Origin of the sequence: Variovorax boronicumulans (assembly GCF_019352895.1) — a bacterium.
GTDB lineage: Bacteria > Pseudomonadota > Gammaproteobacteria > Burkholderiales > Burkholderiaceae_C > Variovorax > Variovorax boronicumulans_A.
On the sequence record NZ_JAAAFX010000004.1, the window covers coordinates 2,067,244 to 2,124,551 of the forward strand.

At 68.8% G+C, this 57,308-nt stretch carries 50 protein-coding genes (2 of these 50 only partly in view); 33 read left to right on the forward strand and 17 right to left on the reverse strand.

Annotated features, from left to right (window positions below):
- Positions 1–454: the beginning of an ATP-binding response regulator gene (locus K0H49_RS11185; protein ID WP_257624662.1), read on the reverse strand. Its footprint begins 1,520 nt before the window's first position; the window shows 454 of its 1,974 coding nt (coding positions 1–454); its start codon is at positions 452–454; the stop codon falls past the left edge of the window.
- A gap of 179 nt (positions 455–633) precedes the next feature.
- On the opposite strand from K0H49_RS11185, the gene phnD reads away from it, so the two are divergent.
- The 6 genes from phnD (at position 634) to K0H49_RS11215 (ending at position 16,352) form a co-directional block, all read left to right on the forward strand.
- Positions 634–1,638 (forward strand): phosphate/phosphite/phosphonate ABC transporter substrate-binding protein, encoded by a 1,005-nt coding sequence (gene phnD / locus K0H49_RS11190; RefSeq protein ID WP_219212061.1) that lies wholly within the window; start codon positions 634–636, stop codon positions 1,636–1,638.
- A 241-nt stretch (positions 1,639–1,879) separates the two neighbouring features.
- A complete protein-coding gene (locus tag K0H49_RS11195; protein WP_219212063.1) occupies positions 1,880–3,655 on the forward strand; it encodes a ShlB/FhaC/HecB family hemolysin secretion/activation protein in 1,776 nt (591 codons plus the stop codon).
- 107 nt (positions 3,656–3,762) lie between these two features.
- Positions 3,763–4,593, forward strand: coding sequence for a hypothetical protein (locus K0H49_RS11200; protein WP_219212064.1), 831 nt, complete (start codon positions 3,763–3,765; stop codon positions 4,591–4,593).
- 82 nt (positions 4,594–4,675) lie between these two features.
- Positions 4,676–13,729 (forward strand): two-partner secretion domain-containing protein, encoded by a 9,054-nt coding sequence (locus K0H49_RS11205; RefSeq protein WP_219212065.1) that lies wholly within the window; start codon positions 4,676–4,678, stop codon positions 13,727–13,729.
- Positions 13,726–14,229 carry a hypothetical protein gene (locus K0H49_RS11210; RefSeq protein WP_219212066.1) on the forward strand — a complete coding sequence of 168 codons (504 nt, stop codon included), beginning with the start codon at positions 13,726–13,728 and terminating at the stop codon, positions 14,227–14,229. The genes K0H49_RS11205 and K0H49_RS11210 overlap by 4 nt, the downstream gene beginning before the upstream one ends.
- A gap of 14 nt (positions 14,230–14,243) precedes the next feature.
- Positions 14,244–16,352 carry a DUF637 domain-containing protein gene (locus K0H49_RS11215; RefSeq protein WP_219212067.1) on the forward strand — a complete coding sequence of 703 codons (2,109 nt, stop codon included), beginning with the start codon at positions 14,244–14,246 and terminating at the stop codon, positions 16,350–16,352.
- 38 nt (positions 16,353–16,390) lie between these two features.
- Here the strand turns inward: K0H49_RS11215 and K0H49_RS11220 are convergent, their stop codons facing one another.
- From K0H49_RS11220 to K0H49_RS11245, 6 genes are all read right to left on the reverse strand, one after another.
- Positions 16,391–17,341, reverse strand: coding sequence for an IS5 family transposase (locus K0H49_RS11220; RefSeq protein WP_219212068.1), 951 nt, complete (start codon positions 17,339–17,341; stop codon positions 16,391–16,393).
- The gene (locus tag K0H49_RS11225) at positions 17,338–17,736 is read right to left on the reverse strand and encodes a hypothetical protein (RefSeq protein WP_219212069.1); all 399 of its coding nucleotides are present in this window, start codon (positions 17,734–17,736) and stop codon (positions 17,338–17,340) included. The genes K0H49_RS11220 and K0H49_RS11225 overlap by 4 nt, the downstream gene beginning before the upstream one ends.
- Positions 17,737–17,755: 19 nt before the next feature.
- Positions 17,756–18,853, reverse strand: a complete 1,098-nt coding sequence (locus tag K0H49_RS11230) for a maleylacetate reductase (protein WP_219212070.1) — start codon at positions 18,851–18,853, stop codon at positions 17,756–17,758.
- A 78-nt stretch (positions 18,854–18,931) separates the two neighbouring features.
- On the reverse strand, positions 18,932–19,498 hold the full coding sequence (locus K0H49_RS11235; protein WP_219212071.1) for an NADPH-dependent FMN reductase: 567 nt from the start codon (positions 19,496–19,498) through the stop codon (positions 18,932–18,934).
- Positions 19,499–19,569: 71 nt separating this feature from the next.
- Complete coding sequence (locus K0H49_RS11240; RefSeq protein WP_219212072.1) at positions 19,570–19,875, reverse strand: Dabb family protein; 306 nt, start codon at positions 19,873–19,875, stop codon at positions 19,570–19,572.
- Positions 19,876–20,042: 167 nt separating this feature from the next.
- Positions 20,043–20,960, reverse strand: a complete 918-nt coding sequence (locus K0H49_RS11245; protein ID WP_219212073.1) for an intradiol ring-cleavage dioxygenase — start codon at positions 20,958–20,960, stop codon at positions 20,043–20,045.
- Positions 20,961–21,317: 357 nt separating this feature from the next.
- On the opposite strand from K0H49_RS11245, the gene K0H49_RS11250 reads away from it, so the two are divergent.
- Positions 21,318–22,274, forward strand: a complete 957-nt coding sequence (locus K0H49_RS11250) for a LysR family transcriptional regulator (protein ID WP_219212074.1) — start codon at positions 21,318–21,320, stop codon at positions 22,272–22,274.
- Between the two features lie 32 nt (positions 22,275–22,306).
- Here the strand turns inward: K0H49_RS11250 and K0H49_RS11255 are convergent, their stop codons facing one another.
- Positions 22,307–23,659, reverse strand: coding sequence for an amidohydrolase (locus K0H49_RS11255; RefSeq protein ID WP_219212075.1), 1,353 nt, complete (start codon positions 23,657–23,659; stop codon positions 22,307–22,309).
- Between the two features lie 109 nt (positions 23,660–23,768).
- Between K0H49_RS11255 and K0H49_RS11260 the strand changes: the two genes are divergently transcribed.
- On the forward strand, positions 23,769–24,713 hold the full coding sequence (locus K0H49_RS11260) for a LysR family transcriptional regulator (protein WP_219212076.1): 945 nt from the start codon (positions 23,769–23,771) through the stop codon (positions 24,711–24,713).
- 255 nt (positions 24,714–24,968) lie between these two features.
- On the forward strand, positions 24,969–25,613 hold the full coding sequence (locus K0H49_RS11265) for an MliC family protein (RefSeq protein WP_219212077.1): 645 nt from the start codon (positions 24,969–24,971) through the stop codon (positions 25,611–25,613).
- A gap of 102 nt (positions 25,614–25,715) precedes the next feature.
- Here the strand turns inward: K0H49_RS11265 and K0H49_RS11270 are convergent, their stop codons facing one another.
- Positions 25,716–26,441: a FadR/GntR family transcriptional regulator gene (locus K0H49_RS11270; protein ID WP_219212079.1), complete on the reverse strand. Its 726-nt coding sequence runs from the start codon at positions 26,439–26,441 to the stop codon at positions 25,716–25,718.
- 238 nt (positions 26,442–26,679) lie between these two features.
- Between K0H49_RS11270 and K0H49_RS11275 the strand changes: the two genes are divergently transcribed.
- Genes K0H49_RS11275 through K0H49_RS11305 form a run of 7 tightly spaced genes read left to right on the forward strand, consistent with a single transcriptional unit; the run spans position 26,680 to position 32,017 of the window.
- On the forward strand, positions 26,680–27,171 hold the full coding sequence (locus K0H49_RS11275; protein ID WP_219212081.1) for a RidA family protein: 492 nt from the start codon (positions 26,680–26,682) through the stop codon (positions 27,169–27,171).
- 3 nt (positions 27,172–27,174) lie between these two features.
- Entirely contained in the window at positions 27,175–27,840 is a 666-nt protein-coding gene (locus K0H49_RS11280; protein WP_219212083.1) for an amino acid ABC transporter permease, read from the forward strand.
- Position 27,841: 1 nt separating this feature from the next.
- Positions 27,842–28,498 carry an amino acid ABC transporter permease gene (locus K0H49_RS11285; protein WP_219212086.1) on the forward strand — a complete coding sequence of 219 codons (657 nt, stop codon included), beginning with the start codon at positions 27,842–27,844 and terminating at the stop codon, positions 28,496–28,498.
- On the forward strand, positions 28,479–29,207 hold the full coding sequence (locus tag K0H49_RS11290; protein ID WP_219212088.1) for an amino acid ABC transporter ATP-binding protein: 729 nt from the start codon (positions 28,479–28,481) through the stop codon (positions 29,205–29,207). Before K0H49_RS11285 ends, K0H49_RS11290 begins: the two co-directional genes overlap by 20 nt.
- A 44-nt stretch (positions 29,208–29,251) precedes the next feature.
- A complete protein-coding gene (locus tag K0H49_RS11295; protein WP_219212090.1) occupies positions 29,252–30,028 on the forward strand; it encodes a transporter substrate-binding domain-containing protein in 777 nt (258 codons plus the stop codon).
- A 10-nt stretch (positions 30,029–30,038) separates the two neighbouring features.
- Positions 30,039–31,061: a succinylglutamate desuccinylase/aspartoacylase family protein gene (locus K0H49_RS11300; RefSeq protein WP_219212092.1), complete on the forward strand. Its 1,023-nt coding sequence runs from the start codon at positions 30,039–30,041 to the stop codon at positions 31,059–31,061.
- Positions 31,058–32,017: a threonine ammonia-lyase gene (locus K0H49_RS11305; RefSeq protein WP_219212094.1), complete on the forward strand. Its 960-nt coding sequence runs from the start codon at positions 31,058–31,060 to the stop codon at positions 32,015–32,017. The genes K0H49_RS11300 and K0H49_RS11305 overlap by 4 nt, the downstream gene beginning before the upstream one ends.
- 203 nt (positions 32,018–32,220) lie before the next feature.
- Here the strand turns inward: K0H49_RS11305 and K0H49_RS30565 are convergent, their stop codons facing one another.
- The gene (locus K0H49_RS30565; RefSeq protein ID WP_257624664.1) at positions 32,221–32,352 is read right to left on the reverse strand and encodes a hypothetical protein; all 132 of its coding nucleotides are present in this window, start codon (positions 32,350–32,352) and stop codon (positions 32,221–32,223) included.
- On the opposite strand from K0H49_RS30565, the gene K0H49_RS11310 reads away from it, so the two are divergent.
- Complete coding sequence (locus K0H49_RS11310) at positions 32,351–33,103, forward strand: YdcF family protein (protein WP_257624665.1); 753 nt, start codon at positions 32,351–32,353, stop codon at positions 33,101–33,103. The two genes, K0H49_RS30565 and K0H49_RS11310, sit on opposite strands and share 2 nt — an antisense overlap.
- 141 nt (positions 33,104–33,244) lie before the next feature.
- Here the strand turns inward: K0H49_RS11310 and K0H49_RS11315 are convergent, their stop codons facing one another.
- Complete coding sequence (locus K0H49_RS11315; RefSeq protein WP_219212096.1) at positions 33,245–34,297, reverse strand: hypothetical protein; 1,053 nt, start codon at positions 34,295–34,297, stop codon at positions 33,245–33,247.
- 220 nt (positions 34,298–34,517) lie between these two features.
- On the opposite strand from K0H49_RS11315, the gene K0H49_RS11320 reads away from it, so the two are divergent.
- Positions 34,518–34,733, forward strand: a complete 216-nt coding sequence (locus K0H49_RS11320; protein ID WP_219212098.1) for a hypothetical protein — start codon at positions 34,518–34,520, stop codon at positions 34,731–34,733.
- A 168-nt stretch (positions 34,734–34,901) separates the two neighbouring features.
- Here the strand turns inward: K0H49_RS11320 and K0H49_RS11325 are convergent, their stop codons facing one another.
- Genes K0H49_RS11325 through aspT (K0H49_RS11335) form a run of 3 tightly spaced genes read right to left on the reverse strand, consistent with a single transcriptional unit; the run spans position 34,902 to position 40,013 of the window.
- Complete coding sequence (locus K0H49_RS11325) at positions 34,902–36,542, reverse strand: bifunctional aspartate transaminase/aspartate 4-decarboxylase (protein ID WP_219212100.1); 1,641 nt, start codon at positions 36,540–36,542, stop codon at positions 34,902–34,904.
- Between the two features lie 44 nt (positions 36,543–36,586).
- Positions 36,587–38,275 carry an aspartate-alanine antiporter gene (aspT, locus tag K0H49_RS11330; RefSeq protein ID WP_219212102.1) on the reverse strand — a complete coding sequence of 563 codons (1,689 nt, stop codon included), beginning with the start codon at positions 38,273–38,275 and terminating at the stop codon, positions 36,587–36,589.
- Between the two features lie 31 nt (positions 38,276–38,306).
- Positions 38,307–40,013 (reverse strand): aspartate-alanine antiporter, encoded by a 1,707-nt coding sequence (gene aspT, locus K0H49_RS11335; RefSeq protein ID WP_257624666.1) that lies wholly within the window; start codon positions 40,011–40,013, stop codon positions 38,307–38,309.
- A 320-nt stretch (positions 40,014–40,333) separates the two neighbouring features.
- Between aspT (K0H49_RS11335) and K0H49_RS11340 the strand changes: the two genes are divergently transcribed.
- The 6 genes from K0H49_RS11340 (at position 40,334) to K0H49_RS11365 (ending at position 46,750) form a co-directional block, all read left to right on the forward strand.
- On the forward strand, positions 40,334–40,858 hold the full coding sequence (locus K0H49_RS11340) for a sigma-70 family RNA polymerase sigma factor (RefSeq protein WP_219212103.1): 525 nt from the start codon (positions 40,334–40,336) through the stop codon (positions 40,856–40,858).
- Positions 40,859–40,945: 87 nt separating this feature from the next.
- On the forward strand, positions 40,946–42,058 hold the full coding sequence (locus K0H49_RS11345; protein WP_219212105.1) for a FecR domain-containing protein: 1,113 nt from the start codon (positions 40,946–40,948) through the stop codon (positions 42,056–42,058).
- A 131-nt stretch (positions 42,059–42,189) separates the two neighbouring features.
- Positions 42,190–44,589 carry a TonB-dependent siderophore receptor gene (locus K0H49_RS11350; protein WP_219212107.1) on the forward strand — a complete coding sequence of 800 codons (2,400 nt, stop codon included), beginning with the start codon at positions 42,190–42,192 and terminating at the stop codon, positions 44,587–44,589.
- A gap of 10 nt (positions 44,590–44,599) precedes the next feature.
- Entirely contained in the window at positions 44,600–44,881 is a 282-nt protein-coding gene (locus K0H49_RS11355; RefSeq protein ID WP_219212109.1) for a DUF3649 domain-containing protein, read from the forward strand.
- A 34-nt stretch (positions 44,882–44,915) separates the two neighbouring features.
- Positions 44,916–46,472, forward strand: coding sequence for a PepSY-associated TM helix domain-containing protein (locus K0H49_RS11360; RefSeq protein WP_219212111.1), 1,557 nt, complete (start codon positions 44,916–44,918; stop codon positions 46,470–46,472).
- Positions 46,472–46,750 carry a DUF3325 family protein gene (locus tag K0H49_RS11365; protein ID WP_219212113.1) on the forward strand — a complete coding sequence of 93 codons (279 nt, stop codon included), beginning with the start codon at positions 46,472–46,474 and terminating at the stop codon, positions 46,748–46,750. Before K0H49_RS11360 ends, K0H49_RS11365 begins: the two co-directional genes overlap by 1 nt.
- Positions 46,751–46,772: 22 nt before the next feature.
- Here K0H49_RS11365 and K0H49_RS11370 read toward each other — a convergent pair whose 3' ends face one another.
- Positions 46,773–47,834: an NAD(P)H-dependent flavin oxidoreductase gene (locus K0H49_RS11370; protein WP_219212114.1), complete on the reverse strand. Its 1,062-nt coding sequence runs from the start codon at positions 47,832–47,834 to the stop codon at positions 46,773–46,775.
- An 87-nt stretch (positions 47,835–47,921) separates the two neighbouring features.
- Between K0H49_RS11370 and K0H49_RS11375 the strand changes: the two genes are divergently transcribed.
- The 6 genes from K0H49_RS11375 (at position 47,922) to K0H49_RS11400 (ending at position 53,121) form a co-directional block, all read left to right on the forward strand.
- On the forward strand, positions 47,922–48,806 hold the full coding sequence (locus K0H49_RS11375) for a LysR family transcriptional regulator (RefSeq protein ID WP_219212116.1): 885 nt from the start codon (positions 47,922–47,924) through the stop codon (positions 48,804–48,806).
- Between the two features lie 10 nt (positions 48,807–48,816).
- On the forward strand, positions 48,817–49,983 hold the full coding sequence (locus K0H49_RS11380; RefSeq protein WP_374122336.1) for a YbfB/YjiJ family MFS transporter: 1,167 nt from the start codon (positions 48,817–48,819) through the stop codon (positions 49,981–49,983).
- 63 nt (positions 49,984–50,046) lie between these two features.
- Positions 50,047–51,060, forward strand: coding sequence for a D-cysteine desulfhydrase family protein (locus K0H49_RS11385; RefSeq protein ID WP_374122337.1), 1,014 nt, complete (start codon positions 50,047–50,049; stop codon positions 51,058–51,060).
- 18 nt (positions 51,061–51,078) lie between these two features.
- Complete coding sequence (locus K0H49_RS11390; RefSeq protein ID WP_219212120.1) at positions 51,079–52,014, forward strand: LysR family transcriptional regulator; 936 nt, start codon at positions 51,079–51,081, stop codon at positions 52,012–52,014.
- A 150-nt stretch (positions 52,015–52,164) separates the two neighbouring features.
- Positions 52,165–52,875: an SDR family NAD(P)-dependent oxidoreductase gene (locus K0H49_RS11395; protein ID WP_219212122.1), complete on the forward strand. Its 711-nt coding sequence runs from the start codon at positions 52,165–52,167 to the stop codon at positions 52,873–52,875.
- Positions 52,876–52,884: 9 nt separating this feature from the next.
- Positions 52,885–53,121, forward strand: a complete 237-nt coding sequence (locus K0H49_RS11400; RefSeq protein WP_219212124.1) for a tautomerase family protein — start codon at positions 52,885–52,887, stop codon at positions 53,119–53,121.
- Between the two features lie 3 nt (positions 53,122–53,124).
- Here K0H49_RS11400 and K0H49_RS11405 read toward each other — a convergent pair whose 3' ends face one another.
- Positions 53,125–54,021, reverse strand: coding sequence for a LysR family transcriptional regulator (locus tag K0H49_RS11405; protein ID WP_219212126.1), 897 nt, complete (start codon positions 54,019–54,021; stop codon positions 53,125–53,127).
- A gap of 192 nt (positions 54,022–54,213) precedes the next feature.
- Between K0H49_RS11405 and K0H49_RS11410 the strand changes: the two genes are divergently transcribed.
- On the forward strand, positions 54,214–55,245 hold the full coding sequence (locus K0H49_RS11410; protein WP_219213241.1) for a YeiH family protein: 1,032 nt from the start codon (positions 54,214–54,216) through the stop codon (positions 55,243–55,245).
- Between the two features lie 14 nt (positions 55,246–55,259).
- On the opposite strand, the gene K0H49_RS11415 is transcribed toward K0H49_RS11410, so the two are convergent.
- Positions 55,260–56,174: a LysR family transcriptional regulator gene (locus tag K0H49_RS11415; RefSeq protein ID WP_219212128.1), complete on the reverse strand. Its 915-nt coding sequence runs from the start codon at positions 56,172–56,174 to the stop codon at positions 55,260–55,262.
- Positions 56,175–56,418: 244 nt separating this feature from the next.
- On the opposite strand from K0H49_RS11415, the gene K0H49_RS11420 reads away from it, so the two are divergent.
- Positions 56,419–57,030: an FMN-dependent NADH-azoreductase gene (locus tag K0H49_RS11420; RefSeq protein WP_219212130.1), complete on the forward strand. Its 612-nt coding sequence runs from the start codon at positions 56,419–56,421 to the stop codon at positions 57,028–57,030.
- A gap of 33 nt (positions 57,031–57,063) precedes the next feature.
- Positions 57,064–57,308: the 5' portion of a DoxX family protein gene (locus tag K0H49_RS11425; RefSeq protein ID WP_219212132.1), read on the forward strand. 160 nt of this gene lie beyond the right edge of the window; 245 of the gene's 405 nt are visible here — the first part of the coding sequence; it begins with the start codon at positions 57,064–57,066; the stop codon falls past the right edge of the window.

The window sequence follows — 57,308 nt, forward strand, 5'->3', positions numbered from 1 at the left end:
CCATCACCTGGCCGGCGCGGCGACCGTCGTTGCCCATGATCGGTGTGACCACCTGCAGCCCCGGGGTGCGACGGCGGTCGGGGGGCTCGGCCCGGGCGCTGGCGAGGATCTCGCCGTCCTCCGACCAGATCTGCACCTGCTGCACGTGCGGCTGGTAGGTGCCCGACTGGGCCGTGCGGATCAGCCCGCGTCGGTCCATGTGCTGCAACTGCGCCTGCGCCACCGTGGCCACCTGCAGCGCGACCGTCTGCGCATTGGCGCGGATCATTTCGGTCACATTGTCCAGGTGCTGGCGTGTCAGCACCGTGATGGCGCCGAGCGTCGCCACGCTGGCCGGCAGCAGGGCCAGCAACACCAGTTGCTGGGCCAGGGACAGACGCGCCAGCCCGGCGGACACGCGGGCACGAAGCCCGCGGGCGGTCGAGTCAGGGCGCGAGACGTTCAGGGGCAGCAAGGCAGCCTAGAAATGTGAAATACGTCACCGACCACGAGTAGGTTGGTTTCTAATTGTGTGCTTGGCTGCCCCTGTTGACCAGCCTGTCCTTCGGTTGCGCTTGCCCATTGAGGTTTTCCATGCACTCGATGTCTGCCGCCAGTGTTCTGCTGCCGCCTGTGGCGGGCCTCGCCAGAGGCATGCGTCGCGTCCTGCACCTGCTGATCGGCCTGGGCGTGGCCGTGGGGCTGCACGGGGCCGCGGCGGCCCAGGCGGGGCTGGCGCCGCCGGTGCGCTTCGGCATCCTGCCGCTGGGCGGCGCCTTCGAGTCGCGCAACGACTGGGACCCGGTGCTGGCCGACCTGAGCCGTGCGCTGGGGCGGCCGGTGAGCGTGCTCTCGGTGACCTCGTACGAGGCGCTCGAACAGGCGATCCAGCGCAACGAGGTCGACATGGCCTTTCTCTCGGGCCGCATGGCGCTCGATGCCGTCACCCAGCGGCGCATGCGGGTGGTGGCGCAGGTCACGCGGCACGACGGCCTGCCGGGCTACCGGGCGCTGCTGCTGTCGCGCATCGCCGGCCCGTTCAATACGCTGGCCAGCCTGCTGGCCGCGCCCGAACGCTGGCGGCTGGCACGGGGAGAAAGCCGCTCGGTATCGGGCTTCATCGTGCCGCAGCTGGCGCTTTTCCTGCCCAACCAGATCGCGATGGAAACCCGCTTTCGCAGCGAACTCGTGGGCACGCATCAATTCACCGCGCTGGCCGTGGCCAACGGCGAGGCCGATGCCGCGACCAACAACACCGCCGACTTCGAGCGTTTCAAGCTGCAATTCCCGGTCGAGGCGGCACGCCTGCAGGTGATCTGGGCGTCGGACCTGATTCCCCATGCCCAGATCGTGGTGCGGCGCGACTACCCGGAGGCCTTTCAGCGCCAAGTGCAGGACTTCCTGGTCGGCTATGCCCGCGCCAAGGGGCCCCGCGGCGATGCCGAACGCAGCCATCTGCGCGCACTGCACGACCTGGCGGGCTTCCTCGCCGCCGACAACGACTCGCTGCTGCCCGCCGCCAAGCTGGCCTACCAGTTGGCGCGGCAGAACGCGATGGCGGCCCAGTGGGTCAATGACGCGGCCCGTCAGGCGAGGCTCCAGCGCATCGAGAGTGGCTACGCGGACCAGCTCGCCGTGCTGCGCGAATTGGGCCCCTGAAGCGAAGCCCTGCAGGCAGCCGGTGGTTGGGGTGGGCGCCCAGACGTCATCGGTGCGTTCAAATGAGTTGAAAAGAATTCAATGTATTGAATAAATCCAATTCATTAACAATTGATTCCAAATTTTCCCCAACGGCATGGGGAAAATTTGGGACATTTGATTATTGATTGACAATTGATTGGCGCAATAGAAAAGACAATTCGCCCGCCGCAGCCAATTGGCGCTGCGGTTCAGGGTGTCCATGTCGCGTTGTCATTTCCGTTGTTTCCGTCATTCCCGTCGCTTCATCGCCGTTTCGGGCCCGCTGAGCGCCTGCGCCTTGGCCGTCTCGGCATGGGTGGCCGCCGTCCCCGCGGCCGCGCAGACCCACCCCTCGGCGCCGCAGCCCTTCATCGAGGAACTGCGCCAGCAGGAGCGCGAGCGTGCGCTGCGGGCCCAACAGGAGCGCGCGGTCGATGCCCGCCTGCCCGTCGAGGCACCACCCGCACCCGGGCGGCTGCCCGAGGCCGAGACGCCATGCTTTCGCATCGACCGCGTGGTGCTGGGGGGCGAGCGGGCTGGCGAATTCCAGTGGCTGCTGCCCGCCGCCGCAGGCGCGCAGGGGGACGACGCGCCGATCGGCCGCTGCCTCGGCACCCAGGGGGTCGACACCGTGCTGGCGCGGCTGCAGCAGGCCCTGGTCGAACGCGGCTGGGTCACCACCCGCGTGCTGGCGCCGCCGCAGGACCTGGCGGGCGGCACACTGGCATTCACGCTCGTGCCGGGGCGCATCGCGGCCATCCGCTTCGCCGAGGGCACACGCGATCGCACCGCGCTGCGCAACGCCATCCCCGCGCAGCCGGGCGACCTGCTGAACCTGCGCGACATCGAGCAGGGCCTGGAGAACCTCAAGCGCCTGCCGACCGCCGACACCGACATCCAGATCGAGCCCTCGCGAGCCGCTGGCGCGCAGCCGGGCGACAGCGACCTGGTGGTGAAGTACGCGCGCAGCTTTCCCCTGCGCGGCACCTTGAGCCTCGACGACAGCGGCACCCGCGCCACGGGCCGCACGCAGGCCGGCGCGACCCTGGCCTGGGACGGCCCGCTGGGCCTCAACGACCTGGCCTATGTCAGCGTGAACCACGACCTGTTCAACCCGGGCGCGCGCGGCACCAGCGGCCAGACCCTGCACTACTCGATCCCGTACGGCGACTGGCTGCTGGGCGCCACGGCGAGCCGCAGCAGCTACCACCAGAGCGTGGCCGGCCTGAACCAGGACTATGTCTACGCCGGCGAGTCGCGCAATGCCGAAGTGCGCCTGTCGCGCCTGCTGTACCGCGACCAGCGCCGCAAGACCACGCTGGCGCTGCGCGCCTTCCGCCGGGCCTCGTTCAACTTCATCGACGACACCGAGATCGAGGTGCAGCGCCGCGTGGTCGGCGGCTGGGAGCTGGGGCTCAACCACCGCGAGTTCCTGGGCGCGGCCACGCTCGACGCCAACCTGCAGTACCGCCGCGGCACCGGCGCCTTCGGTGCCCGCCCCGCGCCTGAGGAATTCTTCGGTGAAGGCACTTCACGCTTCGGCCTGGTCGCGGCCGACGCGAGCCTGAACCTGCCGTTCCAGCTGGCCGACCAGAAGCTGCGCTATTCGGCGCTGTGGCGCGCGCAATGGAACCGCACGCCGCTCACGCCCCAGGACCGTTTCGCCATCGGCGGGCGCTACACGGTGCGCGGCTTCGACGGCGAGACCAGCCTGATGGCCGAGCGCGGCTGGTTGATCCGCAACGACCTCGGCTGGGCACTGGGCCAGAGCGGCGCCGAGCTGTACGTCGGCATCGACCACGGCGAGGTGGGCGGAGGGTCGTCGCAGTTCCTGCTGGGCAAGCGGCTCACGGGCGCGGTGCTCGGTTTGCGTGGCACGACGAACGCGCTGCAGGGCCTGAGCTACGACCTCTTCGTCGGCACGCCCTTGCGCAAGCCCGAGGGCTACCGCACCGCGCACTTCACCGGCGGCTTCAACCTCAATTTCAGTTTCTGAAAGGAGCGCCGCCGACGAATCCATCACGCACCACCACCACGCTGTCACACATCCGGTCTGCCTTCGAGGCGGCACCCATCCGATTCAAACGTTCAGGGATAAAAAACATGACTTCCAAGCTCCTCATTCCGTCGATCCTTTCCATCGCGCTGCTGCAGGCCTGCGGCGGCGGGGGAGGGGGTGACGGCGGTACGGCGCCCGCGGCATCGACCTCCGGCTCGGCTGGCGGTTCCACGGGCACTCCGGCCAGCGCCGACAGCGGCTCTGTGAGCGCGAGGTTCGCGGCCGGGGCCAGTTCGCGCTACCAGCTGGTGGGCGTGGGTTCGCAGACTTTCGGCCGGCTCGACACCAGTGTCCAGGCCTCGAGCGGCGCGATGACCAAGCTCAGCGACGCCGTGCTGAGCGGCAACAGCGTGACCAAGGACATCAGCGGCGATGCCTCCTACGCGATGGGCCGGTGGGCGGCTGGCACCGTGACGCGCAGCAGCGGCAGCGAGACGCTCTCCGGCACCGACAACCGCGCCTACCACTACATCGCACTCAATTCGCCGGCCCAGTTTCCGACGATGGGCACGCTGAGTTGCGATGCCGGTGCGTTCACCACGCCCACCTACAAGAGCGGTGGCAGCGGCACGTCGCCCAACACCGGCTCGGCCTCGGGTTCGGCCACCCTGAGCTTCGGCGCAGGCGGTGCGACCGTGGGCGGCGCGGTGAACGTGGCGGCGTCCGGCAGCGCAGGCTCGGCCACGCTTGGCACCACGATCTCGTCGACCTCGAGCGCATCGGTCACGGGCGCCTACCTGAGCGGCGGCTCCGGTGCCGCGGTGCAGATCGGCGACGCCGGAGGCGGTGCCTTCCTCGTGGCCGCCAGCTACGCGGCAACGCTGGCCAACGGTGCACGCTACATCGGCGTCGCCAGGTTCCGTTGCGCTGCCTGATGGCGTGAGGCGGGCAGGGGCGCATCGCGTTCCTGCCCGCCGTGTTTTCGCGCGTACGGCGCGCGCTCAGGGAAAGAAAAGAATGAACAAGCATCTCCACCGTATCGTCTTCAACGCCGCGCGCGGCCTGCGCATGGTGGTGCAGGAGAGCGCGCGCAGCACGGGCAAGGGCGCGAGCGGCGCGACCTCCGCGGCGGTGAGCGTGGGGGCGCTGGCCGCGGCCCTGATGAGCGCGCCACTGCATGCGCAGATCGTGGCCGACCCCGGTGCCCCCGGGCGCCAGCGCCCGACGCTGCTCGCGGCCCCCAACGGCGTGCCCCTGGTCAACATCCAGACGCCGAGCGCCGCAGGCGTCTCGCGCAACACGTACTCGCAGTTCGACGTCGACGCCAAGGGCGTGATCCTCAACAACAGCCGCACCAACGCCCAGACCCAATTGGGCGGCTGGGTGCAGGGCAACCCCTGGCTCGCGGGCGGTGGCGCGCGCGTGATCCTCAACGAGGTGAACAGCGCCAATCCGAGCCAGCTGCGCGGCTACGTCGAAGTCGCGGGCCCGCGCGCCGAAGTCATCATCGCCAACCCGGCGGGCATCCAGGTCAACGGCGGCGGCTTCATCAACGCGAGCCGCGCCACGCTGACCACCGGCACGCCGCAGTTCAAAGCCAACGGCGGGCTCGACAGCTTCCTGGTGCGCGGCGGCACGGTGAACGTCGACGGTGCGGGGCTCGACGCGAGCAAGACCGACTACGCGGCCATCCTGGCGCGGGCGGTGCAGCTCAATGCGGGGGTCTGGGCCAACGAGCTGAAGGTCGTGGCCGGCGCGAACCAGGTCGCGGTGGACGGCAGTGCGCAGACAGCGACGACCCCCACGGGCACCACGCCCGCCTTCGCGCTCGACGTGGCGGCGCTGGGCGGCATGTACGCGGGCAAGATCACATTGATCGGCACCGAGGCCGGGCTGGGCGTGCGCAACGCGGGCCACATCGGCGCGGGGGTCGGGGGCCTGGTCGTCACTGCGGCGGGGCGGCTGGAGAACATCGGCATGCTCGAAGGCGCGAAGGTCGAGCTGAGCAGCGCGAGCGACATCGACAACCGCGGCGGCACGATCCGCCAGGCGGGCACGCGCGAGCTTGCGATCACGGCGCCGGTGCTGAGCAACACGGCGGGTGGGATCATCGGGGCGGAGCCGGTGGCGGTGCAGCCGGAGGCTGGCGCTGGTGGTGCGGGCGGTGCAGGCGCATCGGGGGGCAGTGCGAGCGGAGGTGGATCGGTCACGCCGACCCCCGGCACCGCCACGGCCCAGAACTCCGGCGGCACGGTCGCTGCAGAGGCCGCACCCGCGCAACCCGCGCCCGCTACAGGGCCTGGCGCCATCCGCGCCACCGGCCGCCTGCTCAACGACGGCGGCCGCATCTACGCGGGCGGCGAGATCGGCCTGGACACGCCGCGCATCGACAACAGCGGCGGCAGCTTGAGCGTGGGCACGCTGGCCGTGCGCGGCGAGCGCTTCAGCAATGCGGGCGGCACCTTGAACGTGGCGCGCGACTTCAGCGCCGACGTGGGCCGCTTCGACAACAGTGGCGGCAAGCTGCAGGCAGGCAGCCTGCGCATCGCGAGCACGGGTGATCTGCTCAACACCGATGGCACGTTGACCAGCGAGGGCGATGCGAGCCTAATCGCGGGTGGCGACATGGACAGCACGCGTGGTACCGTCTCTGCAGCCGGCGCGCTCGACGCCAAGGCCGACGGCACGCTGACCAACAGCGCTGGCACGCTGGTCGCTGGCGGGTCTGTGAAGGTGACCGTCCAGTCGATGGACAACAGCGCGGGGGCCGTCCACTCCACGAATGCCGACACGCGCGTGGCCGTGGCGCACGCACTGCACAACACCAATGGCACGATCGGCGCGGGCACCGATCTGTCGGTGCAGGCCGGTTCGCTCGCCAACCTGGGCAAAGGCGCCTTGCGCGGCACGCGGGATGCCTCAGTCAGCGTCGATGGTGCGGCCGTCAACGAAGGCGCGATCACCGCGGGGCGGCACCTCACGCTCGCCGCGCAGTCGCTCGACAGCGCCAAGGCCAGCGTGCTGGGCGCGGGTGTGCAGGCCGATGGCCAACTCGGCAGCAGCGGCGACCTGCGGCTGAGCACGACGCAACAACTGGCTGCACACGGCGACGTCGTGGCCGCAGGCCAAGCCAGCCTGCAAGGTGCAGGCGTCGATCTTGCGGACAGCCGCAGCCATGCGGGCGACATGCAGATCACGGCCACCCAAGGCGACGTCGTCACGCAGCACGCGGTGGTGTCCGCCACAGGCTTGCTGCAGATCGAGGCCGGGGCTTCGGGCGCACAGACCCTGCGCAACGATGCAGGCCAGCTGAGCGCTGGCCAATTGCGGGTCGATGCATCGAATCTCTCCAACACGCAGGCCGGCGAGATGGTGCAGACCGGCGCGGGTGCCGCGCGCATTGCGGTCGCGGGCGACATCGACAACCGCGGCGGCAACCTGGGCGCGATCGACGAGCTCGACCTGCGCGCAGGCGGCTCGGTGACAAACACCGGTGGCACGATCGCCGCGAACAACGCGGTGCGGCTCGACGCCGGCACCGTTGACAACACGCGCGGCAGCGTGGCGGCGGTCAGGGGCGACCTGAACGTCACGACCTCGGGCGTCACCACCAACACCGGCGGGGTGATGCAGGCTGGGCAGGCGCTGGTATCGACCAGCAACGGCCTGGTGAACAGCGAAGCAGGTCGTGTGATCGGCGACAGCCTGGCCATCGACACGCGCGGGCAGGCGCTCGACAACCGCCACGGCACGCTGGCCGCGACCACCACGGTGGCCGTCGCTTCGGGGGCGCTCGACAACACGGCCGGCTTGCTGCAGTCGGGTGGCGCGATGCGCCTCGACACTCATGGCCAGACGCTGACCAATACCGACGCTGGGGGTTACGAGACGAAGCAGGGCGGCATCACCAGCGCGGGCACGCTGACCCTGGCCATGGGCGCCATCGACAACAGCGCTGGCTTCATCGGCGCCAAGGAGGATCTTGTGGCGCACACGGGCGCGGTCGTCAACAGTGACGGCGGGCTGGTGCTGGGCCAGGCCGCGCTGGACATCGACACGCAGGGTGCGCTCTACGACAACCGCGGCGGCAAGACGCAGAGCATCGGCGCGATGCGCATCGATGCCGGTGCCATCGACAACAGCGGCAGCCTGATCCGCTCGATAGCCAGCGCCACGCTGAACGCCGTCACAATCACCAACGCCGGCACGCAGGGTGACGAGCAGGGCATCGAGGGCAAGAACCTGGTGCTCGATGCCGCCACGCTCAACAACACGGCCGGTGCGATCCGTGCGGATGTCGATGCCACGGTCCGCAGCGCAGGCCATGTCGACAACACCGGCGGCCTGATCTCCGCGCACAACCTCCTGCGCATCGAAGACCCGGCCGCGGACATCGGCGCCCGGACGCTGCGGCTCACCAACACCGGCGGCACATTGGTGGCCGATCAGGCGCTGCAAATCGAGGCCTCGTCGCTGGTCGGCAACGGCAAGATCACCTCGGGCAAGGACCTGTCGCTCGGCTTCAGCCAGGACTTGGTGAACGAGGGTGAGATCAGCGCGAACGGCAGCCTGCGCTATGCCTCGGCCGGCGACGTGAGCAACCAAGGCAAGCTGCTTGCGGGCGGCACGCTCACGGTCAGCGGCCGCAACGTCGACAACGCCGAGGGCGCGGAGATGCGAGGCGACACCACGATCGTCACCGCCGCCGACACGCTGACCAACCGCGGCTTGATCGACGGGCGCGACACGCAGGTCAACGCGCAAGCCGTGATCAACGCCAAGACCGGCCGCATCTATGGCGACCATGTGTCGATCGCGGCCGACAGCGTGCTCAACGACGGTGACGGCGTTCAGGCCGGCAGCATCGCCGCGCGCCAGCGGCTGGACATCGGCGCGCGGACGGTGCTCAACAAGGAGCATGCGCTGCTACTCAGCGGCGGTGACCTGGCCATCGGCGGCGCGCTCGATGCCGAGCGCCATGCCACCGGCAAGGCCGAGCTGATCCACAACGCCAGCGCCACCATCGAGTCGCTGGGCGACATGCACCTGTCGGCTGCGACCATTCGCAACAGCAACGAGCACTTGAAGGTCGAGCGAGTGCCGGTGTCGAGCGAGTACAAGGAGGAGCTCATGCCGGAAGGATGGACGGAGTTCCGACCCGCTTCGGACTTCGTGATCCTGAACAGCCGGTGGATCAACCTGAAGGCGCATCCCGAGAAATACGGCCAGCGCCAGGAAGTGCCCCCGGCCGTCGTCACCACGCAGAACTGCTACGGCGGTGACGCCGGGGGCTGTGATGCCCCGGTCACGACCACCGAGCCACGCAACTCTGCACGCTTCGCACAGTTCGGCGTTACGCCGCCCACGCAGGCCCCGGAGCCCACGCTGGCGCAGTTTGGCTGCAACCCGTTTCTGCCCTGCCCAGCCTACGAGCAAGCCAAGGCGGCCTGGGACGCGAGCTACAGCACGGCCCTGGACCAGTTGGGCAAGGCCATCGATGCGTACAACGCAGAGGTCAAGGAGGACAACCGCCTGCAGCAGATCGCACGGGCCTGGACCGAACTGAAGTACACCGAGTCGGTGAGCCGCGACAGCGCGGGCAATTCCAGCGACCCGGCGAAGATCGTCGCAGGCGGCAACATGACGCTGAGCGGCCAGCTCGTCAACACCGACAGCCAGGTGCTCGCCGGTGGCGCCATCACCACCGATCAGGCGCCACAGAACCATCAGACCGAAGGCGCGGAGGTGCTCAGCCGCAATGGCAAGTCGATCTACCACTACTGGACGCACCATGGAGGACTGAATGGCGGCACCGAATGGTTTTCGCCAGAGACCGACTACACCCCCGCTGACACCAAGACCACCTTCGCCTTGCCAGGCTGGCGCTACGAACCCGGCACGGACGCGACCCAGCACGAGCGGCCCCCTGAGCCAGGCAAGGTGGTCGTGGGTGATCAAGCCGGCGCTGCGGGTACCGGCACTGCATCGGGCCGCGGCCGCACCTTCACCGAGGTGCCGGCCAGCGTCACCGCGCCCGGCGGCGCCGCGGCCGATGGCTCAGGCGCGGTACGCGGCGCAGGACCGATGGTCGTGCGCACCAGCACGCCCGACACGCGCGCGCCCGCGGCCAGCCTGTTTCGCACGGGCAACGACGGCCGCTACCTGGTCGAGACCGACCCGCGCTTCGCGGGCTACCGGAACTGGCTGAGCAGCGACTACCTGTTCAACGCCCTGGGCCTGGACCCGAACCACACGCTCAAGCGCCTGGGCGACGGCTTCTACGAGCAGAAGCTGATCCGCGAGCAGATCGCACAGCTCACCGGCTACCGTTACCTCGAAGGCTTCGGCAACGACGAGGCGCAATACATCGCACTGATGAACGCCGGTGCCACCTTCGCCCGGCAGTACGGCCTGCGTCCCGGCATCGCGCTGAGTGCCGCGCAGATGGCGCAGCTCACCAGCGACATCGTCTGGCTGGTCGAGCAGACCGTGACCCTGGCCGACGGCAGCAGCCAGCGGGTGCTGGTGCCGCAGGTCTATGTGCGTGTGAAACCCGGCGACATCGACGGCAGCGGTGCGCTGCTGTCGGCCAAAACCTTGACGGTCAAGGGCGGTGAAGACGACAAGGGCCAGGGCGATCTGGTCAACAGCGGCACGATCGCGGGTCGCCAGCTGGTGTCGATCCATGCCGACAACGTGCGCAACCTGGGCGGGCGCATCGTGGGCGACAGCGTGGGCATCGCCGCACGCAACGACCTCGACAACATCGGCGGCAGCATCGAGGCGCGCAAGGCTGCCGTGCTCACGGCCGGGCACGACATCAACATCCGCAGCACCACCAGCACCCAGACCAGCGCACAAGGCAGCCGCACGAACCTGGACCGGGTGGCGGGGGTGTACGTGACGAATCCGGGCGGGACCTTGCTGGCGACGGCGGGTAACGACGTGAACGTCATCGGCGCCATCCTTTCCAACACCGGCGCAGGCAGCTACACGAAGGTGCATGCGGACCGCGACGTCAAGCTCGGCACCGTCGAAACTTCGAACAGCCAGGACATCACCTGGGACGCGAAGAACTACCGGCGCAGCAGCGAGAGCGAAGAAGTTGGCAGCCGCATCGTCGGCGGCAGCGGCACGGGCAGCACCGTGATCGTCGATGCCGACCGCAACATCGTGGCCCGCCAGGCCGCGCTCGAAACCGGTGGCTCGCTGTCGGTGCATGCCGACGGGAACATCGATGTGCAAGCGGGCCGCAGCACGCGCAGCGTGGACGATGCGCATGAGAGCACCATTCGCGGGACCTTCAGCAAGAAGACCCTCACCAGCCGCACCACCGCCGAGGAATCGATCAGCCACGGCAGCAGCTTCGGCGGCAACCTGACCTCGATCACGGCCAACGGCAACATCACCGGCGAAGGTGTGCACATCCGCGGTGATGAAGGCGTGCTGGTGCATGCGCAAGGCGCACTCGACCTGCACGAGGCACGCGACCTGCGCAGCCAGAGCCGCGAGACCAGCGAGAAGCGCAGCGGCTTCGGCTTCAGCGGCGGCAGCCTTCCCGTGGTCGTGCCGCAGAAGAACGAGAGCCGCGACAACAACGCCTCCTACAGCAACACCGCCGCACCCACCACCATCGAAAGCAAGAACGGCGGCGTGTTGCTGCTGGGCGACCAGGGCGCCGCGCTGCGCGGCGTGCAGGTCGACGCCAAGAAGGACGTCACCGTCAAGGGCGCCACGGTCAGCGTCATCGATGCCGTCAACGAGTACAGCGGCTCCAGCCAGCACTACGAAAAGAACCTGAACCTCGGCACCGAGACCTGGTGGCGCGACCCCGGCACGGGCATCAACGCCAAGCGCACCGACACCGATGCGGGCCAGCGCACCAGCCTGGCAGGCACCTCCCTCAACGGTGCCAACGTCAACCTGCTGGCGCTCGACAAGGACGGCAACAAGGGCACGCTCACGCTCGGCGCGATCACCGTCAATACGCCCGGCAAGCTCACGCTCGAGGCAGACCAGCTCGTGCTGGCCACGCAGACGACGAAGGAAGACCAGAGCCACACCAGCGCAGGCCGCGACCTGGCGTGGCAGAAGACCCAGGGCAAGGGCAGCAGCGACGAGCAGACCCACTACGCGAAGCTCAACGCCGGCGAGCTCGCCACGCCGGTGAACAGCGTGCAGGCTGGCCTTGGCGCCCGGGACAGCGTCGAGGCCCTGGCCCAACAACCCGGCATGGGCTGGGTGAAGCAGCTCAACGAAGACCCGAAGCTGCAGGGCAAGGTCGACTGGGTCAAGGTCGAAGAGGCGCACAAGCAGTGGGATTACAAGCAGCAGGGCCTCACGCCCGAAGGGGCGGCAATCGTGACGCTGGTGGCGGCGTACTTCGCGGTGGGGCCAGCGGGGGCTGCAGGCAATACGGCGGGTGCCGCCGTGGGTGGTGGCATGACCGGCACGGTGGTCGGCGGTGCGGTGACCGCAGGTCTGTCGGCACTGGCCGGCCAGGTCGCAGTCGCCTTGATCAACAACCGCGGCGACCTGGCCGCCACGCTGCATGAGCTGGGCAGCAGCGCTAATGTGAAGAACCTGTTGACGGCCATCGCCACGGGCGGCGTGCTCGGAGGCTTGAACCTGAACCCGACCGGCCTGCCGACCGTGGGCGGTGGCACTGAGCAGTTCATGACTCAACTCGGGCAGAACATACAGGGGGCAGCCGCAAAGGCCTTGATCGGCACGGCGATCAACGGCGGCAGCCTGGAGGACAACCTCAAGAACAGCCTGAAGACGGCATTCATCGACACCCTGGCCGCGCAGGGGGCGAATGCGATTGGCACGCACCTTGAGCCGGGCAGTGCTGCCAACTTGTTCGCTCACGCCATTGCGGGGTGCGTGGCTGGTGCGGCACGGACCAATGGGAGTTGCGGGGCCGGGGCGCTTGGCGCCGCGGTAGGAGAGCTTGCGGCGCGACTCTATGACCCAGAAGCGATGAACGCTCAGGCAGACACCGTCCAGTTCGCAGCGATGATGGGCGGCATTGCCACGGCCACGGCCGGTGGCAGCGCCGCCGAGATCAACCTGGCCAGCCAGGCCGCCGCCAATGCGGCCGCCAACAACTGGCTTGCGACGCAGCAGAGAGCCCAGATGAAGAGGGAGATCGATGCGGCGAAGACCGCATTGGAGAAGCTGCAGGTCTTCGGAAAATGGGCGCTCATCAGCGGCAAGCAAGACGTCCTGACCGCAAATGGCATCGGTAAAGGCCTTGTGGACGCTGGCATCAGCGATATTCAAGGGCTGGTTGACTTTCTGTCCAGCCCCATCGAAGGCCTGAAGGGTCTCAGACAGATCATCAACAGTCCGGACGTGCGGCAGCAACTGGGCGACAAAGTGTTTGCCGAACTGGACGCCCAGATTGAGCGGATGCAGACGGCGATCGCGGTCGGCGGTGATCGGAATGCGGAACAACTGGGCCGGGACTTGGGTAGCCTGGTATGGCACGTCGGCAGTGTATTGATGGGGGTGGACGCCGCGGCCAAGGGGGGCGTGGCGTTGACGAGGGCTGGCGTGAACATCGGGACGAATACGCTGGAGGGCGCGGCGCTTCAGTTCATGAAGTTCGATGCGGGTGCGATCAAGGGATTCAAGAGCGCCGACGAGGTCAATGCGCTGATGAATGCGGCGGATGGATGGTCGCCGGCCTGGACCTCCGGGAGCAGTGTGGCGGAGGCGACGATGAAGTCGGGGACGACGGTGAAAATGGTTGTGACTGAGGCTGCGTACAACGATATGCAGGCTGGTAAGTTGGATCGAGCCTTCGGCGGATGGGCGACATTCGACGACGTTCCCAATGCCGCATACGCTGGAAATGAGCTGGCGATGACGTCAGCTCTGACCGGTAAGTCGGGCTCTCTTTATGTAGTTGATGTTCAAATAATGCGACCAATTAATGCGCAAGTTGGCGGAGTTGGTGCTCAAGGCTCTGCTGCGGGTGGGGGAAATCAGCTGCACTTTTTTGTACCCCGAGAAGATCGAGCCGCAGTTTTTCAGTATGTTCGGGGCAGCGGGAGAGCTCTATGACCAAGAAAGTTAAGGCATTCACTCTTCATAACAACCGCGGGCAGTCGGTATTGATGAGTCAGCTTAGCGGGTGGCGCGACCCCACTGATGAGAGCAACGATATTTTCGGTCCTGTAGTGCGCTATTCATGGAGCGTCGACGACTTTGAATTTGAAATGCGCGATGAAGAAAATATGATCTCGCTTCGAGAGCTTCCTGATTCTTCGGGCTTTGTTTGTTTCGAGAAGCCCTCCGTCCCCGACAACTTCTTGCTATTGGACATCTATGGGAAAAAGAGGCTACGACTCTCAGTGCCATGGGAACTAACTAAACCTCAAAATCCGCAATCAGCCAAGCCACCAACTGCTTTCGTGACCATCAGCAGCCCCTACATCAACCCTGCAGATGAAAAAGAAGGCGAGTTCGGGATTACCGCCTGGGTTGAGTACGCAGGCATGTATTACTTTGAGCTGGATTACCAACGCGGCGAGTTTCTGTGGGGACTTGAGATCAGAGACTGATAGCGCCCCATGGCTTGCCCCAGAAGAACGCCAGCCGCGACGCTGGCACTTCTGACAGCAATACCGCCGCACCCACCGCCATCGAGAGCAAGAACGGCGGTGTACTGCTGCTGGGCGACCAGGGCGCCGCGCTGCGCGGCGTGCAGGTCGATGCGAAGAAAGACGTCACCGTCAGGGGCGCGACGGTCAGCGTCATCGATGCCGTCAACGAGTACACCGGCTCCAGCCAGCACTACGAGAAGAACCTGAACCTCGGCACCGAGACCTGGTGGCGCGACCCCGGCACGGGCATCAACGCCAAGCGCACCGACACCGATGCGGGCCAGCGCACCAGCCTGGCGGGCACCTCCCTCAACGGCGCCAACGTCAACCTGCTGGCGGTCGACAAGGACGGCAACAAGGGCACGCTCACGCTCGGCGCGATCACCGTCAATACGCCCGGCAAGCTCACGCTCGAGGCAGACCAGCTCGTGCTGGCCACGCAGACCACGAAGGAAGACCAGAGCCACACCAGCGCAGGCCGCGACCTGGCGTGGCAGAAGACCCAGGGCAAGGGCAGCAGCGACGAGCAGACCCACTACGCGAAGCTCAACGCCGGCGAGATTGCCACGCCGGTGAACAGCGTGCAGGCCGGCCTGGGCGCCCGGGACAGCGTCGAGGCCCTGGCCCAACAACCCGGCATGGGCTGGGTGAAGCAACTCAACGAAGACCCGAAGCTGCAGGGCAAGGTCGACTGGGTCAAGGTCGAAGAGGCGCACAAGCAGTGGGACTACAAGCAGCAGGGCCTCACCCCTGAGGGGGCGGCGATCGTGACGCTGGTGGCGGCGTACTTCGCGGTGGGGCCGGCCAGTGCAGCCGGCGACGCGGCGGCTGTGGCCGCAGGCCAAGGTGTGGTCGTCGAAGGAGCGGTTTTCGCGGCCGGCAGTGGTGTGGGCGCGGTGGTGGGTGGGGCGGTGACCGCAGGGCTGTCGGCACTGGCCGGCCAGATCTCCGTCGCCTTGATCAACAACCGAGGCGACCTCGCCGCCACGCTGCATGAGTTGGGCAGTAGCACCAACGTGAAGAACCTGCTGACGGCCATCGCCACGGGCGGCGTGCTCGGAGGCTTGAATCTGAACCCGACCGGCCTGCCGACCGTGGGCGGCGGCACCGAGCAGTTCATGACTCAGCTCGGACAGAACATACAGGGCGCCGCCGCGAAGGCACTGATCGACACGGCGATCAATGGCGGCAGCCTGGAGGACAACCTCAAGAACAGCCTGAAGACGGCATTCATCGACACCCTGGCCGCGCAAGGCACCAACTCGATCGGAAAGAATTTCCCCGTGGGCGAACTATCGAACTATGTGGCCCATGCGATCGCTGGTTGTGCTGTTGGTGCGGCCAAGGCAGATAGCTGCGCCGGGTGTGGAAGCGGTGCAATCGGTGCAGTGATCGGTGAAGCTGCGGCCCTCTCGTACAACGCCGGAAGGGATGTGCTGACTGAGGGACTAAAGCCGGATACGGTTGCCTTTGCAAGCATGCTCGGTGGTATCGCTGCAGCCGCGGCTGGCGGAGATCCCAACCTCGGCGCCTCCGCGGCAGCGAATGCTGCTGCAAACAACTTCAACGGGGCCGTTGCTCGCGGAGTCGCCGCCTGTTTGGAAATCGCTCTATGCCGGAATGGCCTGCTAACCGCGGGCATGGCCGTTGCCATAAGCGCCGAGATCGAACGCACCCGTGCAGAAAACCCCGGGATGAGCGAGCGTGCCATCGAGACGCTTGCGGTGTCCTCTATTTTGGCGCAGGCAACTGTTGACGGTGTCAGAGGCGCATATGACTGGTTCACTGGAACTCCGCCGGTGGTCGTTGACCCCAGCGCTGGTGGGTATGGCGCAGGGGGGACCGAACCGACGACGGGGCCCACATTTATCCCCACTCCAGCTCAAGCAGGGAAAGAGTTTGGTTCTCCTCCGCTGGCCTCACCAAGCGCCCTACAGGAGTGGCTTGGGAATGTTTTAGAAGGAGTGCCTTCGGATCAAGCCCAGGTCTGGGCTCAGGACTTCATCCGTACTCTGCCTGCCACGCAGCAGAAGGGTTTGGGCGACTTCATCATGTTGTCGGTTCAGGGCTTTGTTGCATAAATCGAATTGCAGCCGGCATGACCCCAACCCAGACGGACCTATGCCACAGCAGTCACTGGCACGGTTTGAGGACGGCCGATCTGGCTGAAGCGATTCAGCAAGGCTACGCGGACATGCAACTCCACAACCTGGCGGGCGAACGTGCGCGCGGTCACCCGTTCGCCCAGTCGCTTGAAGCAGTGCATCTTCGTCTCCACAAGGCTGCGCCGGTGGTAGCCGCTCCACTTCTTCCAGAAACTGCGACCCAAGCGCTTGCACGCGCGAATGGCCTCGTTGCGGTGCGCCGAGCCCGCACTCGACTTCTTCCAATGGCTGGCGTTCTTGCGCGGCGGGATCAATGCCATCGCTTGCCGTTCGGCGATGGCGTCCAGGCAGTCGCGAGTGTCGTAGGCGCCATCAGCACAGACGCTTTCGATAGGTTCGTCGCTAGGAATCTGAGCCAGCAACTCGGGCAACATCAGCGCATCCCCGATGGCATTGCTGGTCACCTCGATGGCGCGTATCTCCAGCGTCTGCGCATCGATGCCCAGATGGACCTTGCGCCATTCACGCCGGTACTCGGCGCCATGCTTCTTGCGTTTCCACTCGCCTTCGCCCAGGAACTTGATGCCCGTGCTGTCCACCAGCAACTGCAGCGGCGATTTGCTCGGCTGGTAGCTCAGTTCGATCTGCAAGGTCTTCTGGCGTCGGCAGACCGTGCTGAAGTCCGGTACCGGCCAGTCCAGCTTGGCCAACCGCAGCAGGCTTTGCACCACGCCCAGCGCCTGCCGCAAGGGCTGGCCGAACAGGCACTTGATGCTCAGGCAGAACTGGATGGCTGCGTCCGAGAAGGTCGGGCTGCGTCCGCGCTTGCCGTTCGGCGTGCCCAGCCATCGCATCCCCGGGTCCAGCCACATCGTCAACGAGCCTCGCGCTTTCAGCTCCGCGTTGTACGCCTTCCAGTTCGTCGTGCGGTACTTGGTCCGCTGCCTGTTCTTCGTATCTGTCACGCCGTCAGTCTACGGGCGTCGGCGAGGCGATTTGTGCAACAAAGCCCCCCGAACAGCTTGATGTTCTCCAGCAGCTCGCTGTGCGTGAACGGGTAGGCGCCGCCTTGCGTGACCGCATCCGACCAGGCTTCGAAGTTCAGCAGCACGGCGTCGTTGGCCGGGTAGCTGTGGTGGATGCGCGGCACGCCGGTGCCGGTGCAGTGCGTGAAAAGGGTGGGCAGGCCCTGGTCGACGTTGCCTTCGGACACCAGCTCGACCCAGCCCTTGTCGCCGAACACCGCGATGCGCCCGTGGAAGGGCGTGACCGACAGGAAGCTCACGGTGCCGCGCACGCCCGAGCGGAAGGCGATGGTGGCGGTGATGTAGTCATGCGCGGGGCCGATGCGATGCCGCAACGGGTGATGTGACGAAGGCTCAGGGCCGCGTGCGGCCCGGCCGCCGGCCTTCCCATGCGTCGTGCAGCAGCGCCATGAGCGCGTCGCGCGCCAGCGGGCGCGGGTTCCAGTAGGGGTTGGCCACGGCCAGGTCGGCGACGCGCGCCAGGCCTTCCTTCGGCATGCCGATCTCGCGCAGCGAGGTGGGCGCGCCCAGGGCCCGGGCCAGGTCGAACAGGCCGCCGGCCGCGTCGCCGTCGCCGCGGCCGATGGCGCGGGCGATGCGCTGCATGGCCTCGGGTGCCGCGGCCGCGTTGTAGGCCAGCGCATGCGGCAGCACCACCGTGTGGGTCTCGGCATGCGGCAGGTTGAAGCTGCCGCCCAGGGTGTGGCACAGCTTGTGGTGCAGCGCCATGCCGACGTGGCCCAGCACCGTGCCGCAGAGCCAGGCGCCGTAGAGGCAGTCGCTGCGCGCGTCGATGTCGGAAGGGGCTGCGACGATGCCGCGCAGGCCCTGGGCGATGGCGCGGATGCCTTCCTCGGCCATCAGCGACATCACGGGGTTGCCGTCGCGTGCGTACAGGCCTTCGGCCGCGTGCGCGATGGCGTTCATGCCGCTGACCACTGACAGGCCGACGGGCAAACCGATCGACAGTTCCGGGTCGTAGAGCACGGTGCGCGGCAGCACGCGCGGGTCGCGGCCGGTCTTCTTCAGGCCGGCTTCGGTGATGCCGTAGATCGGCGTCATCTCGGAGCCCGCATAGGTGGTCGGGATCGCGAGGATGGGCATCGGCGACTCGAGCGCGATGGCCTTGCCCAGGCCCACGGTGGAGCCGCCGCCGATCGCGACCGCGCAGTCGGCGCCGACCGCGCCGGCGTGCGCGCGCGCCTCGCGCGCGGCCTCGATCGGCACGTGCATCACGGCGCCGCTGAACACGCCCGCGCTCAGCGGGCCCAGCAGGGCCGACACGCGCTCGGCCGTCTCGACCTGCTGCGGCGTGCACAGCACCAGCGCGCGCCGGGCGCCCAGCGCCTCGACCTCCTGCGGCAGGTGCGCAAGCGCGCCCGGCGCGAAGCGCACGCGCGCGGGCTGGGCAGTGAAGACGAAATCGTGGCGGGGCGGGTGCTGGGTGCTCATGGTGCGGTCCATTTGTGTGTCTGGTCTTGCCCCCTCTCCCGCACGCGGGAGAGGGCTGGGGTGAGGGTTCTCCGCCCCTCAACCCTTCATGCGCTGCACGCCCGCGATCCAGTGCGCGAAGGCCGCCATCTGGTCGCCCACGAACTGCCGCGTGGTCGTGTCGGTGCACACGCCCTCGGGCGAGAACTTGGCGCCGGCGCCGCCGATGAAGACCTCGGGTTTGGCCAGCACCTGGGCGTTCATGAACAGCATCACGCGGCGCAGGTCGTACTGCACGCGCGCGCCGCCCAGCGGGCCCGGCGAGGCCGAGAGGATCGCCACCGGCTTGAAGGCGAAGGGCTGGTCCTCGCCGCGGCTGAGCCAGTCGAGCGTGTTCTTGAGCACGCCGGGCGTGGAAAAGTTGTATTCGGGCGTGGCGATGACCACGGCGTCGGCGCGGCGTATGCGCTCGCGCAGCGCGGCCACGGCCGCGGGCCAGCCCTGGGCCATCACGTCGCCGTCGAAGAAGGGGATGTCGCGGATCTCGGCGATGTCCAGCGTCATGCCGGCGGGCATCATCTCGCCGGCCAGCCGGAGCGCGGCGCGGTTGATGGAGGCGTGGCGCAGGCTGCCGCACAGGCCGACGATGTCTAGAGGGGTGGTCATGGGTTCTTCGGGCTCGATGGAGGGAAGACCACGCGGCACGGTGGCCGTGCGATCGGCAAAAAAGAAAGCGCTCAGTGCGCCGCGTAGTCGACCTGGTGGCGCGCGATGCGCAGGTCGCCGATCTCCTCGCGCACCCGCAGGTGCGCGGGGTGCGTGGCATAGGAGGCCAGCGATTCCTGGCTGTCGAACTCGCTGTACAGCACGACGTCGCAGGCGTAGTCGGCATGGCTCAGGTCGACGCCGACCTCCAGGTGCAGCAGCCCCGGGATCTGGCCACGCAGGGCCTCGAACTTGCCGCGCACCAGGTGGATGGCGCGGGCCTTCTCCTCGGCGGAGTCGCCGCGCAGGTTCCACATGACGATGTGCTTGAAGGTCATGGGTCGCGCTCAGGCCGCGGGCGGGAAACCGGCCCTCTGCGGCCACAGGTTCACGAAGGGCAGCACCGAGGCGCTCTGGGAGACGCGATGCAGGCGTTGTCGATCATGCCCGGCGCGTCGTCCATCGACACGAGCGATGCGCGTGCGTGATGACATCGACGTGGACATCAGGCCGACACCTTGCGCGTGAGGGTGGGGCGCGCGACCGCGGGCACCGCGACCGGGTTCAGCACGAAGCGGAAGTCCAGCGTGTAGAAGGGCACGGTGCTCGTGCCGCCGTCGGGCGTGGCGCCGGGCGGGTGCTCGATCCAGTCGGCGATCAACGACGAGCGCACGCCGAACACCGCGTCGGAGTCGAGGTAGCGGTCGCCGTTGCGGAACACGTGCGTGATGAGCCGCTCGAAACCCGGCGCGCTGATCATGAAGTGCAGGTGCGCAGGCCGCCAAGGATGGCGGCCCAGCGCCTCGAGCATCTTGCCGACCGGGCCGTCGTGCGGGATCGGGTAGGCCTCGGCGCGGATGGTCTTGAAGTGGAAGTCACCTTTCGCGTCGGCGTTGAGCGTGGCGCGCGCGCGGTGCTCGTGCTCGCCGCCGGCATGGGCGTACTGCACGTCGTAGTTGCCGGCCGCGTCGGCCTGCCAGACCTGCAACTCGGCGTTCGCCACCGGCTGGCCGTCGGTGCCGACCACGCTGCCGCGCACATAGCAGGGCTCGCCCTCGGCGCCGTTGGCGACGTCGCCGCCCAGCGGCACGTGCGGCGAGCCTTCGACGTGGAAGGGGCCGAACACGGTGGCCTCGGTGCAGCCCTGCGGCTTCTTGTTGTTGAGCGCGGTCACCAGCATCGACAGGCCCAGCGTGTCCGACAGCAGGATGAATTCCTGGCGCACGTCGGTCGTGATGCGGCCCACGTCGGTGAGGAACTGGATGCCCTTGAACCACTCCTCTTCGGTCAGCTCGACCTCGCGGGCGAAGGCGTGCAGGTGCTGCACCAGGCTGGTCATGAGGGTCTGGACGCGCGCGTCCTTGGCCTGCGCGTGCATCGCGATCACGGCGCGCGTGATGTTGTCTTCGTTGAGATTTCGCACCGGGGGTCTCCTGAGTCTGGGGCTGCGCCCACTATAGGAATCCATGCAGCCCCGACCCAGCGCTTTGGCGGAAAGCTCCTTTCCACTGGATGGAAAAGGAAGGGTTTTCCCTTATTCGGACCCGATGCAGTGCATGGCGCGTGAAGTCGTTCCTTGCGAGGCGCACTGACGTCCCCCGCACGATCGAGGCGGCGCAGCTAACATGCGGCTTCTACGAGAAGCGCCGCTGCACTGTGTGGTGCGGCCGCGAAGATTCGGCTGCGGCGCTGAAGCCGTCGCGAAGCGAAATGGCTGTTGCAGTCAGCGGAAGCGTGCGTCGCACGAAGCCGCCGGGCTGCCAAGGAACCTGGAGTCGAAGTGGACCGTTTGACGGCGATGGAATTGCTGGTGCAGACCGCCGAGCTGGGCAGCATGTCGCGTGCCGCCGAGGCATTGGGCCTGTCGAATGCGGCGGCGAGCCGGCACCTGGCGGCGCTGGAGGAACGCCTGGGGGCGCGGCTGATCCAGCGCAGCACGCGGCGGCTCACGCTGACCGAGGTGGGCGAGAACTTCTACCGCAGCTGCAAGAGCGTGCTGGCCGACCTGAACGATGCGGAGTCGGCCGCCAGCGCCACCACGCTCAACCCCACCGGCACCTTGCGCATCACGGCCTCGCTGTCCTTCTCGGTGCACCACATCTCGCCGCTGCTGCGCGAGTACACCCACCGCTACCCCAACGTCACGGTGCACGTGGAGGCGGCCAACCGCTACTACGACCTGATCGACAACAACATCGACGTCGCGATCCGTACGCGCGAGTACGAGAACGACTCGAACATCACGATCCGCCGGCTGGCGGCCACGCGCCGCATCCTGGCCGCCTCGCCGGGCTACCTCAATGCCCACGGCATGCCGCAGAGCGTGGAAGAACTCGCGCAGCGGCCGGTGCTGCTCTACACCTACAGCAACAACCCCAACGACTTCAGCTTCCGCCGCGGCGAGGAGACCCGCAGCGTGAAGATCAAGGGCCTGCTGGAGTCGAACGACGGCCAGGTGCTGCGCACCGCCGCGCTCGACGGCATGGGCATCGTGGTGCAGCCCAAGTACATCCTCTACGACGACCTGGTGGCGGGCCGGCTGGTGTCGGTGCTCGACGACTGGGACCTGCCGCAGCTGAGCATCAACTTAGCCTTTCAGAGCCGGCGCCACATGTCGGCCAAGGTGCGCAGCTTCATCGACTTCCTGGTCGCGCACTTCGAGCGCATGGACTACGACCGCAAGTGGACCAGCTTCGACCAGCCGATGGAGCTGCGGCCGCCGGACCTCGAGCGCTAGGGACACTGCTCAGGCCAGCGCCGCCCTTCGCTTCAGGGCTTGCCCATCGCCAGGTAGTCCACCGTGAGCTGCGCCAAGGTGCGGGTGCCGATCGCCAGCGAGGCCTCGTCGACATAGAAGCGCGGCGAATGGTTGGCCTCGGCCTTGCTCGCGTCCTGGCCCACCGGCGTGTTGCCGATCACCACGTAGAGGCCCGGCACCTTCTGCGCGAAGAAGGAGAAGTCCTCGCCGCCGGTGCCCTTCTGCACCACCATGGCCTTGCCGCCCGGCACGCGCGCCAGGCTCGGCGCCATCTTCTCGGTCAGCGCCGCGTCGTTGATGGTGGCGGCGTAGCCGTCCTCCTCGATGTGCACATGCGCGTCGCCGCCGCCGCTCTTGGCGATCAGCTCGGCGGTCTCGCCCATGCGCTGGATGATGAACTTGCGCATCTGCTCGTCGTAGGTCCGCAGCGTGCCGCTCATTTCCGCGGCGTCGGGAATGATGTTGTAGCGCGTGCCGGCCTGGAAGGTGCCCACCGTGAGCACCGAAGGCTCCTTGGTCACGTTGACCTGGCGGCTGGCGATGGTCTGGAAGCCCAGCACGATCTGCGAGCCCAGCACGATCGGGTCGACACCGCTCCACGGCGCCGAGCCGTGCGTCTGGCGACCCTTGACGCTGACGCGGAAGGCGTCGGAGGCCGCGGTGATCGGGCCGGCCTTGTAGCCGATCTCGCCGGTGTTGAGGTTCGACACCAGGTGCGCGGCGAACACCACGTCGGGCTTGGGCGCATCGAACGCGCCTTCGGCCAGCATGCGGCGCGCGCCGCCGATCTCGGCATTGGGCAGCTTTTCCTCGGCCGGCTGGAAGACCAGCTTGACCGTGCCGGGCAGCTGGTCCTTCATCGCGGCCATCACCTCGGCGACGCCCATCAGCATCGCCACGTGGCCGTCATGGCCGCAGGCGTGCATCACGTCGACCTCCTTGCCCGCCCAGGTGGCGCGCGCCTTCGACGCGAAGGGCAGGTCGACCTGTTCCTTGACCGGCAGCGCGTCCATGTCGGCGCGCAGCGCCACCACCGGACCGGGCTTGCCGCCCTTGAGCACACCGACCACGCCGGTGACGGCGACGCCCTCGCGCACCTCGAAGCCGAGCGCCTTCAGGTGCGCGGCGACCAGCGCGGCGGTGCGCTTCTCCTGGTTGCCGAGCTCGGGATGCTGGTGGATGTCGCGGCGCCAGGCGATCACCTTCGGCTCCACGGCCTGCAGGCGCTGGGCCAGCAGCGGATACATCGCCTGCGCGGCGGCGGGCGGGGGCGCGGACTTGTCCTGGGCGCTGGCGCACAGGGCGGCGGTGGCAAGGACGACGGGCAGGCACAACGGTGCGGCGAGGCGGAAGCGGAAGGACATGGAAGTGACGCGAGAACGTCGGAGGGAGGAAAGCCCGCGAGCGTAAGCGCCGCCGGCGCGGCCGGCCAATCGGATTTCCAGCGCCCGATAATCGATCCTTATCGCCTCGATGAACCCGCCCGCCGTCCCCGCCACCGAACTGCTGCTCGAACGCCTGCTCGCGCGCCTGCGCCTGCGCCACCTGAAGCTGGTCGACGCGCTCGAGACGCATGCCAACCTGCGCCGCGCGGCCGCGGCGGTCCACATGACGCAGCCCGCCGCGACGCAGATGCTGCGCGAGCTCGAGACCCTGCTGGGCACGGCCTTGTTCGAGCGCCATGCGCGCGGCATGCGCATCACCGAGGCCGGGCGGCTCGTGGCCCGGCACGCGCGCCTGTCCATCGATGCCTTGCGCGTGGCGAGCGAGGAGCTCACGGCGCTGGCCACGCAGCAGGTGCGGCCGCTGCGCATCGGCGCGATCGATGCCGCCATGGCCAGCGTGCTGCAGCCGGTGCTGGAGCGATTGCTCGCGAGCTATCCCGAGTGGCGCCTGGAGATCGAGGAAAACAGCATCGACCGCCTGAGCGCGGGCCTGCGCGCGGGCGCGTTCGATGCGGTGCTGGTGCGCGAGCCCGTGCGGCTCGAACCCGGGCACCGCTTCATCGCGCTGCGCGAGGACCGGATGGTGCTTGTCGCCGCCGCCACGCATCCGGCGGCGCGGCGGCGGCGGCTGAAGCTGGCGGACCTGGCGCAGTCGCGCTGGATCCTCCCGCCGGCCCACTTCGCCGTGCGGCGCGCGCTCGACGCGCTGTGGTCGCAGGAAGCGCACCCGCCGCGCGCGCACCCGGTGCAGACGCTGGCACCGCGCCTGCTGCTGAGCATGCTGTCGCAGCCGGACGTGGTGGTGCCGGTGCCGCTCACCCTGCTCGATCGGCTGGGACGGCACGGGATCGTGGAACTGCCGCTGGACCTGCAGGCGCCGATCGAGCCGATCGGCCTGCTCTTCCGCAGCAGCGATGCGCAGGGCGCGCTGGCGCTGCTGATCGATTTCCTGGTGGCTGCAAGCCAGGGGTGATGCCTGCGCCGTGCGCACCAGCGGGGGAGGCCGCTGCTCCGCAGCACGAGGGTCAGCCGGTCCAGCAGCGCACCTGGGCATCGGCAGGCGCAGGCCTGAGGGCGCTCGCGCAAGCGCCACGAGCGGCGGCGCTGCCATCCGTCGTGGCCCCGTGCCCGCCGGGTGCCCGCCGGGTGAGCGCCGGGTTGCGGCAGGTGCGAGGGCCTGCAACACTGGCGAGCCTTTTTTTTCAGACGCCCACAGGAGGACCGTGCCATGCGCTTTTCATCCAGCATCGCGTCGCGCCTTGGCTTGCTCGTCGCGCTCGGCGCGGCCCAGCAGGTCATGGCCGCATCACCGAGTTTCAGCTGCGCCCGGGCCCAGGGGGTGGCGCAGGAGGCGGTCTGTCAGGACGGCATGCTGGCCGCGCTCGACCGCGAGAACGCGCGGGTCTACGCACTGGCGCGCAAGGCCCCCGGCCAGAGCGCGCAGCAGAAGAAGACGTTGACGGCGATGCAGCGCGGCTGGATCAAGGGCCGGGACGACTGCTGGAAGTCGGACGACGCCAAGGCCTGCATACGAGACGCCTACGTCCTGCGGATCGCGGAGCTGCGCGCGGGGCTGCCTGCCGCGATGCGCCGCAACGACAAGGGCGGCGTCAGCATCGGCCCGGTGCCGGTGCATTGCCCGGGCGAGGCGGAACCGATGAACGCCACCTTCGTGAACGTCGAGCCCTCGCTGGTCGCCCTGGCAGGCAAGGACCGCAGCTTCGTGCTGAGCATCGCGCCGTCGGCTTCGGGCGCGCGCTACCTCGGCCGCTCTCCCGAGGGCGAAGCGCTCTTCTGGCAGAAGGGCCCGGGCGCCATCGTGCAGTTGCCCGGCGGCCAGGAGCTGAACTGCCGCATCGGAGCGCTGCCGTGAGACGACCGGGGCTGTCGATCGCTTGCGCGCCTGCCGCTGGAATCAGCGCGTCGGGCACCGGCTGCAACGTTGCCCACGACGTGCGAGCGGGCGAGGGCACGCTCAGCCGTAGACGCTGAGCGACGCCAGGATCTGGGTGAAGTAGTCGGTCGCCAACTGCGTGGCGGCCTTGGCGTCACGCGCCTCGATCGCATCGACGATGGCCGTCAACTCGCGCAGCGTCTTTTCTCGCACGATGGTGCCGACGGGGCTGTGCAGGCTGGAGCGTCCGTCGTACTGCACGGCACGCCGATCGGTCACCACGGCCTCGAAGACCTGCATCAGGAAGCGATTGCGCGTGGCGCGATAGATCGCCTGGTGCACGCCGTAGATGCCTTCCTTGAAGTCGATCCACTGGTCGGCGTCGCGCACGGCGGCGAGGTGGTGGCGCATCAATGCGAGGTCTTCCGCGTCTGCGCGTTGCGCGGACAGGGCCATCATGGCCGGCTCGAACAGCAGGCGGCCTTCGAGGATCTCGCCATAGGTCGGCACGTCGTCGTGGTGGGCGGCGACCGGCAGGTCGGTTTCGCTGAGCAACTGCAGCAGCGAGTCGGCCAGGAACGTGCCGCTGCCGACCTTGCGCAGCAACAAGCCCTGGCTGCTCATCATCGCCAGCGCGTGGCGCACCGTGCCACGCGTGGTGTGGAACTGCGTCGACAGGTCGCGCTCGTTCGGGAGCTTGTCGCCGGGCTTGAGCACGCCGTCCTGTATCGACTGCAGGATCGCCCGATAGACCTTCGAGGCCGTGGCCTTGTCCTGGGCGCCGATGCGCTCCGACAGATCGGCCATCGGCCCGGCGGTCGCAGCGGCGGGGTTTGACGGAAGCCCGGGGGCTATGGTTTTATATTTCGCCAAAATGGTTGACCAATGATGAACTGCAATCCTAGAATAAATCCAGCTCCATGCGGGATCTCGCAGGAAGCGCGCACCAAAATTGGTTAACCAATCGCAGTGAATGCTGTGATTTTCCCAGATAACCCTGCCGCTGCACCACCTTGGGGGTGCAAGAGGCCCAACTCCACCTTTCATGGCACTGGATTCGAACATCGCGACGGACCTGACACCTGAGATGCGGCTCGCCGGCCTGGGCCTCGCCCTGCCATCGGCACCCGAGCCGGTCGCCAACTTCGTGGCCTGGCGGCGCGTCGGTCCGTTGCTCTATCTGTCGGGGCAGGGGCCGCTGGAGGCCGATGGGCATCTGCATGTCGGCCGCGTCGGCGAAGAGGTCGGCATCGAGGCAGCGTATCTGCATGCCCGGCTGACCGGACTCAACCTGCTGGCCGTCGCCAAGGACGCGCTCGGCGAACTCGGCCGGGTGCGCAACGTGATCAAGCTGCTGGCCTTCGTGAATGCGGCCCCCGGTTTTGCGCAGCATCCGAAGGTCATCAACGGCTGCTCCGACCTGTTCGTCGCCGTGTTCGGCGAGGCGATCGGTCGCGGCGCGCGGTCGGCGATCGGCGCGGGCTCGCTGCCCGGCAACCAGACCGTCGAGGTCGAAGCCATTCTGGAAGTGGACTGACGCATGGCCTACCAGTTCCAGTTCGAGGCGCTTGCGCCGTACACCGGCCAGTTGATCGACGGCATGCTTCACACGCTGGCCTATGCCGCGTCGAGCATCGTGCTCGGCATGGCGATCGGGGTGGTGGGCGCACTGGTGCTGATCTACGGCAACAAGCCGCTGCGCGGCGCGACGCGTGTCTACGTGGAGTTCTTCCGCAACACGCCGGCGCTGGTCCAGTTGTTCCTCATCTACTTCGGCCTGCCGAGCCTCGGCCTGCGGCTCGATGCGCCGGTGGCGGGCGTGATCTCGCTGGCGCTCTACTGCGGCGCCTACATGGTCGAGGTGTTCCGCTCGGGCCTGCTGTCGGTACCGAACGGCCTTTCCGAGGCGGGGGCGGCGCTCGGCCTGCGTCGTCGGCAGGTGCTGATGCACGTGTTGTTCGTGCCGGCGCTGCGCAACGTCTTCCCGTCGCTGGCCAGCCAGATGGTGCTGACGCTGATCGGCACCAGCCTGATCTCTCAGATCGGCGTCGAGGACATCTTTCACGCCGGCAGCTTCATCGACTCGCGCACCTTCCGCAGCTTCGAGGTCTACCTGGTGATCTGCGCGATGTATTTCGTGGCGGTGCAGGCCCTGCGCATCGTGCTGGGCTTCGTGCAGCGTCGCCTGTTCCCGAAGGAGTTCTGAGATGCGAAGCCTCTCCATCGCCGACCTGTGGCTGATCCTCGGCGCGATCCGCTGGACCGTGGCCCTGGCACTCACTGCACTGGTCATCGGCAGCGTGATCGCGCTCGGCGTCGCCGTGGCGCGCACCTCGCGCCAGGGCTGGCTGCGGGTGCTGGCGCGCATCTACGTGGAGCTGGTGCAGGGCACGCCGCTGCTCGGCGTGCTGTTCCTGCTGTATTTCGGCGTGCCGATGCTGATGGGCATCCAGATCGATGCCTTCACGGCGGCGGCTATCGCCTTCTCGCTGTCGGCCGGGGCCTTCCTCGGGGAGATCTGGCGCGGCGCCGTGGAATCGGTGTCCAAGGGGCAATGGGAAGCAGGTGCATGCGTCGGCCTGCGGCGCTGGCATGTCATGCGCCATGTGGTGTGGCCCCAGGCCGCCCGCGTTGCCCTCGCGCCGACCGTGAGCTATCTGGTGCAGCTCATCAAGAACACCTCGCTGGCCGCGCTGGTGGGCCTGGTCGAACTGACGCGTTCGGGCCAGATCGTCGCGGGCTCGACGCTCGCGCATCTCCCGGTCTTCTGCGGCGTGGCCCTGTGCTACTTCGCCATCTGCTATCCGCTGGCTCGCCTGGCACTTTCCCTGGAAGGACGCATGCATGTCGCTCGTGCGAATTGAATCGGTCGAAAAGCACTTCGGTGACAACCATGTGCTGCGTGGCGTGTCGACGGAAGTTGCCAAGGGGGACATCGTGGCGCTCGTAGGGCGCAGCGGGTCCGGCAAGAGCACGCTGCTGCGTTGCGTGAACGGACTGGAAACCATCGGCTCGGGCCGCATCGTGGTCGACGGTGTCGACGTCCATGCGCCGTCGACCGATCTCGCGCTGCTGCGCCAGCGCGTCGGCATGGTGTTCCAGAGCTTCAACCTGTTTCCGCACCTCTCGGCGTCGGCCAACGTCACGCTGGCACCGGTGCTCACCAAGAAGATCACGCGCGATGAAGCGCCCGCGCTCGCCAGGCAGATGCTGGAGCGCGTCGGCCTCGGCCAGAAGCTGGACGCCATGCCGTCGCAGTTGTCGGGTGGCCAGCAGCAGCGGGTGGCGATCGCGCGCGCCCTGGCGATGTCGCCGCAGCTCATGTTGTTCGACGAGGCCACCTCGGCGCTCGACCCCGAACTGGTGGGCGAGGTGCTGCGCGTCATGGAAGACCTGGCACGCGACGGCATGACCATGATGGTGGTGACGCACGAGATGGCGTTCGCACGCCGGGTCGCCTCCGAGGTGCTCTTCATGAACCAGGGCCGCATCTGGGAGCGCGGCACGCCCGAGCGGATGTTCGGCGCGCCGCAGACCCCCGAGTTCCAGCAGTTCGTCCAGTCGGTCGTCTGACCGCCTTTCCTTCTTCCCTTTCGTTCACTTCCAGGAGTCTTCCCATGTCTACACCTGCATCCCTGATCGCTGCCGCATTGTTGTGCGCCGCGCCGCTGTTCGCGCACGCGGACAAGCTCGCCGACATCAAGTCCAAGGGCGTGATCCGCATCGCGACCACCATCGATGCGGCCCCCTGGGGCTTCACGGACGCCGCCGGAAAACCGACCGGGCTGGACGTCGAACTGGCGGAGAACGTGGCGAAGACGATGGGCGTCAAGCTCGAACTGCAGCAGGTCACGGGTGCCAACCGCATTCCCTACCTGCTGTCGAACAAGGTCGACGTGGTGATCGCCGCGCTCGGCAGTTCGCCGGAACGCGCCAAGCAGGTCGCGTTCTCCAAGCCCTATGCAGCGGTGTACCTCGGCGTCTACGGCGGCAAGGGCGTTGCCAAGGTCGCGAAGCCGGCTGATCTCGCCGGCCAGACCATCGCGGTGCCCAAGGGCTCCACGCCCGACCTGTCGCTCTCCGAGATGGTGCCCGGCGCCAAGCTGATTCGTCTCGAAGACACGGCCTCCACCATCTCGGCCTTCCTGTCGGGCCAGGCGCCGTTGTTCGCCGAGAACAACTTCATCGCCCAGAAGGTCGCCGACGAGAACCCGGCCAAGGGCATCGAGATGAAGTCGCTGCTTCGCATCAGCCCGGCGTACATGGCCGTGCAGCCGAGCGAGACCGCACTGCTCGCCGAGATGAACAAGATCGTCGATGCCAAGACGGCCGACGGCAGCCTTGCCGCCCTGCGCCTGAAGTGGTTCAAGGACGAGCAAAAAGAAGTCAAGTAAGGAGCGGCCAGTGAGCGAGCGCGGAACCACCGTTTTCACGGACATCGACTGGGCACGGCCCGGCAAGCAGGTCGGCCACGCATGGCTGCCACATTCGGGGCACGCCGATGCCTGGGGCGCGGTCGCACTTCCGCTGGCCGTCATCAAGAACGGCGAAGGCCCGACGGTGCTCGTGACGGGCGCCATCCACGGCGACGAGTACGAGGGGCCGATCGTCATCAACGAGTTGATCCGTTCACTCGAAGCGTCTCGGGTCGAGGGCCGGCTGATCCTCATGCCGGCGGCCAATGCACCGGCGCTGCGTGCGGCCTCGCGCGTGAGCCCGCTGGACGGCAAGAACCTGGCGCGCGTGTTCCCTGGCGATCCGTACGGCACGCCGACGGAGCAGATCGCCGCCTTCATCCACGACACCCTCTTTCCGCTGTGCGACGCCTATGTCGACCTGCATGCGGGCGGCAGCTCGCTGTTCATCGAGGAAAGCGCGCAGGTCGTGGTCACGCCGACGCTCGATGCGGCCGTGCGTGCGCGCGCCGAAGACATGGCGCGCTGGTTCGGCGCCAGGCTCACGGTCATCACCGACAACATGGGCGATCCGCGCACCAGCTGCGGCGCGGCGGCACATCGGGGCCTGGCGGCGATCGCGGCCGAGATGGGAGAGAACGGCAGCGTGTCGCCGCATGGTGTGAAGCGCACGCGCGAATGCCTGGCGCGCGTGCTGGCGCGGCTGGGCGTCGTGCCGGGCGCACTGCCGGCCGAGCCACCGGCGAGCCGGCGCGTGCGCATCGTCCCGCGCGGCGGCAACCTGCTGTCGCCGGGCGACGGGTACTTCGAACCGTTGCACGGCCTGGGCGACACGGTCGCCGCGGGCGAAGTCGCGGGCTACCTTCATTCATTGACCGAACCCGCGCTGGTGCCGCGCGCGCTGCACTTCGCCGCCGGCGGCAGCATCTACTCGCAGCGCACCTTCGGCATCACGCGCCAGGGCAACAGCCTGTGCGTGCTGGTCGAAGACGATGCGGAGGCCGCCGCATGAGCACCGACCTGTCGCCCATCGTCCTCGAGGACTACATCGCCGCCCACGCCCGCGTGAAGCCCTTCATCCGAAAGACGCCGCTGGTGCCGGCGCACCCCTGGGTGCCGGGCGGTGCGAGCCAGGTCCGGTTCAAGGCCGAATGCCAGCAGGTCACCGGGTCCTTCAAGGCGCGGGGCGCCTTCAACCGCGTGCTCAACCTGCCCGAAGCGGTGCGCCACCAGGGCCTGGCGACCGCCTCGGGTGGCAACTTCGGCGCCGCCGTGGCCTACGTGGGCAAGACCCTGGGCCTGCCCGCGAACGTGTTCGTGATGAACACCAGCACGCCGATCACGCGCCAGCGCATCGAGAGCCACGGCGCCAGGCTCACGGTGCACGGTGATTTCTGGGACCAGAGCTGGGACGCCGCCGGCGCGAACGTCGCCGAGCATGGTGGTGCGTTGCTGCACCCCTACGCCGATCGCGACGTGGTGATCGGGCAGGGCACGACCGCACTCGAGATCATCGATGAATGGCCCGAGGTGGAGACACTGGTGGTGGCGATCGGCGGGGGTGGCCTGCTGGCCGGCATCGCACAGGCCGCGAAGCTGCGCAAGCCGTCGATCCGCGTGATCGGCGTGGAAGCGGCCGGGTGCCCGACGCTGTTCACTTGCCGCGCCGAAGGCCGCATCGTCAAGCTCGAGAACGTCAAGACCATCGTCCCGATCCTGGCCGCACGGTCGACGGAGCCGCTCAACTTCGAACTGATCGAGCGCTTCGTCGACGAGATCGTGCTGGTCGACGAGTCCGTGATCGAGGACGCGGCGCGCGATGCCTGGCGGCATGCCGGACTCGCGATCGAGCTCGGCGCCGCCACGGCCGTGGCGGCCGTGACCCAACGCTGCTTCGCGCGGCGCGACGACGAGAAGATCGCCGTCGTGCTGTGCGGCAGCGGCAGCGACGGCATGCCGCAGGGCTAGCGCGAGCGTCAGGCTGGCGTGCTGCTGCCGAGCTGTGGATTCGGTGCAGCGCCGGGTTGTGCGTCGCACGAGGTCTGACCGTGGGATTCGGGGCGGGCCTTCGGACGACCTTGGCCAAGGCATGGAAGTCGCGAAGACAACGGGTACCGACCTCACGTGGTATGGGCCGCCAGCGTCCGCGAGCGGACCGAGATGCCTCGCGGTCAATCCATGGCAGCGTGACGCACAAAGCCGTTGCACGCCTTCTTGCGCCCGAACGCCATGCAAGCCCCGCTGGCCGCGATAGAGTCGCGGGCTTTGAGTTTCTTGGCAATGCATGACATGAAGCGGGCCATGGCCGGTATCCTGGGACTTCTGCTGGCACTGGATGGATTGATCTTGATGGCAGCCGGGTACCTCAATCTCGGCGTTGTCCTTCCCCTGGCGATCGGCGTCGGCCTTTGCGTGCTGTGCCTTCGATGGACGCAGATCCACGGTGGGCTGCGCCGGAGTCCGAGACGCGCAACCGTGTGGCGCTGGTTCTGGGCCGGTGTGTCTTTCTGGGTTGCAACCGTCGCCGTGTTCTGGTGCGTCCTGGGTTTCCGGGCCTCGGCAGGGCTTCCGGCGACTGCGCCCGCAGCGATCGTCGTGCTGGGATCGGGATCGCCCGGCGACACGGCTTCGCCAACGCTCGCCGCCCGACTGGATCTCGCCCTGCTCGACGCGGCGCGTCACCCGGACGCCTGGGTCCTGGTGAGCGGCGGCATCCGCTTCAGAACGTACAGCGAAGGCGAGGTGATGGCTGCCTACCTCCGGCAGCGCGGACTTTCGGCGCAGCGCATCCTCAAGGAAGAGCTCAGCACCAGCACGGAAGAGAACCTGGTCTTCAGCCGTCGCCAGCTTGTGGCGGCGGGCGTGCCCCTCGACGCACCCATCCATGTCGTGACGAGCGATTTCCACACCTTGCGTGCAGGGCTGATCGCCCGCCGCGTGGGGTACACGGCCGTCAGCACCCTCGGTGCCCAGACGCCCCTCTACCTGCGATACAACATCTGGCTGCGCGAGTACTTCGCGCTGATCAGCAGTTGGGCGCTGCAGGAGTACTAGGCGAAGCTTTGGCGGATGCGCTGACGGCGTGCGGCAACCCGACGTCTTTGCTGACAGAGGGGGAGGCTGTGGAGACTGGCGCACGCACACAGCCCGCTCGGGACTCGGTGTCCGGTCTCTCTCCTCCAACCTGTCCGACGCTCAGCTCCGGGTCCTGAAGCTGAATGTCCGGTCGAAGGCCTGACCGTTCGCGGACCCCTTGAAGTGGACGGTATAGACCGTGGCGGGCTGAAGCGGGGAGAGCGGCACCATGAAGAACTCATGGCCCTGGATCGGGCCCACATCGGTACGCACGGGCACCTGGACGCCGGCCGAGGTCCCCAGGCTGTAGCTGTCCACCTTCAGCAGCGCGCCGGCGTCGGCCCGCAGGTAGACCGGTGGCCCGACGAGCACGGCGGTGTCCGTGATGGCCGGGAAGGGGTTCGGGATTTCGGTGGCGGGGGCAAAGGCGTATTCGGCGTCCTGGATGGCCGCACAGGGATAGCTGGCGATATTGCCGGGGCCCAGCAGCTGCGTGCCTTCCTGCGCACCGAGGAGGGCGCCGAAACGGTACTGGACCGTCGTGAAGGCGTAGCCGCCCTGCATCGAACTGAAGTTCCGGGTGTTGTCGGCCAGCCCCACGCTGCGGGCGCCATTCATCGCATCGGAAAGGTGGGCCACCGTGTTGAGCAGGCCCCGAATCGCCAGCAAGCCGAATTGGGCGTCGCCCGGCTCCCCGCCGGGATCTGCCGAGACAAAGGTCCTGACCTTGGCCGACAGGATCTCGCTCACGTTCCCGCCATAGCCGGCGGCGACTGCGCGGTCCTGCGGAAGCGCTCCGGTGAAGAAGGGATTGCCGGGCGTCTCGACATGCCCGGCCGTCAGGTTCGTCGCGCTCGATTGTTCGAGCAGGTAGCTCACATGGGCCAGGGACGCCGTGTCGAGCTTGGCGTTCTGATTCAGTGCCCCGAAGCCGCAGCCCATTCGGACATCCTGAAGGTAGTTGAAGGCGGCCTGTTCGCCCGAGCCCGCCGGGTAGGTCGGGGCGGCAGCGGTGGTCTGCAGCGTGCCGCCGACCGGTTGTGCCATGGGCGGCGCAGGGTCGTCGGGTGCTTGGGCCACAGGGGCCGACGCTCCGGAGTCGCCGCCACCACCACCGCAGGCGGCCAGCAGGCCGGCTGCGGCGCAGATCAGGGCTTTCGAGAGGGCTTTCATGTCGTACTCCGGGTGAGGGCGCGTCCTTGAGATCCCCAGCGGTCTCCTGTTAGAACTAAAGATAGCGCTCCGACATTTCCGGCCCTGTCAGCCGACAGCGAAGCCGACGCCTCCTGATGTCTCACAAGGCCGGCTCGATTCACGATCTGCCGATCGAACGGTGCCGCATGCCGGACCATGATGCGCCGGGCCGTTGCGTCCGGGAAGCGGTCTATGCCGAATGGCCGGCGTCGTCTACAGGGTGCTCGGGAAAAGGACGACGACGCCGGCGTGGCGCCCAGCGAACGCCGGCGGCAAGATCGACGTCAAGGTCTATGCGGGCGCGACCCACGGCTTCGACGGCGACCCGGCCCCGACGCGCAGGTTCCGCATCGCCACCGTGGAGAACGGCATCGACGGCGAGGTCTTCGCCGAGCCCGATGGCCGCTTCGCCTAAGGCGGCAGGCACTTCACCGAAGCCTGCGACCTGGCGCTGCTGGGCGAGATGAGCAGCGGCTGCATGAAGAAGGGCGCTTCGTTCTGGACCCACGTCGCGCGCAAGGAGGAGGCCACGCGCGACGTGCTGGCCTTCCTCGATGCGCAGTTCACGCGCAACTGACGCCGGTCATTTCTTCTTCTTCCCGCCGGATGCCGGCCTGGCCTTGGCCTTGCCCGCACCGCCCGCCTTCTCCTGCTCGAACAGCGCGAAGAATTCCGAGGCCATGCGCCGCAGCGCGCGCCCGATGTTGGCGTAGTCGTACTCGTTGAGGTTGGCCAGCGACACCCGCCCCGATGCGTGCGTGCCGCCGAAGCCGCGCCCGGGCAGCAGCACGATGCTGGTTTCCTGCGCGATGCGGAACAGCGCCTCGTTGGGCTGGAGCCGCGTCAGGATCCATTCGCCGAAACGCGCGCCGTGCATCTGCGTCGCGATATCCTGCATGTCGAGCAGGTGGTAGTAGCTGACCGAGTTGGGGTCCACCGGCAGCGGCAGGCCCAGCTCGCGGTACAGCGCCTCCTTGCGGCGCAGCACGATGCGCTTCATCGCCTTCTTGTACGACTGGGGTTCGTCCATCAGGCAGAACAGCGAGAACATCACCATCTGCGCCTGCACCGGCGTCGAGAGGCCGGCCGTGTGGTTGAGCGCCACGGTGCGGCTGTCGGCCACCAGCCGGTCGATGAACTTCAGCTTGCGCGGCGCGGTGGTGATGCTGCCGTAGCGTTCGTCGAGTTCCTTGCGCGTGGCCTCGGGCAGCGCGGCGATCTGGCGGTCGATGATGTTGTCTTCGTGGGTCGCCACCACGCCCATGCGCCAGCCGGTCGCGCCGAAGTATTTCGAGTACGAATAGACCAGGATGGTGTTGCGCGGACAGATCGCGAACAGCGACTTGAAGTCGTCGGCGAAGGTGCCGTACACGTCGTCGGTGAGGATGATCAGGTCGGGCCGCTTCTTCACGATGTCGGCGATGCCTTCGAGCACCTCGTCGCTGAGCTTCACCGAGGGCGGGTTGCTCGGGTTGCACAGGAAGAAGGCCTTGACCTTGGGGTCGAGCAGCTTCTGCAGCTCCTTCTTCGTGAACTGCCAGCCGTTCTCCGGTGTGGCCTCGATCGACAGCTCCACCAGCTGGTAGTCGTTGAGGCGCGGGATCTCGATGTAGGGCGTGAAGATCGGCATGCCCAGCGCGATGGTGTCGCCGGCCTCCAGCAGGTGGTTCTCGCGCAGGCTGTTGAACAGGTAGGTCATGGCGGCCGTGCCGCCCTCGACCGCGTACATGTCGAAATGGCCGACGAAGGGGTGCGTGCCGATCATCTCCTGGTGGATGTACTGGCCCACGATGGTCTCGCTCAGCCGCAGCATGCGGTCGGGCACGGGGTAGTTGCAGCCCAGGATGGCTTCGCACATCTCGTAGATGAAGTCGCCCGCCGACAGGCCCAGCTGGTCGCGCACATAGGACACGGCGGCCTCGATGAAGCGCACGCCGGGCTGGCCCTCGTGCGCCTTGGTGAAGATCTCGAAGCGCGCCTCGATGCCCTCGCGCTGCGGGAAGCCGCCCACGCCGTCCATGTAGACGAAGGAACGCTCGCTCTCCGTCATGGCGAACAGCCCGAACTGGAAGAAGCCGTGGCGCGGCGTGGTCGCGAGGAAGTTGGGGTTGCCGCGCCCCGCGTTCAGCATCAGCCGGTCGCTCTGCCGCGCCACCTGGATCAGTGCGTCCTTGAGTTCGAAGGGGCTCAGGCCGCCGAGTTTCTGCACGTCGCCGAAATCCATGGAAATACTCCTGGGTAGAAAAACAGAAAGAGAAGGGAAGCGGCTCAGACCAGCGCCACGATCAGCGGGCCGAGCAGCGTGAGGAACACGTTCGCCAGCGCGTAGGTGATGGCGAAGGGCACGGTGGGCATGGTGTTCTCGGCCTTGTCCAGCACCTCGCCGAAGGCCGGATTGGCGCTGCGCGAGCCGCTGAGCGCACCCGCGAAGATGGCCGTGTTGGTGTAGCGCAGCACGTAGCGGCCGAAGAGCATGGTCAGCAGCATCGGCACGATGGTCACGACCACGCCCACGCCGAAGATCGTCAGGCCCAGCTGCCGAACCGTCTCGACAGCTTGCAGGCCCGACTGCAGGCCCACCACCACCACGAAGCCCGCCAGCCCCAGGTCCTTGAGCAGCTGCACCGCGCCCGGCGGCAGCGCGCCGAAGCTCTGCTTCTTCGCCCGGTACCAGCCGAACAGCAGGCCGGCCAGCAGCGCGCCGCCGCCCGAACCCAGCGTGAGCGGGATGCTGCCGAGCTTCACGCTCAGCAGGCCGACCAGCAGGCCCACCACCAGGCCGGCACCGAGGTAGACGAAGTCGGTCTTGGCGCTCGGCACGATGGTGTCGCCGATGGTCGCGGCCACGCGCTTCACGTCCTGTTCGGCGCCGTAGATCGAGACCATGTCGCCCAGGTGCACCACCGTGTCGGGCTGCATCGCCAGCACCGTGCCCATGCGGCTGAGCTGCACCACGAAGATGCCGTGGCGCACGCCGCCGGCCGTGGCCTCGCGGATCTGGGCCACGGTCTTCTTGTCGAAGGTCTTGTTGGTCAGCACGACCTCGCGCTTGAGCATCGTGAGTTCCATGCCCTCGACCGCATAGACCTCGCGCCCGAGCAGCGGCGCGCTGGCCACCACCGCGTCGCGCCGGCCCACGGCCAGCACCGTGTCGCCCTGGTGCAGCATCAGCGCGGGGCTGGGCTCGATGAGCTTGCCCGCGCGCTTGACGCGCTCGATGGTGATGGTGGTGGCCGGATTGGCGTTCTCGATGTCGGCGATGCTGCGCCGGGGCTCGTCCACCAGCTCGTAGATCCGGCCCACCAGCGAGGGCGCGGCGTCTTCCTGGTCGGGACCGAGCACCTTCACGCCGGCCTGCATGGCGGTCTCGGCCGCGATGGCGTCGTCGCGAATGCTGCGGCCCATGAGCTTGGGCAGGATGTTCACGCACACCAGGATCGCGCCGAAGGAGCCGAACACGTAGGTCACGGCGTAGCCCACCGCCACGTTGCCCTGCAGCCGCGCGGTCTCGGCGGCGTCCAGGCCCAGCTTGGCGATGGCGTCGCCGGCGGTGCCGATGATGGCCGACTGCGTGAGCCCGCCCGCCGCCACACCCGCGGCCAGCCCCTTGTCGAGCCCGAACAGCCGCGCCATCACCACCACGGTGAGCAGGCCGGTGAGAGCCATCACCGCGGCCAGCACGATCTCCTTGATCGACTGCCGACCCAGCGAACTGAAGAACTGCGGGCCGCTCTCGAAGCCCACGGCATAGATGAACAGCGCGAACAGCACGGCCTTGACGCCGCTGTCGATCTGCACGCCCACCTGGCTCACCAGCACGGCCACCAGCAGCGAGCCGGCCACGCCGCCGAGCTGGAACTTGCCGAACTTGATCTTGCCGATCGCGTAGCCCACCGCGAGCGACAGGAAGAGCGCCATCTCGGGTGATTTCTTGAAGAGCTCGTGCAGCCATTCCATGGGTCGGTTCCTTGGGTTTGGAGAGGAAGAATCAGGGGTGAGGGGGCGGCAGCATGCCCGCGAGCGCCACGATCAGCGGGCCCATCAGCGGCAGCACCACGTTCGAGATCGCGTAGGTGATGGTGTAGCCCAGCAGCGGCGTGGTGTTGCCGGCCGCGTTCTGCACCGCGCTGAGCGCGGGCGTGCTGCATTGCTGCCCGGCGATGGCGCCCAGCAGCACGGGCGCCTCGAGCTTGAGCAACTTGTGGCCGACGAACAGCGACACGCAGGCCGGCACCAGCGCCACCGTCACGCCCACCAGCGGCAGCGCGATGCCGAACTTGCGCACCAGCGACACCGCCTGCGGGCCCGAGGCCAGGCCCACGCAGGCGATGAAGGTGGCCAGGCCCAGGTCCTTCATCAGCGCCAGCGCATCGGGCGGGATGCTCAGCCGTTGCGGGTGGCGTGCCTGGTACCAGCCGAAGGCCAGGCCGGTGAGCAGCGCGCCGCCGCCGGTGCCGAGCGAGAAGGGCACGTCGCCCAGCGTGAGGCCGAAGCCGCCGATGAACACGCCCAGCAGGATGCCCATCGACGCGTAGCTGATGTTGCTGTGCGACGAGGCCTGCACGCGCTCGCCGGCCAGCGCGACCGCGCCGTTCACCTCGGCCGCCGGTCCGTAGAGCTTGAGGATGTCGCCGCGCCGCAGCGCCATGGCGGGCAGCAGCGGCATCGTGCGGCCGTCGCGCAGCAGTCCGATGAGCTGCACCTGCGGCGGCATCGTCGCGTGCAGTTCATGCAGCGTCCGGCCGACGCGGTCGCGCCGCGTGAGCACGACCTCGGTGGTCTCGACCACGGCATCGAAGGCCGCGGTGTCGGCGAACTCGCGGCCCAGCAGTTCGGCCACGCCCACCAGCACCTCGCGCCGGCCGATGGCGAGCACGCGGTCGCCGGTCTCCAGGCGCAACGCGGCTTCGATGGGCAGCGGGCGGCCGCGGCGCATCACGCGCTCGATCACGGCGCGGCCCTCGAACAGCGTCGTCAGCGTGCCGAGCGTGCGGCCGCGTCCCTGCGACACCTCGTACACGCGCCCGATCATCTCGGGCGTGGCGCTGGCGGCGGCCGCGTCCTCGGCGCCGCCGCCCAGCGTCTTCCACAGCCGGTCGGCCTCGGCGCGCAGGTCGACCCGCAGCAGCAGCGGAAAGACCTGGCTGGTCGCCACCACGATGGCGATCAGGCCGAACACATAGGTGATGGAATAGGCCGTGACCACGTTGGCCTGCAGCTGGCGGATGGCGTCGGCGGGCAGCGCCAGCTTGGAGAGGGCGTCGGTGGCCGTGCCCACCACGGCCGATTCGGTGGCGGCGCCGGCCATCAGGCCAGCGGCCGTGCCCTGGTCGAGCTGCAGCCACCAGGCCGCGCCCAGCACCAGGGCCACCACCACCACCACCTCGACCAGGCACAGCAGCCCCAGCCGCAGCCCCTTGGCATCGAGGTTGGCGAAGAACTGCGGGCCGCCCGCGTAGCCCAGCGCAAAGATGAAGAGCATGAAGAAGGTGTTCTTCACGCTGTCGGCCAGGTGGATGTCGAACTGGCCCACGGCCAGCGCCGCGATCAGCGTGCCGCAGATGCCGCCGAGCTGGATCGGGCCGAAGCGGATCTGGCCGAGCGCATGGCCCAGGGCCAGCACCAGGAACAAGGCGATCTCGGGCTGCCTCTGCAGCAGCGCAATGCCTTCCGCAACCAAACCCGATGCATTCAAAGCGGGATTCCTCGCAAGCGCCAGGACCTGCTCGGGCGGCAGGAGAGCCTGTCCCGGCCCGTGGATGCAGGGCCGGTGTCGACGCTGGGGCGCCGACGATAAGCCAGAATGTAAATCAAATGCAAGAAACGCACGGGGCCCTGCAGTGGCGCCGGCAGGGGAGGGAGGGGCCTCATTCAGGGACGCGTTCCACGCCAGCCGATCTGCCCGGAAACAGTCTGGATGATAATAAGAACAATTCTTATTATTCTGGTGGATTCGGCTCTTCGCTGCTCTGCAACCCTCGGTTGCGCAGCCGGTCAGGCCGCCATGGGTGTGCCTTGCTGGAGCGCTACTACCGCGAACTGCTGAACTTTCTGCACCGCCAGGTGAACGACCGCGACACGGCGGCCGACCTGGCGCAGGAGAGCTACGCCCGGGTGCTCGCCGTCCAGCATGCCGGGCGCAGCATCCTCGACGTGCGGGCCTTGCTCTACCGCACCGCGCGCAACCTGTTGGTCGACCGGCACCGGCGCGCCGAGGTGCGTCGCCATGACAGCCTGGACGCGATCCCCGAGGAGGAGCAGCCCGCCGCCCCCTTGCACCTGCAGCCCGAGGGCGCGCTGGCGTCGCAGCAGGTGCTGCGCGCCTATGTGGGGGCGATCGAGGCGCTGCCGCCACGCTGCCGCGAGGCCTTCGTGCTGCACGTCTTCGACGAGCTCACGCATGCCCAGGTGGCCCGGCGCATGGGCATCTCGGTCAGCATGGTCGAGAAGCATGTGGTACGCGGCATGCTGGCCTGCAAGCACTGCGAACGCCAGCTGAAAGGCCGGGACGATCCGGCCCCGGAGCGGGCGCCGACCTAGTGGACCTTGCGATTCGACGACGCAAGCTGAGGATTCGGCACCCCTCGTGCGTCTACAGTCTCGAGCGCTGATGTTTTTTCCATCCCCATGATCACGACCACTTCCGATCGCCATGCCGCTGCCCCCGGGGCGGATGCGGCGGTGTGCGCGCTCGATCTGGCGGCCGCGACCTGGGCCGCCCGCCGGCGCAACGGCCTCGATGCCGAAGGCCAGGCCGCGCTGCAGGCCTGGCTGGACGCAGACCCCGGGCATGCGGCCGCGCTCGAGGACATGGCGGCCACGGTCGGGCAGCTCCGGCAGTTGCCCGGCGAGGAGATCGCCGCGCTGCGCCGTGGCCTGCCGCGAGCCGCCCCGGCCCGGGACGGCGAGCGCCAGGCCCGGCCCGTGCCGCGTGGCTGGCGCCTCAGCCCGCTGTTCGCGCCCGCGGCCGTCGCCGTGCTGGCGGTGGCCGTGGCCGGCGGCGGCTGGATGGGCTGGACGCGCTGGCAGGCGCTGCCGACCTTCGAGCAGGCCTTCGCCACCGAACGCGGCCAGCAGATCGTGGCCAGGCTGCCCGACGATCCGGCGCGCGGCACTTCGGTGCAGCTCGACACCGCCACCCGGCTCGAGGCGCGGCTGTTCCGCGACCGGCGTGAGGTCCGGCTGCAGGACGGCCAGGCGCTGTTCTCGGTCCATGCCGACGCCGCACGGCCCTTCCACGTGTGGGCCGGCCCACTGCACATCGTGGTGGTCGGCACCCGCTTCTCCGTGCGGCACACGAGCTCGGGCCTGGACGCGGGCCGGACCGTGGTCGCTGTGGAGGAGGGGCATGTGCGCGTGAGCCGCGCGGCGCAGCCCGACGATGCGGCGGGCGCCGAAGCGGCCGAGGCGCCGGTCGAACTCGTGGCCGGCCAGATGCTGGTGGGCGAGGACGACGGCCGCCTCGGGCCCGTGACCCGCGTCGCGCCCGCGGCCATCGCCGCGTGGCGTTCGGGGCGCATCAGCTTCGACCACACGCCGCTGGCCCAGGCCCTGGCCGAGTTCGAGCGCTACCGCAGCACCGGCCTGGTCATCCGCGATCCGGCGGTCGCCAGTCTGCCGGTCGGCGGCAGCTACAGCCTGCAGCAGTTCGGCCGCTTCGCCGAGTCGCTGCCGATGGTGCTGCCGGTGCGGCTGGTGCCGCAGGGCGAGGTCAGCGAGATCGTGCTGCGCAAGCCCTGAAATCTTTCTGAGAATTTTTTCGTTTTCGACCTGAGGTTTGCTTCGGGCCGGTGCGTCTACAGCGGTAGGACCAGGCGAACGCTCCGTGGCGGCCGCCTGACAAAGACCACCGACCGAGGAGTTTCCGATCTATGCGCGCCGCGCGTTTCAACCTTGCCCCGCTGACCCTGGCGGCTGCCATCACCGCGATCTTCGTCGCCGGTTTCTCATCTTCCGCGCATGCCCAGAGCGGCGCGGCCACGTCGAACGCGATGGCGTTCGCGATCCCCGCACAGCCGCTCGGCCAGGCGCTCAACGAACTGGCCCGGCTGGCCAACCTGCAGCTGAGTTTCCCGGCCGCGCTGGTGGCCGGCAAGACGGCACCGGCCGTGTCGGGTCGCTGGACGGCGCAGCAGGCGCTGGACCGCATGCTGGCCGGCAGTGGCCTCGAGGCGATGGTGGACGGCGCCTCGGTGCTGGTCCGGCCGGCGGTCTCGGGCCGCGGGGGCGCGCCGACGCTGCCGGTGGTCGAGGTCACCGAATCCGCCACCCGCTCGCCGGGGCCCTATGCGGGCGGGCAGGTGGCACGCGGCGGCCGCATCGGCCTGCTGGGCGACCGGGACATGCTCGACACGCCCTTCAGCGCCACGCAGTACACCGCGCAGCTGATCGAAGACCAGCAGGCACAGAACCTCGGTGACGTGCTGGTCAACGACCCCTCGGTGCGCAACACCTACTCGCGCGGCGCCGGCCGCGACGAGTTCAACATCCGCGGCTTCACGCTGTTCAACTACGACGTGTCCTTCAACGGGCTCTACGGCATCTCGCCGCGCAACGCGAGTTCGCTGATCGGCATCGAACGCGTCGAAGTCCTGCGCGGCCCGAACGCGCTGCTCAACGGCATGGCGCCGGCCGGCTCGGTCGGCGGCTCCATCAACCTGGTCCCCAAGCGCGCCGGCATCGAGCCGCTCAACCGCGTGACGCTGTCGTACATGGACGACGGCCAGTTCGGTACGCAGTTCGACATCGCACGACGCCTCGGCGAGGACAAGCGATGGGGCGTGCGCGCCAACATCCTCAAGCGCTCGGGCGACACGCCGGTCGATCATTCCAAGGAAGACCTCGACGCCTTCACGCTGGGCGTCGACTACCAGGGCGACCGTGTGCGCCTGGAGGCTGACCTGAGCTACCAGAACCGCCTCACGCATGCGCGCAGCGGCCTGCTGTTCCCGCCGGAGGCGGGCACGGCCATCGGCCCGGCACCCGACGCCAAGACCAACTTCCTGCCGGCCTGGACCTACTGGAAGTCGAAGGAACTCTCGGCCATGGTGCGTGCCGAAGTGGACCTGGCACCGAACCTCACGGCCTACGGCGCCGTCGGCGCCATGCGCTACGACTTCCGCAGCCTGCAGACCAGCTGGCTGATGCAGGACAGCCTCGGCGCGATCGCCGGGCGCCCCGCGCGGCTCAACGAAGAGGTCGACACCCAGACCGCGGAGGTCGGCCTGCGCGGCAAGTTCGCGACCGGCTCGCTGCGCCATGAAGCGGTGGTCAGCGTCAGCACGCTGAATTCGGAGCAGGGCACGCGCCGGCAGAACGGCGCCTTCATCTTCTCCAATCTCTACCAGCCGGCCGACATCGCGCAACCGAACATCACGGTCGATGCGTACATCCCCAAGGTGGCCGAGACCCAGTTGCGCAGCGTCGCCGTGGCCGACACGATCTTCTCGAGCGACCGCCGCATCCAGCTGACGCTGGGCGCACGCCATCAGCAGGTCGAGACCTCGGGCTTCGATCCCGTGAGCGGCAACCGGAACGCGCACTACGACAAGTCCGCCGTCACCCCGGTGGCCGCGCTGGTGGTGAAGGCCACCGATGCCTTCTCGCTCTACGGCAACTACATCGAAGGCCTGAGCCAGGGCCCGACCGCGCCGTCGGGCGCCTCCAACGCCGGCGAGGTGTTCCCGCCGACCAAGGCCAAGCAGATCGAGCTAGGCGCCAAGTACGACTTCGGCCGCTTCGCCACCACGCTGAGCGTGTTCCAGATCGAACGCGCCAGCAGCTTCCTCGATCCGGCGACGCTGCGCTTCAGCGCCGATGGGCAACAGCGCAATCGGGGTGTCGAGCTCATCACCCAGGGCGAGGCCGCGCGCGGCGTGCGCCTGCTGGCCGGCTTCGCCTACACCGACGGCGTGCTGACGCGCACCGAAGGCGGCGAGAACAATGGCCGCACCGCGCCCGCGACGCCGAAGTTCCAGCTCAACCTCTACGGTGAGTGGGACACCCCCTTCCTGCCCGGCCTGAGCTTCACCGCCCGCGCGCTGCGCACCAGCGCGCAGTACGTGGACGTCGGCAACACGCAGCAGATCCCGGGCTGGACGCGCTACGACCTCGGCGCCCGCTATCGCTTCGTGACCGGCAACGTGCCGATCACGGTGCGCGCCACCCTCGAGAACGTGGGGGGTAAGAACTACTGGCAGTCCGCGGCGCGCGAAGGCCTGACGATCGGCGCACCGCGCACGCTGCTGGTGTCGGTGTCGGCGGACTTCTGACGCGTCGACGGTGCGGTCCGCGCGCTGGGGCGTTCTCTCGCGCTGCCTGGCTGCGGCGGTCGGCGGCTACGCGCTCGCCACCACGCTGTCCACGGCCATCGTCGCGCTGGTCGAATCGGGCTTCGGGGCCATGGCGCGTGTCGATGCCGTGCTGGTCGCGATGCAGCTGAGCTTCGTGGTCTACACGGGCGCGGTGATGTGGGCCTTTGCCGCGCGCAGCGCGCGCTCGGCATGGCTCGGGCTCGCGCTGCCGACCCTGTTGAGCGCGCTGCTCGCATGGGCGCTGCTGTGAAGCGCGGGCCCATGTGCGCGAGGGCGCAGCGACGATGAAGGAACAATTCCGCCAGTCCATGGCATGGCTGCACACCTGGCTGGGCCTGCTGTTCGGCTGGGTGCTGTACTTCGTCTTCGTCACCGGCACCCTCGGCTATCTCGACACGGAGATCGATCGCTGGATGCGGCCCGAGCTGCCGGTCGCTCGCCCTGCCGCGTCGCAGGCGCCTGCGATCCTGCAAGCGCAGCGCTATCTGCAGGACCATGCGGCGCAGGCGCGGCGCTGGAACATCACCTTGCCGATCGATCGCAACGAGCCCTATCTGCGGGTGTTCTGGCAGGCCGCGCGCGGTGCGCCGCCCGGTGCATCCGGCGCGGCCTACCTCGACCCCGAGGCCGGCCGGCGCATCGCGACGCGCGACACGGCCGGCGGCCAGACGCTCTACCAGATGCACTGGCGGCTGCACTACCTGCCGGCGCTGGCCAGTGAGTGGATCGTGGGCCTCGCCACGCTGGCGATGCTGATCGCGCTGGTCACCGGCATCGTGGTGCACAAGAAGATCTTCGCGGACTTCTTCACCTTCCGGCCCGGCAAGGGGCAGCGTTCGTGGCTCGACGCGCACAACGTGGCGAGCGTCCTGACCCTGCCATTCCAGCTGATGATCACCTACTCGGGCCTGGTCTTCCTGATGTTCTCGTTCATGCCGTGGGTCGTGACGCCGTGGTATGGGCCGGGCGAAGCCCAGCAGGAAGCTTTCCTGAACGAGGTGTTCCCGCCGCTGGCGCCGAGCCGAAGCGCCGGCCAGCCCGCGCCGCTCGTGCCGCTGGAGCGGGTGCTGCACGACGCGCAGGCGCGATGGGGCGGCAAGCCGGTCGCCACGCTGGGCTTCGAGAACCCCAACGATGCCAACGCCCGCATCCATGTCGTCGGCGACTTTGCCGCCGGCCCGCTGCGCGCCACCGACATCCTGGTGTACGACGGCGTGAGCGGCGAGCGGCTCATGCAACGGGACGCGTGGCAATCGGGTCCCAAGGCCTTCCGCGACCTGATGCTGGGCCTGCACGAAGGCATCTTCGCGGCGCCGGTCCTGCGCGCGCTCTATGTGCTGTCGGGCTTGCTGGGCGCGGTGATGATCGCGACGGGGCTGGTGCTGTGGTCCGTCAAGCGCCGGAAACGCGTCGAGCGGCACCGGGGCAAGGCCCATGCCGGGCTGCGGCTGGTGGAGCGGCTCAACGTCGCCGTGGTCATCGGGCTGCCGGTGGCCATCGGCGCCTATTTCTGGGCCAACCGGCTGCTGCCCGTCGACATGGCCCAGCGCGCCGCATGGGAGGTGCACACGCTGTTCGGCGTCTGGCTGCTGATGTTCCTGTGGGCCGCGCTGCGCCCGCCACAGTGCGCGTGGAAGGAGCAGGCACTTCTCGCCGCCTTTGTCTTCGTCCTGCTGCCTGGGCTCAATGCCCTGACCACTTCGCGCGGCCTTCTGCCATCACTGGTCGATCACGACATGGTGATGGCCGGCTTCGACCTGGCCGCGCTGGTGGTCGGCATCGCGTTCGCCTGCGTCGCCTGGACCCTGCGACGACGACAGGCGAGGGCCGCGGCGTGTTGATGGCGTGGCTGGTGCCGGCGCTGCTGCTGCCCGGTCTTGGCGCACTGGCGCTCGCCATGGACCGGCATCACGAGCAACTGCCGCGCCGCTGGCGCGTCGGCCTCGCACGGTCGATGCTGCGCGGGCTCGGCATCGCCGCGATCGCTTCTTCCCTGGCCTGCGCCCTGACCGACGGCGGCGCCTCGCGGGGCGTGCTGCTGTGGCTGGGCTGGCTGGCGCCGTGCGCGCTGGCGGTCATCGGCGTGCTGGCCCGGCCTGCGCGCAGGCGGAAACCGTAGCCAGAGAGGGGCCGCGTTTTTTTCAGCGGCTCGCTGCCCGCCATTCCTCCGTCAGCACCGCGACCAGTTCCGCCACCGGCAGTTCGCGGATCATCGACACCCCTTGCCCCGCCCACTGCGCGGCAAACTCGCTGTTGCCCTTGGCCGCGGCCGCGGCGGTCAGCGACTTGGCGGCGTCGTAGGCGATGGGGTAGTCGGGCAGCGCGGCCAGGGCCCGGGCGTCGGCATCGAGGTAGAGGCGGTTGGGAATGCCGCGTGCGGCGCGACCCGAGATCGTGGCGGTGACGGCGGTGCGGGGCGCGGACTTCAGGGCCGCGCGGTAGGCCGCGTTGGCCGCCGACTCCGGGCACAGCAGGAAGGCCGTGCCCAGCTGCACGGCGGAGGCGCCGAGCTGCAGTGCGGCGGCGATGCCCTGGCCGTCCATGATGCCGCCCGCCGCGATCACGGGGAGCTTCGAACGGCGCGCGATCGCGCGAACCAGCGCGAAGGTGCCGATCTGCGGGTCGCCCTGTTCAGGATCGAACACGCCGCGATGGCCGCCGGCCTCGTAACCCTGCGCGACGATCCAGTCGATGCCTGCGGCCTCGATCTGCGCGGCTTCTTCCAGCGAGGTGGCGCAGGCGGCCAGCACGATGCCTGCGTGGTGCAGCGCCTCGATCCATGCCTGCGGCGGCAGGCCGAAATGGAAGCTCACCACGGCCGGGCGCTCGGCCAGCAGCATGTCCAGCATCTCGTGGTCGACCGTGAAGCTTTTGTAGATCTCCTTGAGGCCGGTTGGCGGCATGGCGCCGAACTCCTCGAAGCGTGGGCGCAGCAGCGCGAGCCAGGCCGCCTCGCGCGCCGGGTCGGCGACGGCGGGCCGGTGGCAGAACAGGTTGACGCTGAAGGGCTTGTCGGTCAGCGCGCGCGTGGCCGCGATCATGGCCCGGGCCTGCGCGGGCGTGCTCGCGCCCAGGCCCAGCGAGCCCAGGGCGCCGGCGTTCGACACGCCGGCCGCCATCTCGGGCGTCGAGGCCCCGGCCATCGGCGCCTGCACGATGGGGAGCGGTACGTGGAGTCGGGCGAGGGCGTTCGAGGCATGCATGGCGAGTTCCTTGAATGAGATGACGCGAGGCTGTATGATCTTAAAAACAGAACAACTTGATTTTATACATCTCTTTCAAGGAACGATGTGGAACACGCGACGTTGGAGATCTTTTGCGCGGTGGCCGAGGAACTGAGCGTGACCCGGGCTGCGCAGCGCCTGGGCCGTGTCCAGTCCAACGTGACGACACGGGTCCAGCAGCTCGAGGAGGAGCTGGGCGTGGCGCTGTTCCTGCGCGACAACAAGCGCATGACGCTGTCGCCGCAGGGCGAGCGCTTCCTGCACTACGCCAAGGCCCTGCTGGCGCTGGCCGAGGAGGCGCGCCAGGTGCTGCATCCCGCGGAGCCCACGGGCGTGCTGCGCATCGGTTCGATGGAGAGCACGGCGGCCAGCCGCCTGCCCGAGCCGCTGGCGGCCTACCACCGCCAGTTCCCTCAGGTCCGGCTGAGGCTGTCCAACGGCCCCTCGCGCCAGCTGGTCGCGGCGGTGCATGGCCGCAGCCTGGACTGCGCCTTCGTCGCGCTGCCGCCGGTGGCCGAGGGCGATGCGGCGATCGACCTGGCAGACCTGGGCCTGGCGTCGGTGCCGGTCTTCGAGGAGGAGCTGGTGCTGCTGCTGCCCCCGGGGCATGCGCCGGTCCGGCATGTCGACGAGATCGCGATCCGCTCCGTGGCGGCGTTTCCAGACGGCTGCACCTACCGGCTGATCACCGAACGCATCCTGGCCCGCGGGCCGGCGGTGGCGCCGCTCGATGTGCAGGAGATGGGCTCCTACCACGGCATGCTGGCCTGCGTGGCCTCGGGCGAGTGCGTGAGCCTGATGCCGCGCAGCGTCGTCGCGCTGATGGGCAAGCCCAAGGGCATGCGCGAGCTGCCGATCACGACGATCGACACGGTGCTGGTCTGGCGCCAGGGCTACGAGACGCCGGCCTTCGAAGCGCTGCGCGGGCTGATCACCGCGACGCATCGCTAGGAGAAGAAAGGTGACGACCGCATCGACTCCGCACCTGGCCGAGCGCCGTGCCATCGGTCCCGCGCTGGCCGCCTCGCTGATCCTCGCGATCGGCATGGGCTTCGGCCGCTTCGCCTTCACCGGCCTCTATCCGGTGATGGTGGGCGACGGTTTCCTCACGGTGCATGGCGGGACGCTCGCGGCCTCGGCCAACTATGCGGGCTACCTGCTGGGGGCGCTGCTGATCAGCCACGCGAAACCCGCGCAGGCGCGCAGCCTGTGCATCTGGTCGACGGCGGGCAGCATCCTGTGCATGGCGCTGCTGGGCGTGCTGCACGCGGCCGCGGTGATCATCGCGGTGCGCGGGCTGGCGGGCATCTGCAGCGCGGTGTCGATGGTCGCGGCCTCGCTCTGGCTGTTGCAGCACATGGGTCATGGGCACGGCGCGCCGATCCTCTATGCGGGGGTGGGCGTGGGCATCGTGCTTTCGGCGGAACTCATCGCGCTCGGGCACCACGCGGGCCTGGCCAGCCCGGCGCTTTGGATCGTGCTGGCGCTCGCCAGCCTGGTGCTCGCCCTCGCCGCATCGCCGGCACTCGGCCTGCAGCCGGAGCCCGCACCGGCGTCGGATGCCCGGGCCGAAGCGCGCGTGGCCGGGCGCGGCACGCCGCTCGCGCAGGCGCTGCGGCTGATCGCGATCTACGGGCTGGCCGGCTTCGGCTACATCGTGACCGCGACCTACCTGCCCCTGTTCATCAAGGGCGCGCTGGGGCCGGTGGACCCGATCCATGTCTGGGCGGTGTTCGGCTTCGGCGCCGTGCCTTCGTGCTTCTTCTGGCACTGGCTGCAGGTGCGCGCCGGCACGCGCCGCAGCCTGACCCTGAACCTGGTGGTCCAGGGGGTCGGTGTCGTGCTGCCGGTATTCAGCCAGAGCGCCGCCGCCTATCTGCTGAGCGCCTTCCTGGTGGGCGGCACCTTCGTCGGCACCGTGACCATCGCGATGCCGGCCGCGCGCCGCGTGGCCCATGCGGTGCGCTTCAGCATGCTGGCCGTGATGACCGCGGTCTACGGCGTGGGCCAGATCATCGGCCCGCTGGTGGCCAATGCGATCCTGGCGTCGACCCAGTCCTTCACCGGCTCGCTGCTGACGGCGGGTGGGGCCTTGATCGTCGCGGCAGTGCTCAGCGCAGGGCTTTGAAGGTCCTGGAGCCGGCGTGCTTCTAACATGGCACTTTTCAAGATCTCTTCAGAGGAGACTGCCGTGTCCACCGCCCCCCCGCTCGATCTGACCCGCTTCGCACGCCATCGCCTGCTCGACGGCGTCACGCCCATCCAGCCGCTCGCACGCCTGGGCAAGCAGCTCGGTTCTGTCGAGATCTTCGTCAAGCGCGACGACCTGATGGGCCTGGGCGGCGGTGGCAACAAGCTGCGCAAGCTCGAGTTCCTGATCGCCGAGGCGCAGGCCATGGGCGCCGACACCATCCTGACCGTCGGCGCGCGGCAGTCGAACCATGCCCGGCTCACGGCCGCGGCCGCCGCGAAGGCCGGCCTGGCCTGCGAACTGGTGCTGACCCGCTCGGTGCCGCGCGACGACGAGGACTTCGTGCACAACGGCAACGTGCTGCTCGACACCTTGCTGGGCGCCCGGGTCCACGACGTGGCCGACCCGGCCGCGGCGATGCCCTTCCTGCAGCACCGCACGGCCTCGCTGCGCGCCGCGGGCCGCACGGTGTACGTCGCGCCCTTCGGTGGATCGTCGGCGGTGGGATGCCTGGGCTATGCGAACTGCGCGGCGGAGATCCTGGCCCAGTCCGAGGCCATGAACACGCGCTTCGACCGCATCGTCGTTCCCAATGGCAGCGGTGGCACGCAGGCCGGGCTGGTGGCCGGATTCCTCGCGATGGGGCGCGACCCGCGGGTCGTGCAGAGCTACACCGTGCTGGCGGCGGCGGACAAGGCGCATGCCACGACCTGGGGCCTGGCACAGGAAACACTCGCCAGCCTGCAGCCCGGGCGCAAGGTGCCCGGCGACGCCATCGTGCTCGTCGACGGCCAGATCGGCGGCGGCTATGGCGTGCCCACCGACGCCATGCGCGAGGCCGTGCGCACGATGGCCTCGCTCGAAGGCCTGCTGCTCGACCCGGTCTACGGCGGCAAGGCCTTCGCCGGCCTGCTGCAGGACGTGCGGGCCGGCAAGTTCGCCAAGGGCGCGAAGCTGCTGTTCCTCATGACCGGCGGCCTGCCGGGGCTGTTCGCCTACCGGCGTGCGTTCTGATTCGGAAGAAGGCCGCGCATGGACCGCATCGACGCGATGAAGGTGTTCGTCGCGGCACTGGACGCAGGCAGCCTGTCGGCCGCGGGCCGGCGCCTGGGCCGATCGCCCGCGGCGGTCAGCCGCGCCATCGCCTTCCTCGAGCACCATGTGGGCACCGAGCTGCTGCACCGCACGACGCGCGCGCTCAAGCTCAGCGAGGCGGGCGAGCGCTATGCCTTCGCCTGCCGCCGGATCCTGGGCGATCTCGAGGAGGCCGACCTGAGCGCGGCCGGCGAGCGGGCCGCGCCGCGCGGCACGCTGACGCTGAGCGCGCCGCCCATCAGCGGCGAGCAGATCCTGCAGCCCATCGTCGATGCCTACCTCGATGCCTTTCCCGGCGTGTCGGTGAACCTGGTGCTGCTCGACCGGCCGGTCAACCTGGTCGAGGAGGGCATCGACGTCGCATTGCGCGTGGGCGAGCTGCCCGACTCCTCGCTGGTGGCGTTGCGGGTCGGCGGCGACGTCAAGCGCGTGGTGGTCGCGGCGCCTCGCTACCTGGCCGCGCACCCGCGCATCGACGAGCCTTCCGACCTGCTCAAGCACCGCATCGTGACCACCACGCACTTCGGTCATGACTGCTGGATCTTCCCGCCGCTGCCGGGAGGCGCCGTGCCGCGCACCGTGCATTTCAAGCCGCGGCTGGTGGTCAACAGCGTGCGGGCCGCGCTCGCCTCCGCGGTCGCGGGCCACGGCGTGACGCGGCTCTACACCTACCACGTGGCCGAGCGGGTGCGCGACGTGTCGCTGCAGATCCTGCTGCGCGACGCCGAGGCCGCGCCCATGCCCGTGCACCTGGTGGTGCCGCAGGGGCGGCTCTCGGTGTCGAAGGTGCGGGCCTTCGTCGACTTCGCGGCGCCGCGCCTGCGGGCCGAGTTCGCGCGGCTGTCGGCCGAGGCCGGCGCGGTCGGCGCATAGGCAGGCCGGCGCCATTCTTCCCCTTTCTGCAAAGCTCTTCGTCGCACGTCGACGCTTCTCGCAGCGAGGCCCGACGCCCAGAATTTCCGGACGGTCCCCACGGGCCGCCGGCGGCAATCACGCCAGCCGGAAGACACCTCCGAGGACATCATGGGCATCGAACAGAAAGTCGCCATCATCACGGGCGCATCGCAAGGCATCGGCGCAGCGCTGGTGAAGGCCTACCGTGACCGCAACTACCGCGTGGTCGCCACCTCGCGCTCGATCCGGCAGGGCGCCGACACCGACGTCGTCGCCGTGGCCGGCGACATCGGCGAGGCCGCGACGGCCGAGCGCGTCGTGCGCGAAGCCATCGCGCGCTTCGGCCGCATCGACACGCTGGTCAACAACGCGGGCATCTTCACCGCCAAGCCTTTCGTCGACTTCACGGCCGAGGACTTCCACGCGAACATCGCGACCAACGTGGCCGGCTTCTTCCACATCACGCAGCGCGCAGCGGCGCAGATGCTCAAACAGGGCTCGGGCCACATCGTGAGCATCACGACCAGCCTGGTCGACCATGCGGTCTCGGGCGTGCCGACCGTGCTGGCCAACCTCACCAAGGGCGGCATCAACTCGGCCACCAAGGCGCTCGCGATCGAGTACGCGGCCCGGGGCATCCGCGTGAACGCGGTCTCGCCCGGCATCATCAAGACGCCGATGCATGCGCCGGCCACGCACGACTTCCTGGCCGGCCTGCACCCGGTCAAGCGCATGGGCGAGATCCAGGACATCGTGGACGGCGTGCTGTTCCTCGAGTCGGCCGGTTTCGTGACCGGCGAGATCCTGCACGTGGACGGCGGCCAGAGCGCCGGGCACTGAGCCCGCGCCATGCCATTCGTCACCATCCAGGTCACGCGCGAGGGCAGCACGCCCGGGCACGATCGCGTCACGGCCGAAGAGAAGGCCCGGCTCATCGCGGGCGCGAGCCAGCTGCTGCTGGACGTGCTGCACAAGCCGCTCGACGCGACCTTCGTCGTGGTCGAGGAAGTCGAACTCGACAACTGGGGCGTGGGCGGGCTGCCCGTGGCCGAGTACCGGCGGCGGCAGGCCAGGCCGCCCGGTTGAGGCCTACGGCGCCTGCTCGCAATGCGCCACGAAGCGCTGCAGGTTGGCCGAGAAGCGCTTCTGCTGGTGATGCACCTGGTAGAAGCGCCGCGTGAGCCGCGGCAGCGTGGTGTGCAGCACCACCAGCCGGCCCAGCGTCACCAGGTCCTGCACCGCGCACAGCGAGAGGCAGGCCAGGCCCAGCCCTTCGGCCGCGGCCTGCTTGATGGCCTCGGTGCTGCCGGGCTGCAGGTCGACCTGCAGGTGGTGCAGGTGCGGCAGCAGCGCCTGCTCGACCGCCTCGCGCGTGCCCGAGCCTTCCTCGCGCAGCAGCCAGCGCGCCTGGCGCAGCGCCTTGAGCGGCACGCGCGCCTGTGCATCGCCTGCCGCCAGCGGATGCGAGGGCGAGGCCACGATCACCAGCGCGTCTTCGAGCCAGGGCACCACGCGCAGTTCGCTCTCGTGGCAGGGGCCTTCGATCAGGCCCAGGTCGACCTCGAGCCGCGTCACCGCGGTGGCCACCTCGCGCGTGTTGCCGATCACCACGTCGATCGCGGTGCCGGGCCAGGCCCGCAGATAGCCGGCCACCAGCGAAGGCAGCAGGTAGTTGCCGATGGTGGTGCTGGCGCCGATGCGCAGCCGGGTCGCCACGCCGGCTGTGGCCTGGCCGAACTGGTCTTCGATCTCCTGCGCGCCGTCGAGCACGGCGCGGGCCTGCGGCAGCAGCGCGCGGCCGTTGTCGTTGAGCAGCAGGCGCTTGCCGATGCGGTCGAACAGCTGCGCGCCGAGCAGGTGTTCGAGTTCGTTGAGCGCGCCGCTGGTGGCCGACTGCGACAGCGCGACGCGCAAGCCGGCCGCGGTCGTGCTGCCGGTGTCGGCCACGGCCGTGAAGATCAGCAGCTGGCGCAGCGTCAGCCGCATCGGGCATTCCTTATTACCGGTTTCATGGGTACGTTATAACTGAACTATCTGTTTGTCAGATAGGTTGCCAAGCGCCACAGTTCGTTCATGCCATCCGCGAGCGGTGGCCGGAGAACCGAATTGCACCCCGCCACCCATGCCACGACGCTGCCGAACGAAGCCCCTGTCGTGGCGCCTTCCTACCTGCGCCGCATGGGCCCGGGCCTGCTGTTGACGGGCGCGATCGCGTTCGCGGCCATCCACCTGGGCGAGTTCGGCTGGCTGCAGGCCCACGGCATCAGCCCGCTCACGCTGGCGATCGTGCTAGGCATGGGGATCGGCAACACCGTCTACCCGCGCATGGCCCCCACGGCCGACCCGGGCGTGGGCTTTTCCAAGGCCAACCTGCTGCGCCTGGGCATCGTGCTCTACGGCCTGCGCCTGACCTTCCAGGACATCGGCGCCGTCGGCTGGACCGGGGTGGCCATCGACGCCGCGGTGCTGTGCAGCACCTTCGGCCTGGCCTGTTTCCTCGGCACCCGGGTGTTCGGCCTCGACCGCCAGACGGCGATGCTGATCGGCGCCGGCAGCTCGATCTGCGGTGCCGCGGCGGTGATGGCCGCCGCGCCCGTGGTGCGGGGGCGGGCCGAGCAGGTGTTGGTGGCGGTCGCCACGGTGGTGGTGTTCGGCACGCTGGCGATTTTCCTGTACCCGGCGCTGTACCGGCTCGATGCGCAGTACGGCCTGATCGGCCTGTCGCCCAAGGCCTATGGCGTGTTCGCGGGCTCGACCATCCACGAGGTGGCGCAGGTGGTGGCGGCGGGCCGCGCGGTCGGCGAGCAGGCGGCCGACACGGCGGTGATCGCGAAGATGGTGCGCGTGATGATGCTCGCGCCCTTCCTGATCCTGCTGTCGGCCTGGCTGTCGCGCGCCGACGCGAAGCACGCCGGCGCGGGCGCGGGCAGGGGGCGGATCGTGGTGCCGTGGTTCGCGCTGGGCTTCGTGGCGGTCGTGGGGCTGCACTCGCTCGCGGTGCTGCCCGCGGCCGTGGTCGCGCACGCGATCGAGGTCGACACGGTGCTGCTCGCGATGGCCATGGCCGGCCTGGGCCTGACGACCCATGTCTCGGCGATCCGCAAGGCCGGGTTCAGGCCGCTGGCGCTGGCGGCCCTGCTGTTCGCCTGGCTGGTGGGCGGCGGGCTGGCGATCAACCTGGGGATGGGCGCGCTGCTGGCACAGCCCTGACCCCACGGCAGGGCTCAGGCCGCGGCGGCCTGCTGCGTCGGGCAGCGCTTGAGGCGCTCGATCAGCCAGCGGCCGGCGGGGCCCGGCGGCGCGGCGGTCGGGTAGACGGCGGACATCGGCAGGATCAGCCCGCCGGGCGGCACGTCCTCGATCGAAAGTTCCACCAGCCGGCCTTCGGCGATGTCGCGCTGCACCGTATGCAGCGGCATGCCGCCCCAGCCCAGGCCGTTCAGCAGGAAGGCATGCTTGGCGAACAGGTCGGCCAGGCGCCAGGTCGAGGACGACATCACGCCGAACTCGCGGCCGGCCGACAGCTCGGAGCGGTCGGTGAGCACCAGCTGCACATGCCTGGCGAGTTCCGACTTCGGGACCGTGCCCTGGAACTGCGCCAGCGGATGGTCCCGCGCCGCTACCATGCCGAAGGCGATGCCGTTCAGGCGTTCGCCGCTCAGCGAGGCCGGCATGATCGGCAGCGAGCCGACGATGCCGAGGCTCGCGCTGCCGTTCAGCACCGGCTGGTAGGCGCCGCCCAGCGCCTCGACGAACAGCCGCAGCGGGGTGCCGGGGAAGTGCTCGCGAAAGGCCTTCGCGGCTTCGGTGATGGCCTCGATCGGGAAGAACACGTCGACCACCACCGACAGCTCGGGCTCCAGGCCCGAGGCCATGCCCTTGGCGCGCGCCTTCATGAAGTCGACACCCGAGACGATGCCGCGCGCGTCGGCCAGCAGCACCACGCCCGCGGGCGTCAGCTTGGGGTAGCGGCCCGAGCGGTCGAACAGCGCCACGCCGATCTGCGCCTCGAGGCCGCTGACCAGGTCGCTGACCACCGATTGCGCGCGCCGCACCTTGCGGGCCGCGGCCGAGAAGCTGCCTTCATCGACCGATGCGATGAAGGTCCTGAGTTGATCCAGCGAAACACCGTCGAGCACCACATCTCCTGCAGCCGGCCGAGCCGGGGGTAGGGAGCGGAATATAGCGGCAGTGTCCCGATCGCGTCGGGAGCGCTCGCCGGAAGCCTCCATCGGCCATGCCGATGGATCGCATCGAAAAATCACGGCTGTTCAGGGGCGCGCCGTCTTGGAAAACTACGACCCATGTTCCGCCCCGCCAAAGCATTTCTTTCTGCCGAGCCGGGCCTTCCTGTGGTTTCACTTTCCTGACGAGCTCATTCTCATGACGATCCTGCACATCGACTCCAGCATCCTCGGCGGCCATTCGGTCAGCCGTTCGCTCTCCGCCGCCATCGTGGCGCGGCAGCAGGTGCTGCACCCCCATTCGCGCGTGATCTACCGCGACCTCGCGGTCGATGCGGCCCTGCACCTGTCCGGCCCGCACATGGCGGCCTTCCAGGGCGGCGCGGTGAGCGATGCCGCGCTGGGCGCAGACATCGCCGCCGGCGGCGCCTACATCGACGATCTGTTCGCGGCCGACGTGATCGTGATCGGCGCACCCATGTACAACTTCTCGGTGCCCTCGCAGCTCAAGGCCTGGATCGACCGGGTCTGCGTGGCGGGCCGCACCTTCCAGTACGGCGCCAACGGCCCCGAGGGCCTGCTGCCCCAAGGCAAGAAGGTCTTCATCGCCTCCTCGCGCGGCGGCGTCTACACCGGCGACAGCCCGGCCGCGGTGCTCGAGCACCACGAGACCTACCTGCGGGGCGTGCTCGGCTTCATCGGCCTGAGCGATGTGACCGTGGTGCGTGCCGAGGGGCTGGCCCGCGGCGACGAAGCCCGGGCCGCCGCGCTCGCCCAGGCGAAGCGCGAGATCGCCGCACTCGCCGCCTGAGCCGTGCCTCCCATTTCAAACAGAAAGAATTTCATGCAAAAGAATGCCAACACGGTCGCTGCAGTCGGCCGCATCCTGATCGCCGTCATCTTCATCCTGAGCGGCATCGGCAAGCTCGGCGCGCCCGCCGCCACGCAGGGCTACATCGCCTCGGTCGGCCTGCCGCTGCCGCTGCTGGGCTATGTGCTGGCGGTGCTGGTGGAACTCGGCGGGGGCCTGCTGCTGCTGGTCGGCTTCCGGACCCGCGCGGTCGCCGCCGTGCTGGCGCTGTTCACGGT

Coding starts and splice junctions, on each gene's coding strand:
- phnD (WP_219212061.1), top strand. CDS start 634: ATGCGTCGCGTCCTGCACCTGCTGATCGGCCTGGGCGTGGCCGTGGGG.
- K0H49_RS11195 (WP_219212063.1), top strand. CDS start 1,880: ATGTCGCGTTGTCATTTCCGTTGTTTCCGTCATTCCCGTCGCTTCATC.
- K0H49_RS11200 (WP_219212064.1), top strand. CDS start 3,763: ATGACTTCCAAGCTCCTCATTCCGTCGATCCTTTCCATCGCGCTGCTG.
- K0H49_RS11205 (WP_219212065.1), top strand. CDS start 4,676: ATGAACAAGCATCTCCACCGTATCGTCTTCAACGCCGCGCGCGGCCTG.
- K0H49_RS11210 (WP_219212066.1), top strand. CDS start 13,726: ATGACCAAGAAAGTTAAGGCATTCACTCTTCATAACAACCGCGGGCAG.
- K0H49_RS11230 (WP_219212070.1), bottom strand. CDS start 18,853: ATGAGCACCCAGCACCCGCCCCGCCACGATTTCGTCTTCACTGCCCAG.
- K0H49_RS11235 (WP_219212071.1), bottom strand. CDS start 19,498: ATGACCACCCCTCTAGACATCGTCGGCCTGTGCGGCAGCCTGCGCCAC.
- K0H49_RS11240 (WP_219212072.1), bottom strand. CDS start 19,875: ATGACCTTCAAGCACATCGTCATGTGGAACCTGCGCGGCGACTCCGCC.
- K0H49_RS11255 (WP_219212075.1), bottom strand. CDS start 23,659: ATGTCCTTCCGCTTCCGCCTCGCCGCACCGTTGTGCCTGCCCGTCGTC.
- K0H49_RS11260 (WP_219212076.1), top strand. CDS start 23,769: ATGAACCCGCCCGCCGTCCCCGCCACCGAACTGCTGCTCGAACGCCTG.
- K0H49_RS11265 (WP_219212077.1), top strand. CDS start 24,969: ATGCGCTTTTCATCCAGCATCGCGTCGCGCCTTGGCTTGCTCGTCGCG.
- K0H49_RS11270 (WP_219212079.1), bottom strand. CDS start 26,441: ATGGCCGATCTGTCGGAGCGCATCGGCGCCCAGGACAAGGCCACGGCC.
- K0H49_RS11275 (WP_219212081.1), top strand. CDS start 26,680: ATGGCACTGGATTCGAACATCGCGACGGACCTGACACCTGAGATGCGG.
- K0H49_RS11280 (WP_219212083.1), top strand. CDS start 27,175: ATGGCCTACCAGTTCCAGTTCGAGGCGCTTGCGCCGTACACCGGCCAG.
- K0H49_RS11285 (WP_219212086.1), top strand. CDS start 27,842: ATGCGAAGCCTCTCCATCGCCGACCTGTGGCTGATCCTCGGCGCGATC.
- K0H49_RS11290 (WP_219212088.1), top strand. CDS start 28,479: ATGTCGCTCGTGCGAATTGAATCGGTCGAAAAGCACTTCGGTGACAAC.
- K0H49_RS11295 (WP_219212090.1), top strand. CDS start 29,252: ATGTCTACACCTGCATCCCTGATCGCTGCCGCATTGTTGTGCGCCGCG.
- K0H49_RS11305 (WP_219212094.1), top strand. CDS start 31,058: ATGAGCACCGACCTGTCGCCCATCGTCCTCGAGGACTACATCGCCGCC.
- K0H49_RS11310 (WP_257624665.1), top strand. CDS start 32,351: ATGGCCGGTATCCTGGGACTTCTGCTGGCACTGGATGGATTGATCTTG.
- K0H49_RS30565 (WP_257624664.1), bottom strand. CDS start 32,352: ATGGCCCGCTTCATGTCATGCATTGCCAAGAAACTCAAAGCCCGCGAC.
- K0H49_RS11315 (WP_219212096.1), bottom strand. CDS start 34,297: ATGAAAGCCCTCTCGAAAGCCCTGATCTGCGCCGCAGCCGGCCTGCTG.
- K0H49_RS11320 (WP_219212098.1), top strand. CDS start 34,518: ATGGCCGGCGTCGTCTACAGGGTGCTCGGGAAAAGGACGACGACGCCG.
- K0H49_RS11325 (WP_219212100.1), bottom strand. CDS start 36,542: ATGGATTTCGGCGACGTGCAGAAACTCGGCGGCCTGAGCCCCTTCGAA.
- aspT (WP_219212102.1), bottom strand. CDS start 38,275: ATGGAATGGCTGCACGAGCTCTTCAAGAAATCACCCGAGATGGCGCTC.
- K0H49_RS11345 (WP_219212105.1), top strand. CDS start 40,946: ATGATCACGACCACTTCCGATCGCCATGCCGCTGCCCCCGGGGCGGAT.
- K0H49_RS11350 (WP_219212107.1), top strand. CDS start 42,190: ATGCGCGCCGCGCGTTTCAACCTTGCCCCGCTGACCCTGGCGGCTGCC.
- K0H49_RS11360 (WP_219212111.1), top strand. CDS start 44,916: ATGAAGGAACAATTCCGCCAGTCCATGGCATGGCTGCACACCTGGCTG.
- K0H49_RS11365 (WP_219212113.1), top strand. CDS start 46,472: ATGGCGTGGCTGGTGCCGGCGCTGCTGCTGCCCGGTCTTGGCGCACTG.
- K0H49_RS11370 (WP_219212114.1), bottom strand. CDS start 47,834: ATGCATGCCTCGAACGCCCTCGCCCGACTCCACGTACCGCTCCCCATC.
- K0H49_RS11390 (WP_219212120.1), top strand. CDS start 51,079: ATGGACCGCATCGACGCGATGAAGGTGTTCGTCGCGGCACTGGACGCA.
- K0H49_RS11395 (WP_219212122.1), top strand. CDS start 52,165: ATGGGCATCGAACAGAAAGTCGCCATCATCACGGGCGCATCGCAAGGC.
- K0H49_RS11400 (WP_219212124.1), top strand. CDS start 52,885: ATGCCATTCGTCACCATCCAGGTCACGCGCGAGGGCAGCACGCCCGGG.
- K0H49_RS11405 (WP_219212126.1), bottom strand. CDS start 54,021: ATGCGGCTGACGCTGCGCCAGCTGCTGATCTTCACGGCCGTGGCCGAC.
- K0H49_RS11410 (WP_219213241.1), top strand. CDS start 54,214: ATGGGCCCGGGCCTGCTGTTGACGGGCGCGATCGCGTTCGCGGCCATC.
- K0H49_RS11420 (WP_219212130.1), top strand. CDS start 56,419: ATGACGATCCTGCACATCGACTCCAGCATCCTCGGCGGCCATTCGGTC.